General features: G+C 71.6%; 53 protein-coding genes and 3 tRNA genes (2 of these 56 running past the window's edge). 38 read left to right on the top strand and 18 right to left on the bottom strand.

Annotated elements, in window-relative coordinates; genetic code table 11:
* From ACFY9V_RS14215 to ACFY9V_RS14200, 4 genes are all read left to right on the top strand, one after another.
* Nucleotides 1–744: the 3' portion of an aldolase/citrate lyase family protein gene (locus tag ACFY9V_RS14215; protein WP_391161470.1), read on the top strand. 384 nt of this gene lie to the left of the window's left edge; only the last 744 of its 1128 coding nucleotides appear in the window; the start codon falls outside the window, past its left edge; it ends in the stop codon at nucleotides 742–744.
* Nucleotides 741–1610, top strand: a complete 870-nt coding sequence (locus ACFY9V_RS14210) for a CoA ester lyase (protein ID WP_355349394.1) — start codon at nucleotides 741–743, stop codon at nucleotides 1608–1610. Before ACFY9V_RS14215 ends, ACFY9V_RS14210 begins: the two co-directional genes overlap by 4 nt.
* 168 nt (nucleotides 1611–1778) lie before the next feature.
* A complete protein-coding gene (locus ACFY9V_RS14205; RefSeq protein ID WP_355349397.1) occupies nucleotides 1779–3362 on the top strand; it encodes an acyl-CoA carboxylase subunit beta in 1584 nt (527 codons plus the stop codon).
* Between the two features lie 14 nt (nucleotides 3363–3376).
* On the top strand, nucleotides 3377–3586 hold the full coding sequence (locus ACFY9V_RS14200; RefSeq protein WP_391050371.1) for an acyl-CoA carboxylase epsilon subunit: 210 nt from the start codon (nucleotides 3377–3379) through the stop codon (nucleotides 3584–3586).
* Between the two features lie 102 nt (nucleotides 3587–3688).
* On the opposite strand, the gene ACFY9V_RS14195 is transcribed toward ACFY9V_RS14200, so the two are convergent.
* From ACFY9V_RS14195 to ACFY9V_RS14160, 8 genes are all read right to left on the bottom strand, one after another.
* Nucleotides 3689–4288: an ATP/GTP-binding protein gene (locus ACFY9V_RS14195; protein ID WP_355349403.1), complete on the bottom strand. Its 600-nt coding sequence runs from the start codon at nucleotides 4286–4288 to the stop codon at nucleotides 3689–3691.
* On the bottom strand, nucleotides 4269–4847 hold the full coding sequence (locus ACFY9V_RS14190; RefSeq protein WP_391050370.1) for a DUF742 domain-containing protein: 579 nt from the start codon (nucleotides 4845–4847) through the stop codon (nucleotides 4269–4271). Before ACFY9V_RS14190 ends, ACFY9V_RS14195 begins: the two co-directional genes overlap by 20 nt.
* 94 nt (nucleotides 4848–4941) lie before the next feature.
* Nucleotides 4942–5355, bottom strand: coding sequence for a roadblock/LC7 domain-containing protein (locus ACFY9V_RS14185; RefSeq protein WP_033173109.1), 414 nt, complete (start codon nucleotides 5353–5355; stop codon nucleotides 4942–4944).
* 9 nt (nucleotides 5356–5364) lie between these two features.
* Nucleotides 5365–8466: a nitrate- and nitrite sensing domain-containing protein gene (locus ACFY9V_RS14180; RefSeq protein WP_391161468.1), complete on the bottom strand. Its 3102-nt coding sequence runs from the start codon at nucleotides 8464–8466 to the stop codon at nucleotides 5365–5367.
* 489 nt (nucleotides 8467–8955) lie between these two features.
* Nucleotides 8956–9564, bottom strand: a complete 609-nt coding sequence (locus tag ACFY9V_RS14175; RefSeq protein ID WP_391050368.1) for an ATP/GTP-binding protein — start codon at nucleotides 9562–9564, stop codon at nucleotides 8956–8958.
* Nucleotides 9545–9952: a DUF742 domain-containing protein gene (locus tag ACFY9V_RS14170; protein WP_093717892.1), complete on the bottom strand. Its 408-nt coding sequence runs from the start codon at nucleotides 9950–9952 to the stop codon at nucleotides 9545–9547. Before ACFY9V_RS14170 ends, ACFY9V_RS14175 begins: the two co-directional genes overlap by 20 nt.
* Nucleotides 9953–10025: 73 nt before the next feature.
* Complete coding sequence (locus tag ACFY9V_RS14165) at nucleotides 10026–10439, bottom strand: roadblock/LC7 domain-containing protein (protein WP_317452960.1); 414 nt, start codon at nucleotides 10437–10439, stop codon at nucleotides 10026–10028.
* A gap of 9 nt (nucleotides 10440–10448) precedes the next feature.
* Complete coding sequence (locus ACFY9V_RS14160; protein WP_391161467.1) at nucleotides 10449–14585, bottom strand: nitrate- and nitrite sensing domain-containing protein; 4137 nt, start codon at nucleotides 14583–14585, stop codon at nucleotides 10449–10451.
* Between the two features lie 580 nt (nucleotides 14586–15165).
* Between ACFY9V_RS14160 and ACFY9V_RS14155 the strand changes: the two genes are divergently transcribed.
* The 6 genes from ACFY9V_RS14155 to ACFY9V_RS14130 all read left to right on the top strand — a co-directional run bounded on the left by ACFY9V_RS14155 (nucleotide 15166) and on the right by ACFY9V_RS14130 (nucleotide 17354).
* On the top strand, nucleotides 15166–15369 hold the full coding sequence (locus ACFY9V_RS14155) for a hypothetical protein (RefSeq protein ID WP_188284971.1): 204 nt from the start codon (nucleotides 15166–15168) through the stop codon (nucleotides 15367–15369).
* Between the two features lie 35 nt (nucleotides 15370–15404).
* Nucleotides 15405–16220: a fumarylacetoacetate hydrolase family protein gene (locus ACFY9V_RS14150; protein ID WP_355349418.1), complete on the top strand. Its 816-nt coding sequence runs from the start codon at nucleotides 15405–15407 to the stop codon at nucleotides 16218–16220.
* A gap of 22 nt (nucleotides 16221–16242) precedes the next feature.
* On the top strand, nucleotides 16243–16962 hold the full coding sequence (locus ACFY9V_RS14145) for an HAD-IA family hydrolase (protein WP_391050365.1): 720 nt from the start codon (nucleotides 16243–16245) through the stop codon (nucleotides 16960–16962).
* Nucleotides 16963–17048: 86 nt separating this feature from the next.
* Nucleotides 17049–17120 (top strand) — tRNA-Gln (locus tag ACFY9V_RS14140).
* A gap of 27 nt (nucleotides 17121–17147) precedes the next feature.
* Nucleotides 17148–17220, top strand: a tRNA-Glu gene (locus tag ACFY9V_RS14135).
* A gap of 61 nt (nucleotides 17221–17281) precedes the next feature.
* Nucleotides 17282–17354 (top strand) — tRNA-Glu (locus tag ACFY9V_RS14130).
* 155 nt (nucleotides 17355–17509) lie between these two features.
* Here ACFY9V_RS14130 and ndgR read toward each other — a convergent pair.
* Entirely contained in the window at nucleotides 17510–18226 is a 717-nt protein-coding gene (ndgR, locus tag ACFY9V_RS14125; protein ID WP_188284974.1) for an IclR family transcriptional regulator NdgR, read from the bottom strand.
* A 183-nt stretch (nucleotides 18227–18409) separates the two neighbouring features.
* Here ndgR and leuC point away from each other — a divergent pair, with 183 nt between their 5' ends.
* The 4 genes from leuC to ACFY9V_RS14105 all read left to right on the top strand — a co-directional run bounded on the left by leuC (nucleotide 18410) and on the right by ACFY9V_RS14105 (nucleotide 21641).
* Entirely contained in the window at nucleotides 18410–19834 is a 1425-nt protein-coding gene (gene leuC / locus ACFY9V_RS14120) for a 3-isopropylmalate dehydratase large subunit (RefSeq protein WP_355349424.1), read from the top strand.
* Nucleotides 19835–19840: 6 nt separating this feature from the next.
* Complete coding sequence (leuD, locus tag ACFY9V_RS14115) at nucleotides 19841–20446, top strand: 3-isopropylmalate dehydratase small subunit (protein ID WP_355349427.1); 606 nt, start codon at nucleotides 19841–19843, stop codon at nucleotides 20444–20446.
* A gap of 220 nt (nucleotides 20447–20666) precedes the next feature.
* Complete coding sequence (locus ACFY9V_RS14110) at nucleotides 20667–20891, top strand: hypothetical protein (RefSeq protein WP_188284977.1); 225 nt, start codon at nucleotides 20667–20669, stop codon at nucleotides 20889–20891.
* 132 nt (nucleotides 20892–21023) lie between these two features.
* Nucleotides 21024–21641 (top strand): HU family DNA-binding protein, encoded by a 618-nt coding sequence (locus ACFY9V_RS14105; RefSeq protein ID WP_355349430.1) that lies wholly within the window; start codon nucleotides 21024–21026, stop codon nucleotides 21639–21641.
* 174 nt (nucleotides 21642–21815) lie between these two features.
* Here ACFY9V_RS14105 and ACFY9V_RS14100 read toward each other — a convergent pair whose 3' ends face one another.
* Together ACFY9V_RS14100 and cofC are read right to left on the bottom strand one after the other, a co-directional pair.
* Nucleotides 21816–22034 carry a hypothetical protein gene (locus ACFY9V_RS14100; protein WP_391050364.1) on the bottom strand — a complete coding sequence of 73 codons (219 nt, stop codon included), beginning with the start codon at nucleotides 22032–22034 and terminating at the stop codon, nucleotides 21816–21818.
* Nucleotides 22035–22105: 71 nt separating this feature from the next.
* Complete coding sequence (gene cofC / locus ACFY9V_RS14095; protein ID WP_355349436.1) at nucleotides 22106–22759, bottom strand: 2-phospho-L-lactate guanylyltransferase; 654 nt, start codon at nucleotides 22757–22759, stop codon at nucleotides 22106–22108.
* 151 nt (nucleotides 22760–22910) lie between these two features.
* On the opposite strand from cofC, the gene ACFY9V_RS14090 reads away from it, so the two are divergent.
* From ACFY9V_RS14090 to ACFY9V_RS14080, 3 genes are read left to right on the top strand one after another with little or no spacing between them, the layout of a single operon-like run.
* A complete protein-coding gene (locus tag ACFY9V_RS14090; protein WP_355349439.1) occupies nucleotides 22911–23633 on the top strand; it encodes a lysophospholipid acyltransferase family protein in 723 nt (240 codons plus the stop codon).
* Nucleotides 23630–24631 (top strand): NAD(P)H-dependent glycerol-3-phosphate dehydrogenase, encoded by a 1002-nt coding sequence (locus ACFY9V_RS14085; RefSeq protein WP_355349442.1) that lies wholly within the window; start codon nucleotides 23630–23632, stop codon nucleotides 24629–24631. Before ACFY9V_RS14090 ends, ACFY9V_RS14085 begins: the two co-directional genes overlap by 4 nt.
* Before the next feature lie 12 nt (nucleotides 24632–24643).
* Complete coding sequence (locus tag ACFY9V_RS14080) at nucleotides 24644–25879, top strand: D-alanine--D-alanine ligase (RefSeq protein ID WP_391050363.1); 1236 nt, start codon at nucleotides 24644–24646, stop codon at nucleotides 25877–25879.
* 57 nt (nucleotides 25880–25936) lie between these two features.
* On the opposite strand, the gene ACFY9V_RS14075 is transcribed toward ACFY9V_RS14080, so the two are convergent.
* A complete protein-coding gene (locus ACFY9V_RS14075; protein ID WP_355349448.1) occupies nucleotides 25937–26383 on the bottom strand; it encodes a DUF3515 domain-containing protein in 447 nt (148 codons plus the stop codon).
* Nucleotides 26384–26434: 51 nt separating this feature from the next.
* On the bottom strand, nucleotides 26435–26668 hold the full coding sequence (locus tag ACFY9V_RS14070) for an Lrp/AsnC family transcriptional regulator (RefSeq protein ID WP_188284985.1): 234 nt from the start codon (nucleotides 26666–26668) through the stop codon (nucleotides 26435–26437).
* 179 nt (nucleotides 26669–26847) lie between these two features.
* On the opposite strand from ACFY9V_RS14070, the gene ACFY9V_RS14065 reads away from it, so the two are divergent.
* Both ACFY9V_RS14065 and thiD read left to right on the top strand, forming a co-directional pair.
* Nucleotides 26848–27813: a thiamine-phosphate kinase gene (locus ACFY9V_RS14065; protein WP_355349451.1), complete on the top strand. Its 966-nt coding sequence runs from the start codon at nucleotides 26848–26850 to the stop codon at nucleotides 27811–27813.
* Nucleotides 27814–27908: 95 nt separating this feature from the next.
* Nucleotides 27909–28718 carry a bifunctional hydroxymethylpyrimidine kinase/phosphomethylpyrimidine kinase gene (gene thiD, locus ACFY9V_RS14060; protein ID WP_391161464.1) on the top strand — a complete coding sequence of 270 codons (810 nt, stop codon included), beginning with the start codon at nucleotides 27909–27911 and terminating at the stop codon, nucleotides 28716–28718.
* A 120-nt stretch (nucleotides 28719–28838) separates the two neighbouring features.
* On the opposite strand, the gene rpmB is transcribed toward thiD, so the two are convergent.
* Entirely contained in the window at nucleotides 28839–29024 is a 186-nt protein-coding gene (gene rpmB, locus ACFY9V_RS14055) for a 50S ribosomal protein L28 (RefSeq protein ID WP_028426177.1), read from the bottom strand.
* 278 nt (nucleotides 29025–29302) lie between these two features.
* On the opposite strand from rpmB, the gene ACFY9V_RS14050 reads away from it, so the two are divergent.
* From ACFY9V_RS14050 to mutM, 9 genes are all read left to right on the top strand, one after another.
* Nucleotides 29303–30952: a DAK2 domain-containing protein gene (locus ACFY9V_RS14050; protein WP_391161463.1), complete on the top strand. Its 1650-nt coding sequence runs from the start codon at nucleotides 29303–29305 to the stop codon at nucleotides 30950–30952.
* A 76-nt stretch (nucleotides 30953–31028) separates the two neighbouring features.
* Nucleotides 31029–33257, top strand: coding sequence for an ATP-dependent DNA helicase RecG (recG, locus tag ACFY9V_RS14045; RefSeq protein ID WP_391161461.1), 2229 nt, complete (start codon nucleotides 31029–31031; stop codon nucleotides 33255–33257).
* Between the two features lie 62 nt (nucleotides 33258–33319).
* Nucleotides 33320–33898 carry a 16S rRNA (guanine(966)-N(2))-methyltransferase RsmD gene (rsmD, locus tag ACFY9V_RS14040; RefSeq protein WP_391161460.1) on the top strand — a complete coding sequence of 193 codons (579 nt, stop codon included), beginning with the start codon at nucleotides 33320–33322 and terminating at the stop codon, nucleotides 33896–33898.
* 70 nt (nucleotides 33899–33968) lie between these two features.
* The gene (gene coaD, locus ACFY9V_RS14035; RefSeq protein WP_355349488.1) at nucleotides 33969–34448 is read left to right on the top strand and encodes a pantetheine-phosphate adenylyltransferase; all 480 of its coding nucleotides are present in this window, start codon (nucleotides 33969–33971) and stop codon (nucleotides 34446–34448) included.
* Nucleotides 34449–34458: 10 nt separating this feature from the next.
* Nucleotides 34459–35634, top strand: coding sequence for a cell division initiation protein (locus ACFY9V_RS14030; protein ID WP_391050359.1), 1176 nt, complete (start codon nucleotides 34459–34461; stop codon nucleotides 35632–35634).
* Nucleotides 35635–35809: 175 nt separating this feature from the next.
* Nucleotides 35810–36418 (top strand): YceD family protein, encoded by a 609-nt coding sequence (locus ACFY9V_RS14025; protein ID WP_355349491.1) that lies wholly within the window; start codon nucleotides 35810–35812, stop codon nucleotides 36416–36418.
* Nucleotides 36419–36420: 2 nt separating this feature from the next.
* Complete coding sequence (gene rpmF, locus ACFY9V_RS14020; RefSeq protein ID WP_188281855.1) at nucleotides 36421–36594, top strand: 50S ribosomal protein L32; 174 nt, start codon at nucleotides 36421–36423, stop codon at nucleotides 36592–36594.
* Nucleotides 36595–36613: 19 nt separating this feature from the next.
* Nucleotides 36614–37354, top strand: a complete 741-nt coding sequence (rnc, locus tag ACFY9V_RS14015; RefSeq protein ID WP_188281856.1) for a ribonuclease III — start codon at nucleotides 36614–36616, stop codon at nucleotides 37352–37354.
* A gap of 174 nt (nucleotides 37355–37528) precedes the next feature.
* Entirely contained in the window at nucleotides 37529–38395 is an 867-nt protein-coding gene (gene mutM / locus ACFY9V_RS14010) for a bifunctional DNA-formamidopyrimidine glycosylase/DNA-(apurinic or apyrimidinic site) lyase (protein WP_355349468.1), read from the top strand.
* Here mutM and ACFY9V_RS14005 read toward each other — a convergent pair.
* Both ACFY9V_RS14005 and ACFY9V_RS14000 read right to left on the bottom strand, forming a co-directional pair.
* Nucleotides 38368–38793, bottom strand: coding sequence for a winged helix-turn-helix transcriptional regulator (locus ACFY9V_RS14005; protein ID WP_391161459.1), 426 nt, complete (start codon nucleotides 38791–38793; stop codon nucleotides 38368–38370). The genes mutM and ACFY9V_RS14005 overlap by 28 nt on opposite strands.
* 127 nt (nucleotides 38794–38920) lie before the next feature.
* Nucleotides 38921–39805 (bottom strand): CAP domain-containing protein, encoded by an 885-nt coding sequence (locus ACFY9V_RS14000; RefSeq protein ID WP_355349475.1) that lies wholly within the window; start codon nucleotides 39803–39805, stop codon nucleotides 38921–38923.
* A 145-nt stretch (nucleotides 39806–39950) separates the two neighbouring features.
* Here ACFY9V_RS14000 and ACFY9V_RS13995 point away from each other — a divergent pair, with 145 nt between their 5' ends.
* The 4 genes from ACFY9V_RS13995 (at nucleotide 39951) to ACFY9V_RS13980 (ending at nucleotide 46342) form a co-directional block, all read left to right on the top strand.
* Entirely contained in the window at nucleotides 39951–40232 is a 282-nt protein-coding gene (locus tag ACFY9V_RS13995; RefSeq protein WP_355349478.1) for an acylphosphatase, read from the top strand.
* A gap of 296 nt (nucleotides 40233–40528) precedes the next feature.
* Entirely contained in the window at nucleotides 40529–40732 is a 204-nt protein-coding gene (locus tag ACFY9V_RS13990) for a hypothetical protein (RefSeq protein WP_188281861.1), read from the top strand.
* 210 nt (nucleotides 40733–40942) lie between these two features.
* A complete protein-coding gene (locus ACFY9V_RS13985) occupies nucleotides 40943–44818 on the top strand; it encodes an AAA family ATPase (protein ID WP_391161458.1) in 3876 nt (1291 codons plus the stop codon).
* Nucleotides 44819–44926: 108 nt separating this feature from the next.
* A complete protein-coding gene (locus ACFY9V_RS13980; protein WP_355346347.1) occupies nucleotides 44927–46342 on the top strand; it encodes a sugar porter family MFS transporter in 1416 nt (471 codons plus the stop codon).
* 79 nt (nucleotides 46343–46421) lie between these two features.
* On the opposite strand, the gene ACFY9V_RS13975 is transcribed toward ACFY9V_RS13980, so the two are convergent.
* Nucleotides 46422–47408: an LLM class flavin-dependent oxidoreductase gene (locus ACFY9V_RS13975; RefSeq protein WP_188281234.1), complete on the bottom strand. Its 987-nt coding sequence runs from the start codon at nucleotides 47406–47408 to the stop codon at nucleotides 46422–46424.
* Nucleotides 47409–47713: 305 nt separating this feature from the next.
* Here ACFY9V_RS13975 and ftsY point away from each other — a divergent pair, with 305 nt between their 5' ends.
* A complete protein-coding gene (gene ftsY, locus ACFY9V_RS13970) occupies nucleotides 47714–48922 on the top strand; it encodes a signal recognition particle-docking protein FtsY (protein ID WP_391050355.1) in 1209 nt (402 codons plus the stop codon).
* Between the two features lie 154 nt (nucleotides 48923–49076).
* Here the strand turns inward: ftsY and ACFY9V_RS13965 are convergent, their stop codons facing one another.
* Nucleotides 49077–49775, bottom strand: coding sequence for a bifunctional DNA primase/polymerase (locus tag ACFY9V_RS13965; protein WP_391161457.1), 699 nt, complete (start codon nucleotides 49773–49775; stop codon nucleotides 49077–49079).
* Nucleotides 49776–50086: 311 nt separating this feature from the next.
* Here ACFY9V_RS13965 and ACFY9V_RS13960 point away from each other — a divergent pair, with 311 nt between their 5' ends.
* From ACFY9V_RS13960 to ffh, 5 genes are all read left to right on the top strand, one after another.
* A complete protein-coding gene (locus ACFY9V_RS13960) occupies nucleotides 50087–51571 on the top strand; it encodes a hypothetical protein (RefSeq protein ID WP_355346356.1) in 1485 nt (494 codons plus the stop codon).
* A gap of 373 nt (nucleotides 51572–51944) precedes the next feature.
* The gene (locus ACFY9V_RS13955; RefSeq protein WP_391050352.1) at nucleotides 51945–53282 is read left to right on the top strand and encodes an ammonium transporter; all 1338 of its coding nucleotides are present in this window, start codon (nucleotides 51945–51947) and stop codon (nucleotides 53280–53282) included.
* The gene (locus ACFY9V_RS13950; protein WP_355346362.1) at nucleotides 53279–53617 is read left to right on the top strand and encodes a P-II family nitrogen regulator; all 339 of its coding nucleotides are present in this window, start codon (nucleotides 53279–53281) and stop codon (nucleotides 53615–53617) included. Before ACFY9V_RS13955 ends, ACFY9V_RS13950 begins: the two co-directional genes overlap by 4 nt.
* 70 nt (nucleotides 53618–53687) lie before the next feature.
* Nucleotides 53688–56123 (top strand): [protein-PII] uridylyltransferase, encoded by a 2436-nt coding sequence (locus tag ACFY9V_RS13945; protein ID WP_391161456.1) that lies wholly within the window; start codon nucleotides 53688–53690, stop codon nucleotides 56121–56123.
* A 135-nt stretch (nucleotides 56124–56258) separates the two neighbouring features.
* A protein-coding gene (gene ffh / locus ACFY9V_RS13940; RefSeq protein WP_391050350.1) for a signal recognition particle protein crosses the window boundary here: on the top strand, nucleotides 56259–56937 show its start. Its footprint extends 881 nt past the window's final position; the window shows 679 of its 1560 coding nt (coding positions 1–679); it begins with the start codon at nucleotides 56259–56261; the stop codon falls past the right edge of the window.

Below are 56937 nucleotides of genomic sequence, written 5' to 3'. Positions count from 1 at the left end.
ATCCACTACGTGGACCGGCTGCTGGCGCAGCTCGAGGCCAAGGCACACGTCGAACGGCCGATCCTGGTGCACGCGATCCTGGAGACGGCGACCGGCGTGGCCAATGTGGAGGAGATCGCGGGCGCGAGCCCCCGGATGCAGGGGCTGTCGCTCGGGCCGGCCGACCTCGCCGCGAGCCGCCGGATGAAGACCACCAGGGTCGGCGGGGGACACCCCGGCTACCTGGTGCGGGAGGACCCGAAGGGCGACGGCGTGCCCCGGGCGACGTACCAGCAGGACCTGTGGCACTACACGATCGCCCGAATGGTCGATGCCTGCGCCGCGCACGGGATTCTGCCGTACTACGGGCCCTTCGGGGACATCCAGGACGTGACGGCCTGCGAGGACCAGTTCCGCAACGCCTTCCTGCTCGGGTGCGTCGGCGCGTGGTCGCTGCACCCGGTGCAGATCGCGGTCGCCAAGCGGGTCTTCTCGCCCGCCCCCGAGGACGTGGCCTGGGCGCGCCGGGTGATCGACGCCATGGGCGACGGTACGGGCGCGGTGATGATCGACGGCAAGATGCAGGACGACGCCACGTACAAGCAGTGCCTGGTGGTGTCGGAACTGGCGGACGCCCTCGCCGCCCGCGACCCGGAGCTGGCCGACGCCTACGCGGCGGCGGAGAAGGCGGAGAACGCCGAGCAGGCCGAGAAGGCCGAGCAAGTGGAGATGGCCGGGCAGGCCGAGAAGGAGGACACCCGATGAACGACCGGATCACCCCCCGCCGCTCCGTCCTCTACATGCCCGGCGCCAACGACCGCGCCCTGGAGAAGGCCAAGACCCTCCCCACCGACGCCCTCATCCTCGACCTGGAGGACTCCGTCGCCCCCGACGCCAAGGCCGACGCCCGCAAGCGCGTCGCCGAGGCCGCGGCGAGCGGCGAGTACGGCTACCGCGAGGTGACCGTCCGGGTCAACGCGCCCGGCACCCCCTGGCACGCCGACGACGTGAAGGCCGCGGCGGAAGCGGCCCCGGACGCCGTCGTCGTACCGAAGGTCGACTCCCCGGAGACCGTACGGGAGGTCGAGGAGGCCCTGGTGAGGGCCGGGGCCCCGGACCGCACCGCGATCTGGGCGATGATCGAGACCCCGCGGGCCGTCTTCGCCGCCGCGGCCATCGCGGCGGCCTCCCCGCGGCTCACCGTCCTCGTCATGGGCACCAACGACCTCGCCAAGGAACTGCGCGCCGAGCACGTACCGGGCAGGGCCCCGCTGCTCACCGGTCTGTCCCTCGCCCTGCTCGCGGCCCGCGCCAGCGGCAAGGCCGTCTTGGACGGTGTCTACAACGACGTACGTGATCTGCCCGGCTTCGAAGCCGAGACCCGACAAGCCAGGCAGCTCGGCTTCGACGGCAAAACGCTGATCCACCCCACACAGCTCGAACCGTGCAACCGGATCTTCGCCCCCGCGCAGGAGGAGATCGACAGGTCCCGCCGGATCGTCGAAGCCTTCGAAGAGGCCACGTCACAGGGGCGAGGCGTGGTCACCGTGGACGGCAGGATGATCGAGAATCTGCACGTGGAAGAGGCCCGCAGGGTCCTCGCCCTGGCCGAGGCCGTCGCCGGACGCTGACCCGAATGCCCGTCAAGGACGGGCAAAAAGCGACAAGAAGCGGGGCCCGGCCGACCGGCGGCGGGGCCCCGCCCGCATGCGCTTCTGTTGGGATCCACCATGAAGTGCGGACGGACACTGTACGAAGTAGATGGCCCGTTATTCGGTTCCCGCTCGTACTGTCGAGGCATGACCACATCGCAAGAGGTGCCTGCGGACGTGAACGACGCCCGCGGTCGCGTAGCCGATCTGCTCGCCATCCGCGAGCAGGTCCGTCGCGGGCCGAGCGAGCGGGCGACCGAGGCCCAGAAGGCCAAGGGCAAGCTCACCGCCCGCGAGCGGATCGATCTGCTGCTCGACGAGGACAGCTTCCGCGAGGTGGAACCGCTGCGGCGGCACCGTGCGGTCGGCTTCGGTCTCGAAGCCAAGCGGCCCTACACCGACGGCGTCATCACCGGCTGGGGCACCGTCCACGGCCGTACGGTCTTCGTCTACGCCCACGACTTCCGGATCTTCGGCGGCGCGCTCGGCGAAGCGCACGCCACCAAGATCCACAAGATCATGGACATGGCCATCTCGGCCGGCGCGCCCCTGATCTCCCTCAACGACGGTGCCGGAGCCCGCATCCAGGAGGGCGTCTCGGCGCTCGCCGGATACGGCGGCATCTTCCAGCGCAACACCAAGGCGTCGGGCGTGATCCCGCAGATCTCGGTGATGCTCGGCCCGTGCGCGGGCGGCGCGGCGTACAGCCCGGCGCTCACGGACTTCGTGTTCATGGTCCGCGAGACCTCGCAAATGTTCATCACCGGTCCCGACGTCGTCCAGGCCGTGACCGGCGAGAAGATCACGCAGAACGGACTCGGCGGCGCCGACGTCCACTCCGAGGTCTCCGGCGTCTCGCACTTCGCGTACGACGACGAGCAGACCTGCCTCGAAGAGGTGCGCTACCTGCTCTCGCTGCTCCCGCAGAACAACCGCGAGAACCCGCCCGCCGTCGAGAGCCACGACCCGGCCGACCGGCGCGGCGACGTCCTGCTCGACCTGGTGCCGGCCGACGGCAGCCGCGGTTACGACATGCGCAAGGTCATCGAGGAGATCGTCGACGAGGGCGAGTTCCTGGAGATCCACGAGCGCTGGGCGACCAACATCATCTGCGCGCTGTCCCGGCTCGACGGACAGGTGGTCGGCATCATCGCCAACCAGCCGATGTCGCTGGCCGGTGTGCTGGACATCGAGGCGTCCGAGAAGGCCGCCCGCTTCGTCCAGATGTGCGACGCCTTCAACATCCCGCTGGTCACGCTGCTGGACGTGCCGGGCTTCCTGCCCGGCGTCTCCCAGGAGCACGGCGGCATCATCCGGCACGGCGCGAAGCTGCTGTACGCGTACTGCAACGCCACCGTGCCGCGCATCTCGATCATCCTGCGCAAGGCGTACGGCGGCGCGTACATCGTCATGGACTCGCAGTCCATCGGCGCCGACCTGACCTACGCCTGGCCCACCAACGAGATCGCGGTGATGGGAGCGGAAGGCGCCGCCAACGTCATCTTCCGCCGCCAGATCGCGGAGGCCGACGACCCCGAGGCGATGCGGACGCGCATGGTCAAGGAGTACAAGTCCGAGCTGATGCACCCGTACTACGCGGCCGAGCGCGGCCTCGTCGACGACGTGATCGACCCCGCGGACACCCGCGCGGTGCTGATCAGCTCGCTGGCGATGCTCCGCACCAAGCACGCGGACCTGCCGTCGCGCAAGCACGGCAACCCGCCCCAGTAGTCATGGAGACCACCTTGAGCACTCCCGCCGATTCCCTCGTGCGCGTCGAGAAGGGGCACGCCGCTCCTGAGGAGCTGGCCGCGCTCACCGCCATCCTGCTGGCGCGTGCCGCCGCCGGTGACGCCCCCGAGGCCGCCGACACCCCCAAGCGCCGCTCCACGGCCGGCTGGCGCCGCCTGGAGCGCACCCCCGGCTTCCGCGCCCCGCACTCCTGGCAGGGCTGAGCCGCACCTTCCACGGGCCGCCCGGCGCGACACACGACGGCTTCGGGCCCCACCGCGCAAGCGGTGGGGCCCGAAGCCGTCGTGGGAGAGGGGACCCGGCGCCTACCGCAGCCGCGCCATCAGGGCGTGCTCGACCAGCGTGATGAGCGCGCTCTTGGCATCGCCGCGATTGCGCGCGTCCGTCGTGATGATGGGGGCCTCGGGCCCGATCTGGAGGGCCTCACGGACCTCCTCGGGACCGTACGGCTGGTGTCCGTCGAAGCCGTTGAGGGCGATGACGAACGGCAGGCCGCTGTTCTCGAAGTAGTCGACGGCCGGGAAGCAGTCCGCCAGGCGCCGCGTGTCGACCAGCACGATCGCGCCGATCGCGCCGCGCACGAGGTCGTCCCACATGAACCAGAATCGGTCCTGCCCCGGCGTCCCGAACAGATAGAGGATCAGATCCTCGTCGAGCGTGATGCGGCCGAAGTCCATCGCCACGGTCGTCGTGGTCTTGTCCGGCGCGTGCGTCAGATCGTCGATCCCGGCCGACGCGGACGTCATCACTGCTTCGGTGCGCAACGGATTGATCTCCGACACGGCCCCGACGAACGTGGTCTTGCCCACGCCGAACCCGCCGGCCACCACGATCTTCGCAGACGTGGTCGACCGGCGGACCGTATCGCCCCCGCTGGAGCCCCCGCTAGAGCTTCCGAAGTCCACTGAGCACCCTTTCAAGCAATGTCACGGCTGGCTGTCCGCCCGAGGACTCGTCGCCGCCGGGCTGGTGGATCTGGACCAGTCCGGCCTCAGCCAGGTCGGCCACGAGAATCCGGACCACACCGAGCGGAATCGTCAGCAGAGCGGAGATCTCCGCGATCGACTTGATCTCCCGGCAGAGCAGGCAGATCCGCTGGTGTTCCGGCAACTGCCCACGCAGTCGCTCGGGGTCGGCGGTGGTACTGACCAGCGCCTCTATGGCGAGCTGGTAACGCGGCCTGGTACGGCCGCCGGTCATCGCGTAAGGGCGCACGAGCCCGGAAGGGGCGGGGGGCCGCTTGCTCGCGCCGCCGCTCCCACCGCCGTTCCCGTAACTGCCGCCGCCCCCGTGACCGCCGCTGCCGCCGCCGTGGCGGGGGCCCTGCGGCGGCGCGTAGGGCTGGATACGCGGTTGCCGGTACTGCGGCTCGGGCTCCGGAGAGGGCGCCGAGGGGAAGTTGTAGGGGTTGAGGGGCGGCTGATGCTGGCTGCCGTACGGGTCTCCACCGGGGGACGTGCTCACGAGTCCTCCTCCTGATACGGCTGCGATCCCCCGTCCGAGTACCCGGCTGGTACTCGGACGACCGCTGCCCTTCTCTTTGTTGACGCTGTTCGAGCTAGTTGAGCAGGCTGCCCTGAAGCTCGGCCCGCAGGTCCGGGGTGAGGACGGTGCCCGCTCGGTCGACGAGCAGGGCCATTTCGTAGCCGACCAGGCCGATGTCGCACTCGGGGTGCGCCAGTACGGCCAGCGAGGATCCGTCGGAGACGGACATGATGAAGAGGAAGCCGCGCTCCATCTCCACCACGGTCTGGTTGACGGAGCCGCCCTCGAAGATGCGGGAGGCCCCGGCGGTGAGCGACGTCAGCCCGGAGGCGACGGCGGCGAGCTGGTCGGCGCGGTCGCGGGGGAATCCGTCGGACATCGCGAGCAGCAGGCCGTCGGCGGAGACCACCACCGTGTGGGACACCCCGGGGGTGTTGTCCACGAAGTTGGTGATCAACCAGTTCAGGTTCTGTGCCGCCTGGCTCATCGGACTCAACTAGCGCTCCTGGTTCTGGGGGCCGCCGAATGGGTGCTCGGTGGCCTGTCCGTTCGTATCAGTTCCAGCAGTGCGTCCCTTCTGGACGCCACGCCGCAGGTTACTCAACCTGCCGCGTACGTCCTCGGGGGCGCGGGAGACCTGTGGGCCGCCCTGCGGGGTCTGCGCCGCGGTACCCGGGACCAGATTGGCCTTGGGCACCCGTCGGGGCAGGCCCGAGGGGGTGACCCCGCCCGCCTTGGGCTCGCGGACCTGCTCGGCCCGGTGCCAGTTCTCGTCATTCGTCGACCGCCATTCGGTCGTCGGCTCCGGTTCCCGGTGCTGCCGGGGCTCTGGAGCCTCCTGGGCAGGCTGTTCCTGAGGTGGTTCCGGCCGCTGGCGGTCACGGCGCGGCAAACCCGCGTCCGTCAGCGAAGGGGAGCCTACGCTCTCGGACGGCCGCTGGGGGAGCGGCGGAGCGGATTCCGTTACGTCCGCCCGCGGCTCGGGCTCCTGCGGGGGCTCCGGAACCGGCCACTCCTGCGACGGGGCCTGGTAACCGGTGAACTCCGGCTGGAAGCTCTGGCCGTACGCGGGGTCGTAGGGCTGGTCGAATCCCTGGTCGAAGCCCTGCGGGACGCCCTGGTCATAGCCCTGCTGAGCGCCCTGGCCGTACCCCGGCACCGCGCCGTCGTCGAAGGCCCGCGCGCTCTCGGGGAAACCGTTCCGCTGGTAGCCCTGCTGCTCGTAACCGGACTGGAAGCCCTGCTCGTAGGTCTGCTGCTGATAGCCGGGGTCGAAGCTCGGGTCGTACGCGGGCTGCGCCTGCCGGCCCTGCTCCGGGTAGCCGTTCTGCTCCGCCTGCTCCGGGTAGCCGCCCTGTCCGGGGAAACCGTTCTGCTCCGGGAAGCCGGGCTCGTCGCCCTGGCGGTCCGACGTGGCCGCTTCGAGCTGGGCGCGGCGCTCCTCGCGGACCAGCGACCGGCCCACCGGGTCGAGCGTCGGCGCCGCCGTACCGTCGGCGGTCTCGTAACGCGAGTCGTCGAAGCCCAGCTCGGCCGCGGTCGGCATGTGGCCGACGTCCTGCACCGACTGCTCGGGCACGATCCGCGAGACGGTGAAGTCGCGCTCGTCGTCCTCCGGCAGCAGGGCCTCGCCGCCACCGCCGTGGGTGATCGGCTCGGGCAGCATCACCAGCGAGGTCGTACCCGCCTGCTCGCCCGACGGCCTGAGCTGCACCCGGATGCCGTGCCGGTCGGACAGCCGCCCGACCACGAACAGGCCCATCCGCTTGGCGATCTCCACATCGACCGTCGGCGGGTCGGCCAGCTTGTGGTTGATGTCGGCGAAGTCCTCGGCGGTCAGGCCGATGCCCTTGTCGTGGATCTCCACCATCACCCGGCCGTCCGGCAGCCGGGTCGCGGTCACCCGCACCTTGGTCTGCGGCGAGGAGAACGTCGTCGCGTTCTCCAGCAGCTCGGCCAGCAGGTGCACCAGGTCGGTCACAGCGCTGCCGTGGATGTCCGTCTCCGGGATGCCGACCAGCTCTATACGGTCGTACGCCTCCACCTCGGACGCGGCGGCGCGGAGCACGTCGACCAGTGGAATCGGCTGATTCCACTGCCGGCCCGGCTCCTCACCCGCGAGGACCAGCAGATTCTCGCCGTTGCGGCGCATGCGGGTGGCGAGGTGGTCCATCTGGAAGAGGTGCTCGAGCTGGTCGGGGTCGGCCTCGTTGTTCTCCAGCTCGGTGATCAGGGTGAGCTGGCGCTGGATGAGGCCCTGGTTGCGCTGCGAGAGGTTGGTGAAGATCGCGTTGACGTTGCCCCGCAGCAGCGCCTGCTCCGCGGCGAGCCGCACGGCCTCGCGGTGCACCTGGTCGAAGGCGCGCGCGACCTCGCCGATCTCGTCCTGGCTGTTGATCGGGATCGGCGCCACGGTGGTGTCCACCCGGCCCGGGTCGGTCCGCGAGAGCTGGTCGACCATCGACGGCAGCCGCGTCTCGGCGATCTCGAAGGCCGCGCCGCGCAGCCGCCGCATCGCCCGGCTCATCGAGCGGGCCATCATGCCCGCCACGATGAAGGCCAGGATCAGCGCCACGATCACGATCGCGGAGTTCACGATCGCGTCCCGCTTGGCGTTCGACGCGATCGTCGAGGCGTCGGCGGCGGCCTGGTCGGCCAGCGAGTTCTCGACCGTGTGATACGCGTCGAAGGAGAGCGTGGAGGCGGCGAAGTACGACTCGGGCGTGATGCCCTCGGCGCGCAGCTGCGCGACGGTCTTCCCCGGCGTGGCGATCTCGGTGACCATCTTCGGCAGGTCCGGCGGTACGACGAACGCCGTGTGCGCGGCCTCCGCCTTGCGCTGCGCCTCGCCGATCAGGTCGGTGCCCTTCTTCTCCGCCGCGGCCTGCGCGTCCTTCAGCCGCTGCACGTCCGCGGCCGTACCGCTGCCGTTGTACTCCGCGACCGAGATGCCCTGGAGGTACTGGTACGAGCCCAGCGCGGTCTTCTGGAGGGCCAACTCCTTGCCGGAGACCGGCTTCTGCACCAGGATGTGCGTGCCGATCGACCTGGTCAGGGACTCGGCGGCCTTGGCCAGTGACACCGCGTAGAGGGTGCGGCCGTAGGCGGTGACATTGCTGGTGCCGTAACCCAGCTCATTGTCCAGTTCCAACAGCGGGTGCTGGATCTTGACGTAGAACTCCTCGGTCTGCACCCCGGAGAGCTGACGGGTGTACGCGACCTTGCGGAGCGTGGCGAGCTGCGGCTCGACGGTCCTGAAGTTGGCCATCCGGCGCTTGAGCCCGGCCTCGTTCGGCATCTTGGCCGCGGCGGCGTCGAATTCGCGGGCCGCCTCGTCGGTGGCGGCGCGGGCGGTGGAGACCGCCGGATCGTCACGTTTTCCCGCCAGCAGCGGAACCGCGGTGACATCACGTTCGTTGATCAGTGCGTGACTGTAGGTCGTGGCGGCGCGTACCAGATTCGCGGTACGTACGGCGTCGTCGGCCTGGCTCCAGGTGTCGACCGAGCTCTTGACCCGGAAGCCGCCGAAGACGAGGGCGACCAGGACCGGGATCAGCAGGATGACGTTGAGGCGGGTCGCGACCCGCCAGTTGCGCATGCTCAGCCGGGTGCCCGGGTCGTCCGGCGGCTCGGGAGCCGAGATGGCGGGTGCGCCCCCGGGACGTTGGGGCGGCGTGAAGTTCCCCCGCGGACCCTGAGCAGGGCCCGCTTCTGCTCGCCTCGTGTTCCTCACTGGACCAACAACCTCTCGGCGACGGCACGAACGAAGGCCGTTACTACTCTCGGGTTCTGCGAATTCCAGCACGTCATGTAGGCCCCAGCCAAACGTCCGGCATATGGGACGCGGCACAGTAACGGCGAAGATAAAACGGGCATAAGTAAAATCCCCCGTCAAACCATATGACAGATGTACGCGCTGCGACACCGGCTGAGCGCGAGCCGTGTTCGACGCCCGCCGAAACTCTCTCGAAATGTTATGAAGACGGGGACCGGCCGTGTCTCCTGACACAGCCGGTCCCCGTGGCTTGTTTTCACCAGCAACTCGCCGCTGGCGCCTGTCTGTTGAGCCTTCTTCCGAGCCTGCCCGCTACTTCAGCCGGGCAAGCAGCGCGTGCTCGACCAGCGTGATCAGCGCGCTCTTCGCCTCGCCGCGATGGCGGGCGTCGGTCGTGATGATCGGTGCCTCGGGCCCGATCTGGAGGGCCTCGCGCACCTCCTCCGGACGGTACGGCTGGTGTCCGTCGAAGCCGTTGAGGGCGATGACGAACGGCAGGCCGCTGTTCTCGAAGTAGTCGACGGCCGGGAAACAGTCCGCGAGCCTGCGGGTGTCCACCAGCACCACGGCGCCGATCGCACCGCGCACCAGGTCGTCCCACATGAACCAGAAACGGTCCTGGCCGGGCGTCCCGAACAGGTACAGGATCAGGTCGTCGTCCAGGGTGATACGGCCGAAGTCCATGGCCACCGTGGTGGTGGTCTTGTCCTGGACGTGGCTCAGGTCGTCGATCCCGGCCGAGGCCGAGGTCATCACGGCCTCGGTGCGCAGCGGGTTGATCTCCGACACGGCACCCACGAACGTGGTCTTGCCGACACCGAAGCCACCCGCCACCACGATCTTCGCAGACGTGGTGGACCGCACCGATTGCTGCGCGCCGTACGCCGGCTGCGGCTGCGGCCTAGAGCTTCCGAAGTCCACTGAGCACCCTCTCAAGCAGTGTCACATCAGGCTGGCCGCCCGCCTCGCCGCTGCCCGGCTGATGGATGGCGACCATGCCGGCCTCGGCGAGGTCGGCCACAAGAATCCTGGCCACACCGAGCGGGATGGCGAGCAGAGCGGAGATCTCCGCGACCGACTTGATCTCGCGCGTGAGATGGCAGATCCGCTGGTGTTCCGGCAGCAGCCCCGCGTACTGCCCCGGGTCGGCGGTCGTGCTGACCAGCGCCTCGATGGCGAGCTGGTAGCGGGGCCGAGTGCGGCCACCTGTCATGGCGTACGGCCGAACCAGCGGCTGATCGCCTTCCACCCCGTACGGCGCGTGGTGGGACGCGCCGTACGGGCCCGGCGAAGCGGGTGGCGGGGTCATGAGGGTCCTCCGTGTCCGGGCAGTGCTGTCGCGGTGCGGGAAGTACGGAAAAACATGGGGGGAGACGGATGGTTCAGTGCATGAGGCTGCCCTGGAGCTCTGCACGGAGATCCGGGGTGAGGACGGTGCCCGCTCGGTCGACGAGCAGGGCCATTTCGTAGCCGACCAGGCCGATGTCGCACTCGGGGTGCGCCAGCACGGCGATGGAGGAACCCTCGGAGACCGACATGATGAAGAGGAAGCCGCGCTCCATCTCCACCACGGTCTGGTTGACCGCGCCGCCCTCGAAGATCCGGGACGCCCCGGCCGTGAGGGAGGTCAGCCCGGAGGCGACGGCGGCGAGCTGGTCGGCGCGGTCGCGGGGGAATCCGTCGGACATCGCGAGCAGCAGGCCGTCGGCGGAGACCACCACCGTGTGGGACACCCCGGGGGTGTTGTCCACGAAGTTGGTGATCAACCAGTTCAGGTTCTGTGCCGCCTGGCTCATCGCACTCAACTAACGCTCCTGATTCGTACCGAAACCACGGCCGTCGGTGTTGCCCCCGGCCTCGCGGCCCTGCTGGATACCACGGCGGAGGTTGGTCAGACGTCCGCGTACGTCGTCGGGCGCCCGCGAGATCTGCGGGCCGCCCTGCGGCGCTTGCTGCGGCGCCGCGCCACCGGCGACGAGGTTGGCCCTCGGCACCCGGCGCGGCAGCCCCGACGGAGTGACCCCGCCGGCCGAAGGTTCGCGGATCTGCTCGGCCCGCTGACGCAGCGCGTCGTTGGGCGAGGTCCGCCAGTTCGGGGTCTCCCTGGGCAGCGGCTGCGCCACCGGAGCGGCGGGAGCCTGGCCCTGGTACTGCGCCGAAGCGGGCACGGAGGCGGGCGGCGCCTGTACGGGCTGCTGCTGACCGCCGCCGGGGCGCTGGACGCCGTTCCCGTTGCCGTTCCCGCTGTTCCCGCCGTTGCCGCCGTTGCCGTTTCCGTTGCCATTGGCGACACCGGGCGCCGTCGTGCCGGGGCGCTGCGGGCGGAACCGCTGCGGGGCCGCGGGCGGAGCCGTACGGCCCACCGGGCGGACCGGCGGGGCCTCCTGGCCGCGCGCGCTCTGCTCCACGTGGATCTGCTGCATCCGCTCGGCCTGGCCGGTGCGGAACCAGTCCGACTCGATCGACGAGAAGATCGGCGTCGGCTCGTCCCCGCGGGTCGGGGCCGGGGGCAGCGCCATCGGCTCGGCGGGCTGCTGGGGCTGCTGCTGCTGAGGCTGCGGCGCCTGGGGCTGCTGCGGGCTCTGCATCGGCTGCTGGACCGGGTACTGACCGGTGTTGCCCTGCTGCGGCTGCTGCGGCTGCACGGGGAACTGCCCGGTCCCGTACGGGTCCTGGTACTGCTGCTGGTTCTGGTCGTAGCCCTGGCCGCCGTTGCCCTGCTGGGGGCCGCCGCGCTGCGGCAGACCCTGGCCGGGGAAGGCGTCGGGGCGCGGGCCGCTGGGGGGCGGGCCCTGGTACTGGTTGTTGCCGGGGAAGCCCTGCTGCTGACCGGGCTGACCGCCCTGTCCCTGCTGACCGCCCTGGCCCGGACGGGCCTGCGGCTGCTGGCCGGGCATCCGGAACTCGCCGGTGCCGTCGGCCTGCACGGCCGGGAACTGCGCCGTGTCGCCGGGACCGCCCTGGCCCTGGCCGCCCTGCGGCTGGCCGGGCATCGCGAACTGACCCGTGCTGTACGTCTCTTCGGGGCTGCGGGCGCCGCGCTGCGGCAGGCCCGGGTTGGGGCCGCCCTGCACCGGGAACTGCCCGGTGTCGCTGGTGCCGCGACCGCCGCCCTGGTTGCCCTGGTTGCCCTGGTTGCCGTGACCCTGGCCGCCCTGGCCCTGGTTGCCCTGGCCGGTCGGTGCGAAGTCGTCGTCGCGGACCGGCGGGAACTGCGCGGTGTCAGCGGGGCCGTTCTGCCGCGGCGCGGGGCCCGAGCGACCGCCGAACACGTCGGAACGGAAGCCGGAGGGGCCGGTGCTCTGCGGCTGCGGCGGCGGGAACTGGCCCGGCTGCTGCTGACCGCTCTGCTGACCGCCTTGCTGACCGCCCTGCCGGCCGCCGAAGTTCTGGCCGCCCTGCTGACCGCCCTGACCGCCCTGGCCGAAGTCCTGACCGCCGCCGGGGGGACGGCCGAAGGCGCCACCGGGCTGCTGGAAGTCGCCGCGCGGGCCCTGTCCGGGAGCGTCGAAGGCGGAGGCCGCCTCGACGTCCTCGTGGCCGCGCGGGGTGTCCTGGAGACCGCGGTCGTCGGGGAAGCCCTGCTGGCCGCCGTTCTGGTCCTGCGCCCAGCGCGGCGTGCCGCCCTGCTGCGGGGGACCGCCGGGACGGCCCGCTCCGGGGCTCAGCGCCGGACGCTGCTGGCCGCCCGCGACCGGGGTGCGCTGCGGCGGCCGGTTGACCGGCGCGGAGTTGGGCGAGTTGCCGAACGCGCCGGCGATGCCGGAGCCCGCGGCGGCCGGGGGAGCGCCCGCGGGGCGCCCGCCGCCCATCTGGCCGATGTTCTTGGGGTTACGGCCGCCCTGCGTGACGTCCACGGGCAGCATGACCAGCGCGGTCGTACCGCCGGAGTCGGACGGGCGGAGCTGGATCCGGATGCCGTGCCGCAGCGACAGGCGGCCGACCACGAACAGACCCATGCGGCGGGAGACGGAGACGTCCACCGTAGGCGGGTTCGCCAGCCGCTCGTTGATGTCCGCGAGGTCCTCGGGCGACAGGCCGATACCGGTGTCGTGGATCTCGATCAGCACCCGGCCGTCCGGCAGCGAGTGACCGGTGACCTTCACCTTGGTCTGCGGCGAGGAGAACGACGTCGCGTTCTCCAGTAGCTCGGCGAGCAGGTGGACGAGGTCGTTGACGATACGGCCGGTGACCTCGGCCGACGGTACCGACGTCAGTTCGATCCGCTCGTACTGCTCCACCTCGGACGCGGCGGCGCGCAGCACGTCGACCAGCGGGACCGGGCGGGTCCACCGGCGGCCCGGCTCCTCACCGGCGAGGACCAGCAGATTCTCACCGTTACGGCGCATGCGGGTCGCGAGGTGGTCGAGCTTGAAGAGCGAGGAGAGCTGGTCCGGGTCGGCCTCGCGGGACTCCAGTTCGGAGATGAGCGAGAGCTGACGCTGGATGAGGCCCTGGCTGCGGCGCGAGAGGTTGGTGAACATCGCGTTGACGTTCCCTCGCAGGAGGGCCTGCTCGGCGGCGAGTCGTACGGCCTCGCTGTGGACCTCGTCGAAGGCCCGCGCCACCTGGCCGATCTCGTCGCGGCTGTTGATGCCGATCGACTCGACCGAGGTGTCGACGTCCTGCGGGTCGGTCTCGGAGAGCTGCTTGACCAGCTCGGGCAGCCGCTTCTGGGCCACGTCGTTGGCGGTCTGCTGGAGCCTGCGCAGCGACCGGATCATCGAGCGGGCCACGATGAAGGCGCCGACCACGGCGACGCCGAGGACCAGCAGGATGATCGCGCCGGAGATCAGCGCGGACTGCTTGGCCTCGCTCTGCAGCTTGAGGGCCTTCTGCTGCATCTCGTTGAGCAGCGACCGCTCGATCTGGCTCATCGCCTGGATCTTGGTCTTGGCCGCGTCGTCCCAGTCGAGGTACGAGCTGTCGATCTTGGTGATCGCGTTCTGCGAGGCGGCGATGCGCTGGCGCGTGGTGTCGTGCGCGCTGATCGTGAGGTTGCCGCCCTCGATCGGGGTCAGCAGCGCCGCGCTCTTGGGTCCGTAGATCTTCTGGAACCGGGTGAGCGCGGTGTCCTCGTTCGCGGCGCCGTACTTCACCGACTGGTAGTCGTTGGCGTTCAGCTTGCCGCCGGTGGCCAGCGCGGCGCTGATCACCGCGCGCTGGATCGACTCGTACTCCTTGGCGGAGGAGAAGGCAGCCAGCGCGCGGGTGCTCTGGATCATCTCGGGGTTGTTGGTCGCCTGCGCCATGTCCTGGGACAGCGAGAGCAGGGACTGCACCAGGTCGTCGTACTGCGAGACCGTCTGCGAGATGGTGGAGGTCGAGGTGTACGCCTCGTCGCGGATCTCCGCCAGGTTGGCGAGCTGCGTGCCGATCGCCAGCAGGGTGGCGCGGACGCCGGAGAAGACCGGGTCGCGCTCGGAGACGTTGTCGCTGGCGTTCAGATACTGCTTGTACTCGCGGTCGGTGGCCTGCCGGGAGGCCTCCACCGCGTCGTTGGTCTTGTCGCCGGACGACAGCGGTCCGGCCGAGCTGTCCCGTTCCTCCTGGAGCGCGGCGGCGAGCTGCGTCGCGTGCTCGGTGATGTCGGTCAGCGTCTTCATGTGCTCGAGCTGGTTGATGTTGTCCAGCGAGCTGTTGATGCGCATGCCGCCCAGGACGGTGGCCGTGACCACCGGGAGGGCGAGCAGGGAGACGAGTCTGGTGCTGATGCGCCAGTTGCGCATGGCTATTCGGGGCCCCGGCTTGCCCGCGAGACCGGTGATCTTGCCCGCCTCGATGCCGCTGGGCGTGCTCGGTCGTCCGGTGGCAGCCGTCGTGCCCGGCGCAGTGCTCGCCGAGTCACCCGCCTGCTGCGGTGTCGGGCCGTTGCCGGTCCCGCCGGGCTGCTGCTCCGGGTCGCCCGCAGCGCCGCTGTCCCTCTTGAAACGTCCCTGCACTAGCGTCGCAACCTCTGGACCAGGCGTCCCCCGCGATGAAGCGGACAGGACGGTGTCGAGTCATGGGGGCTCAGGCCGCCCCGGGTTGCGAGGAGGCCGATTGATGCCCTTCACCACCGCTCGGTGCTCGAACGCGCCCCCTGCGCGCCGGCTCGATGTGATGCGGCGGTCCGGGGAATTCCAGCACAGTGCTGGATCTCCCAACAAGGGCCGTAGCCGACCTGTTGGAATCCGTTACTCGTCGCGTCGGGCCAAGCACTGAGTGTTGACATTTGATGTGGTGAAAGCGGGGGATTCCGGACCTAGCACCCCCCTGTTCGCACGAGTCACTCGCTGTCCCAGCCGGGTCGATGACAGCTGAATCGTACGACTGTGTGGGACTTGACCGGTTTGAGTCTGCCGGTCGGATGCGCGCAATGCCTGCTTTGCGACTCACTTAGTGAGCAAAATCACAGCCTGGTGCATGTCTGGGCCACGTTGTTCCGGGAAAGGGCCGCACTAGCCTGGTGCTTTACACATCGCGGTTTTCTGTCAACCCGCGCCCTGCGGGCGCCCCGAGTCACCGAGGTCCACACGGCCGATGAAGACCACCATGCTGTTCCGTCCGATCGCGAACCCGCGCCGCACCACCCTCGCGCACCTCAAGGACGCCGCTGAACTCGGGGTCCCCGCCGCGTCGGACACCGAAGCCGCCACGACCGCCGAGCAGGCCGTCGCCGAGCCCCTGCCGCAGGTCACCGCGAACCCGCGCCGCACCGTCCTGCACGAGCTGCCCACCGCCTGATCGGCGCGTATGGGCCCGGCCACTAAGCTGGGCCCATGCGTATCGCGAGGTTCTCGATCGACGGCAATGTCGCCTTTGGGGCTGTCGAAGCGGCCGAAGGCACCGACGGCGGCGAAGGCGACGGCGGAACAGCCGGCCACGACGGCCTCGTCATCAACATCATGAAGGGCATCCCCTTCGCGGACTTCGAGCTGTCCGGTACGCGGGTCCCGCTCGACAAGGTGCGGCTGCTGCCGCCCGTGCTGCCGAACAAGGTCGTCGCCATCGGCCGCAACTACGCTGACCACGCGAAGGAGTTGGGCCACGAGGTGCCGACGGCGCCCTGGGCCTTCTTCAAGCCCTCCACCTCCGTGATCGGCCACGGCGACCCGATCGTGTACCCCTCCTTCTCGCAGGAGGTGCACCACGAGGCCGAACTGGCCGTCGTCATCAGCCGGTTGTGCCGCGAGGTGCCGCGCGAGCGGGTCCGCGACGTCATCCTCGGCTACACCTGCGCCAACGACGTGACGGCCCGCGACACCCAGCGGACCGAGAAGCAGTGGGCGCGCGCCAAGGGCTTCGACTCCTCCTGCCCGCTCGGCCCCTGGATCGAGACCGACCTCGACCCCTCCGACCTCGCCATCACCGCGACGGTCAACGGCGAGCTGCGCCAGGCGGGCCGCACCGCGCAGATGATCAACTCGATCGAGGACCTGATCGTCAACATCACCGAGGCGATGACGCTGCTCCCCGGTGACGTGCTGCTCACCGGCACCCCCGCGGGCGTCGGCCCGATCCGGCCGGGGGACGAGGTCTCCGTGACGGTCGAGGGCATCGGCACCCTGACCAACAAGGTCGTCGCGCGGAGCTGACCCGCTTCGTACCCTGGGCGTTATGCCGATACGAGCGGTTCTCTGGGACATCGACGACACGATCTTCGACTACGCGAGCGCCGACCGCGTCGGCCTGCGGGCCCATCTGGCCGTCGAGGGACTGCCGGACGGGTGCGGGAGCGTGGAGGCCGCCGTGCTGCGCTGGGCCGAGCTGACCGAGCTCCACTGGGCGCGGTTCTCGGCGGGGGAGTGCGACTTCGAGGCGCAGCGCAGGGACCGCGTGCGCGACTTCCTGGGGCTGCCGCTGACGGACGCGGAGGCCGAGGAGTGGTTCGACCGCCACCGCACGCACTACGAGGCCGCCTGGTCCCTCTTCCCCGACGCCGTACCCGCCCTGGACGGCCTCACCCCCCACTACCGGCACGCGGTGCTGTCCAACTCCGCCTTCGTCGTACAGGACCGCAAGCTGCGCGCGCTGGGCGTACGGGACCGCTTCGAGGTGCTGCTGTGCGCCGCGGAGCTGGGGGTCTCCAAGCCCGCCGCCGCGGCCTTCCACGCGGCCTGCGAGGCGCTGTCCCTGGAGCCGCACGAGGTCGCGTACGTGGGCAACGAGCCGGACATCGACGCCCGCGGCGCGGCCGACGCGGGCCTGGTCGGCATCTGGCTGGACCGCCACGACCTCGGCTCCCGTCCCGACCTCACCCGCATCACCGGTCTCGCCGAGCTTGCTGACCTGCTGCGCGGCGATACTCGTTTTGGAGCGGTGTCCCGCATCGGGTAATGTTCTTCCTGCGCCGCCCGAGAGGGCCGAAAGGTCCGGCAGGGGGGCGTGATCCAAGCACAATCCCGCAAGGGGTTGCGTTTTGATGGGGTATGGTGTAATTGGCAACACGGCTGATTCTGGTTCAGTTGTTCTAGGTTCGAGTCCTGGTACCCCAGCGCATAGTTCAGTGCATTGCAGTGCGAGCCCCCGTTGTGTAGCGGCCTAGCACGCCGCCCTCTCAAGGCGGTAGCGCCGGTTCGAATCCGGTCGGGGGTACAGATCCTTCCCGCGTGATCACCTGGGTCGCACCCGTTGGTCATGATGCAGGATCGCTAGGGCCCCCGTTGTGTAGCGGCCTAGCACGCCGCCCTCTCAAGGCGGTAGCGCCGGTTCGAATCCGGTCGGGGGTACGCAAGCAGAGAAGTAACGGTACGGCCGAGGTCCTCACTCAGGTGGGGGCCTTTTTCGTTTCCGGCCGCCGTTTCCGGCCGTCGTCCTCTCCCGCGGTCCAACCGCCGTACCGGGCAGGGGCGTTCGCGCACCGGCGGCCCCTGCCGAGGACGGTTCAGCCGCTGCGGCGCAGCGCCTCGCTCAGCCGGGCCGCGGCGTCGATGACGGCCTGCGCGTGCATCCGCCCCGGGTGCCGGGTCAGCCGCTCGATCGGTCCCGAGACGGAGACGGCGGCGACCACGCGGTTGGAGGGGCCGCGGACGGGCGCCGACACCGAGGCGACACCGGGCTCCCGCTCGCCGATCGACTGCGACCAGCCGCGGCGGCGTACGCCCGACAGCGCGGTGGCGGTGAAGCGCGCGCCCTGGAGGCCGCGGTGCAGCCGCTCGGGCTCCTCCCAGGCCATCAGGACCTGCGCGGCGGACCCGGCCTTCATCGGGAGCGTGGAGCCGACCGGCACGGTGTCCCGCAGGCCGGAAAGGCGCTCCGCCGCGGCCACGCAGATGCGCATGTCGCCCTGACGGCGGTAGAGCTGGGCACTTTCTCCCGTGACGTCCCGCAGGTGGGTCAGGACCGGGCCCGCCGTCGCCAGCAGCCGGTCCTCGCCCGCGGCGGCGGCCAGCTCCGACAGCCGCGGTCCCAGGATGAAACGGCCCTGCATGTCGCGGGCCACCATGCGGTGGTGTTCGAGCGCGACCGCCAGGCGGTGCGCGGTGGGGCGGGCCAGGCCCGTGGCGCCGACGAGGCCGGCCAGGGTGGCCGGTCCCGACTCCAGTGCGCTGAGCACCAGAGCCGCCTTGTCGAGAACGCCGACGCCGCTAGAATTGTCCATGCAACGATATTCGCGTCTCACACTGTGAAACGCAAGCTCAATTTTCCGGGGAAGCCGTCAGGCTGGGGGCACAGGGCAGGACCGCCGTGCTCCCGCGGAGACACCAGGGGAACCGACGGCGTCCGGCATACACGTGCACCACACACGAGTTGGCCCGCGAGGGTGCGGGCCGGAGGGACAGCGATGGGTAGGACACTCGCGGAAAAAGTCTGGGACGACCATGTCGTCCGCCGCGTCGAGGGCGAGCCCGATCTGCTCTTCATCGATCTTCACCTGCTCCACGAGGTGACCAGCCCCCAGGCGTTCGACGGGCTGCGGATGAACGGCCGACCGGTGCGGCGTACCGACCTCACCATCGCCACCGAGGACCACAACACCCCCACCCTCGACATCGACAAGCCCATCGCGGACCCGGTCTCCCGCACCCAGCTCGAAACGCTGCGCAAGAACTGCGCGGAGTTCGGCGTACGGCTGCACCCGCTGGGCGACGTCGAGCAGGGCGTCGTCCACGTGGTGGGCCCGCAGCTCGGGCTGACCCAGCCGGGCACCACCGTGGTCTGCGGCGACTCGCACACCTCCACGCACGGCGCCTTCGGCGCGCTGGCGTTCGGCATCGGCACCTCCCAGGTCGAGCACGTGCTGGCCACCCAGACGCTGCCGCTCGCGCCGTTCAAGACGATGGCGATCACCGTGGACGGCGAACTGCCCCCCGGCGTCACCGCCAAGGACCTGATCCTCGCCGTGATCACGCAGATCGGCACCGGCGGCGGCCAGGGTTATGTCATCGAATACCGCGGCTCCGCCATCGAGAAGCTGTCGATGGAATCGCGGATGACCGTCTGCAACATGTCGATCGAGGCGGGCGCGCGGGCCGGCATGATCGCCCCCGACCAGACCACGTTCGACTACCTGGAAGGGCGCGTGCACGCCCCCAAGGGCGCGGACTGGGACGCGGCGGTGGCGTACTGGAAGACGCTGCGCACCGACGACGACGCGGTCTTCGACCACGAGGTGCGGATCGACGCCGCCACCCTGGCGCCGTTCGTCACCTGGGGCACCAACCCCGGCCAGGGCGCGCCGCTGAGCGCGGCCGTGCCGGACCCGGCGTCCTTCGCCGACCCCGGCGACCGGCTCTCCGCCGAGAAGGCGCTGGAGTACATGGGCCTGTCCGCGGGCCAGCCGCTGCGCGAGGTCGCCGTGGACACCGTCTTCGTCGGCTCCTGCACCAACGGCCGGATCGAGGACCTGCGGGCCGCCGCGTCGGTCGTCGAGGGCCGCAAGGTGGCCGACGGCGTCCGCATGCTGGTCGTGCCGGGCTCCGTACGGGTCGCGTTGCAGGCCGTCGAGGAGGGCCTGGACAAGGTGTTCACCGCCGCCGGCGCCGAATGGCGGCACGCGGGTTGCTCGATGTGCCTGGGTATGAACCCGGACCAACTCGCCCCCGGCGAGCGCTCCGCGTCCACCTCGAACCGCAACTTCGAGGGACGGCAGGGCAAGGGCGGCCGTACGCACCTGGTCTCGCCGCAGGTGGCCGCCGCCACCGCGGTGCTCGGCCACCTCGCCTCGCCCGCCGACCTGTCCGACGCCCCTGTCCTGACGGAGGTCTGAGCCCCCATGGAAGCCTTCACCACGCACACCGGCCGGGCCGTACCGCTGCGCCGCGGCAATGTGGACACCGACCAGATCATCCCCGCGCACTGGCTGAAGAAGGTCACGCGCAACGGATTCGAGGACGGCCTGTTCGAAGCCTGGCGCAAGGACGAGAACTTCGTCCTCAACGCCCCCGAGCGGCAGGGCGCCACCGTGCTCGTCGCCGGACCCGACTTCGGCACCGGTTCGTCGCGCGAACATGCGGTCTGGGCCTTGCAGAACTACGGCTTCAAGACCGTGATCTCGTCCCGCTTCGCGGACATCTTCCGCGGCAATTCGCTGAAGAACGGCCTGCTCACGGTCGTATTGCCGCAGGAGACGGTGGAATCGCTCTGGAAGCTGGTCGAGGCCGACCCGCAGGCCGAGATCACCGTCGACCTGGTGGCCCGCGAGGTGCGCGCCGAGGGCCCCGGTGTGTCGCTGACCGAGGCGTTCGAGCTGGACGACAACGCCCGCTGGCGGCTGCTGGAAGGGCTGGACGACATCAGTCTGACCCTCGCCAACGAGGCCGACATCTCGGCGTTCGAAGCCGGCCGCCCGTCCTTCAAGCCGAGCACCGTGCAGGTCTGACCGACCCGTTCGGCCCTGTTCGGCCCCAAGAAGCGCCCTCTGCCCGTCCGCAGAGGGCGCTTCTGCGTGTCCGGGCGATGTCTGGGCCGGTCCCGAAGTGCCCGTGGGGGCGGCCCAGGAGGGTCCGTCCGGGCGGTCCAGGAGTGTCCGGAAAACGGCCCGGAACACCCGGTTGGCCCTGTCGCTCCCGACAACTCGCCGCAGATGGCACAATCGACGCATGGAACGCGACGGCCAACTCCAGCTCTACGGGGTTCTCGCCGCGCGTCTGAAGCAGGCGCATCTGCGCGTCGCGAATCCCGAAGTCCCTGATGGGACACGGCGGGAGTTGAGTCGCCGGCTGCTCGCGGTGACCGCTGTGGCGAAGCACGATCTCGCCGACGCGGCACGGCGCCTGGACGTGTTAACGGCTGAGTTGGACGACCTCGGAATCCCGGATCGCTGATCCCGTAGAGCACCGAGTTCGTTGCGGCACAAGGGTGATTCGCCCGTTTCGTATTTGATTTGCGGTATATATCCGCCTAGCGTGCGAAAAAGCCCGCACTCATTCGCCGGGCAAGTTTCCGAAGGGGAAGACGTGAACAAGGCGCAGCTCGTAGAAGCGATTGCCGACAAGGTAGGTGGCCGCCAGGCCGCCGCGGACGCGGTTGACGCGGTTCTCGACGCGATCGTCCGTGCGACGGTCTCGGGCGACCGGGTCTCGGTCACCGGTTTCGGTTCGTTCGAGAAGGTGGAGCGTCCGGCCCGTTACGCCCGCAATCCCCAGACCGGGGAGCGGGTCCGGGTCAAGAAGACCTCGGTGCCGCGGTTCCGCGCGGGTCAGGGCTTCAAGGACCTGGTCAGCGGCACCAAGAAGCTCCCGAAGAACGACGTCGCGGTGAAGAAGGCGCCCAAGGGCAGCCTCAGCGGCGGCGCTTCCACCACCACGAGGACCACCACCAAGAAGGCGGCGGCCAAGAAGGTCACCGCGGCCAAGAAGACGGTCGCGAAGAAGGCCTCCGCCGCCAAGAAGACCGCCGCGGCCAAGACCACGGCGGCCAAGAAGACCACCGCCAAGAAGGCCACGGCGAAGAAGACCACCGCCAAGAAGGCGGCGGCCAAGAAGGCCCCGGCCAAGAAGGTCGCCGCGAAGAAGGCCCCGGCCAAGCGCGCGACCGCCCGCAAGACCGCCGCCAAGCGGAGCGCCACCAGGTAGTAGTCCGTCCCACGGACCGCGACGGGCCGGGTTCCCCCAGGGGAGCCCGGCCCGCGCTCGTTTTTTGGCCGCCTTCTCTCCCCCGGACTCCGTCCGGGGGTGCCCCCATGGGCGGCTTGGACCCGCCTTTGGCTCGCCGGCTACCGGCGAACCGCCCTGCGTCAGGGAGCTTCGCTACGCCGCAGGGTCCGGGAAGGTCTGGAGGGTGATGAAGACCACCCGGCGGGTGTCGGCGGAGCCGTCGGTGCGGATGCGGACGCGCTGGCCGGGGCGCAGGAGGCGCAGGCCGCCCGCGTCGAAGGCGGCGGCGTCGAAGGGCAGCGGCGTCCCGTCGTCGAGGAGCACGCTGCCGCCGCGGGTCTCGGGGTCGTAGGTGAACGCGGTTGCCTGCATGGGCCGCAGCCTAGTGCCCGGCCCGGGGGAGACCGCCGGTCACGGCACGGGTGCCCGGCCCGGCCGGTGGTTCAGTCCGCGATCAGCAGCCCGGCGGCGGCCAGCGCCGTACGCTCGCCGACGCCCAGGGCCAGGGCCGCGCGCAGGTCGTCGCCGGTGTCCACGTCCTGCCGCACCGACGGCACCCGTCGCAGGGCGATCTCGCGGGCCCCGGTGGCCAGGTGGCGGGCGCGGGAGGCGCCGCCGAAGGCGGGGGAGAGGGCCGAACCGCGCGGAGCGGCGAGCAAGGTTGTCCCCACACCGGCCGCGTCGGCCAGAAAAGCCCGCTCCTGGCCGCCCGCGGCCTCCCGGAGCACCCACGCCAGCTCAGCGGGCCGCAAGGCCGGGAGATCGCCGTTCAGCGCCGCGACCGCCGCGTACGGATCGCGGGCCCGCACCCGGTCCGCCCCGTACCGCAGCGCGGCGTTCAGCCCCGCCGCCGGGGCGTCGGGCACCACGAAGGCACCCAGGGCGGCCAGCTCCGCCCCGGCCCGCTCGTCGTCCGTGACCACGGTCACGTCGGCCACCTCGGCGCAGGCCAGCGCCGCCGCGACCGTGTCCAGCGCGAACGCCAGGGCCAGCGCGGGCCGTACCGCACCGGCCGCCGTGGCCAACCGGCTCTTGGCCACGGCCAGCGGCTTCAGCGGCACGACAAGGGACCACTTCCAGGTCACATCTATCGCCACCGCACCATTGTGCGGCCTTCCCCAGGCGCCCCACGGGCCGCCGGGCCCTGGCGTTAACGTGTCCATAGCCGCAGACTTGTGCGGCTGCCGCACGGGTGGTGCTGCGCGAGCCTCTACGAGCGCAGCGTCACAGCAACGAAGAGGAGTCCTGGTGTCCCGCCGCAGAATCGGTTTCTGGTACCGCCTGGCGGCCGTCATCGCGAAACCGCCGCTCATTGTGCTGTTCAAGCGGGACTGGCACGGAATGGAGCACATTCCGGCCGACGGCGGTTTCATCACGGCGGTGAACCACAACTCGTACCTGGACCCGCTGTCGTACGCGCATTTCCAGTACAACACCGGCCGCGTCCCCCGCTTCCTGGCCAAGGCGGGGCTCTTCAAGCCCTTCTTCGTCGGCACGATGCTGCGCGGCACCGGCCAGATCCCCGTCTTCCGCGAGACCACCGACGCCGCGAACGCCTTCCGCGCCGCCGTCGACGCCATCAACTCCGGCGAGTGCGTCGCCTTCTACCCCGAAGGCACCCTCACCCGTGACCCCGACATGTGGCCGATGGTCTCCAAGACCGGCGTCGCCCGCGTCGCGCTGCTCACCAAGGCGCCCGTGATCCCCGTCGCCCAGTGGGGCGCCAACGAGGCCGTGCCGCCGTACGCCAAGAGCAAGCGCGTACGCCTGCTGCCGCGCAAGACGCTGCGGGTCCTCGCGGGCGAACCCGTCGACCTGACCGCGTTCTACGGCCAGGACCCCACCCCCGACGTGCTGCGCGCCGTCACCGAGACCATCATGCTCGCGGTCACCGCGCTGCTCGCCGAGGTACGCCAGGAACCCGCGCCCGCCGGTCTCTACGACCCGCGCAAGGCACGGGAGGGCGCATGACGGTCCGCTGCGCCGTCTACGGCACCGGCTCCTGGGGCACCGCCTTCTCGATGGTCCTCGCCGACGCCGGGTGCGAGGTGGCGCTCTGGGGCCGCCGCCCCGAGCTGACCGCGGCGATCAACGCCGACCGCAGGAACCCCGAATACCTCCCCGACCTCGAACTGCCCGCCGCCGTCACCGCCACCGCGGACCCCGCGGAAGCCGCCGCCGACGCCGAATTCGTCATCCTGTGCGTCCCGTCCCAGACGCTGCGCGCCAACCTCGCCGACTGGGCACCGCTGCTGCGCCCCGACGCGGTCCTGGTCAGCCTGATGAAGGGCGTCGAACTGGGCACCGCCAAGCTGATGAGCGAGGTGATCGAGGAGGTCGCCAAGGCAGGACCCGACCGCGTCGCCGTCCTGTCGGGCCCCAACCTCGCCCCGGAGATCGCCGCCAGGCAGCCCGCCGCCGCCGTCGTCGCCAGCCGCGACGAAGCCGTCGCCCGCCGCTTCCAGGCCGCCTGCCACACCGGCTACTTCCGCCCGTACACCAACACCGACGTCGTCGGCGTCGAACTCGGCGGCGCCGTCAAGAACGTCATCGGCCTCGCGGTCGGCATCGCCGACGGCATGGGCCTGGGCGACAACACCAAGGCGTCCCTGATCACCCGCGGCCTGGCCGAGACCACCAGGCTCGGCATGGCGATGGGCGCCGACGCGCACACCTTCGCCGGCCTCGCGGGCATGGGCGACCTGGTCGCCACCTGCTCCTCACCGCTGTCGCGCAACCACACCTTCGGCATGAACCTCGGCCGCGGCATGACCCTGGCCGAGACCATCGCCGTCACCAGCCAGACGGCCGAGGGCGTCAAGTCCTGCGAGTCCGTGGCCGATCTGGCCCGCAGGCACGGCGTCGACATGCCGCTGACGGACACCGTGGTCGACATCGTGCACAACGGGAAACCGCCCGTCGTGGCCGTACAGGAGTTGATGTCACGCTCCGCCAAGCCGGAACGGTAGGGTCATCGCGACATGAGCAACCTTGCATCCCACGACAGCTCCCAGAGCCCTGACCGGCGCGAATCCGGCCCGGACCGGCCCGCGGACCCGTACGCGGACCGGCGCGTGGTAGGCCACGCGAGCGAGAACTACCCGCGCAAGCCGCGGGTCGCGGTCGTCTTCGGCGGACGCAGCTCCGAGCACGGCGTCTCGGTGGTCACCGCGGCCAGCGTGCTCAGCGCCATCGACCGCGACAAGTACGACGTCCTGCCCATCGGCATCACCACCGAGGGCCGCTGGGCACTGACCGCGGACGCCCCCGAGCGGATGGCCATCGCCGACCGCCGGATGCCGACCGTCGAACAGGTCACCGACCACGAGGGCGCCGTCATGCTCCCGGTCGACCCGGCCAACCGCGAGGTCGTCTACACCGAAGCGGGCGCCGTCCCGAAGGCGCTCGGCGAGGTCGACGTCGTCTTCCCCATGCTGCACGGCCCGTACGGCGAGGACGGCACCCTCCAGGGCCTGCTCGAACTCTCCGGCGTCCCGTACGTCGGCGCGGGCGTGCTCGCCTCCGCCGTCGGCATGGACAAGGAGTACATGAAGCGCGTCTTCACCTCCTTCGGCCTGGCCGTCGGCCCCTACACCGTCATCCGCCCCCGCGAATGGGAACGCGACAGCGACGCCGTACGCCGCAAGGTCACCGACTTCGCCGCCGAGCACGGCTGGCCGCTGTTCGTGAAGCCCGCCCGCGCCGGATCGTCCTTCGGCATCACCAAGGTCGAAGGCCCGGAAGGGCTCGACGCGGCCATCACCGAGGCCAGGCGGCACGACCCCAAGGTCATCGTCGAGGCGCTGCTGCGCGGACGCGAGATCGAATGCGGCGTCCTGGAGTTCGAGGACGGCCCGCGCGCCTCCGTACCGGCCGAGATCCCGCCGGTCACCAGCCACGCGTTCTACGACTTCGAGGCGAAGTACATCGACTCCGCCGAGGGAATCGTTCCTGCGCCGCTCACCGAGGAGCAGACCGCCGAGGTACGGCGGCTCGCCGTCGAGGCGTTCGAGGCCGCGTCCTGTGAGGGCCTGGTCCGCGCCGACTTCTTCCTGCTGGACAGCGGGGAGTTCGTCATCAACGAGATCAACACGATGCCGGGCTTCACCCCGATCTCGATGTACCCGCGGATGTGGCAGGAGACGGGCGTCGACTACCGGCAACTGGTCGACCTGCTCATCCAGGCGGCGCTGCGCCGCTCGACCGGCCTGCGCTAGCCCGCCGGGGCCGCGCCTGCGCACGGCCTTCGGACGGACAGCCGAACCCCGAGGGGGTCAGACCCCCTCGGGGATCGTGCGCTTGATCGCGTCCGCGAGATCCGTCAGCGGACTGATGTCATGGGCGAAACGCTTCGGCAGAGCCACCTCGACATACGCCTTGCGCAGCGTCGTCGTCATCAGCACCCCACCGTCGGCTCCCTGCTCCACCGACCAGGAGACGCCGTCCACCTCGGCGCCGTAAGTGGAGGGGTCCGCGTCGGCGGCGGGCCGCGGGACACCGCAGCGCAACACGATCGGCGGATTGCCCCACCCGGCTGTCAGCTCCGATTCCGGCTTGAGATCATGCCGGGAGAGACCGTCGACCTTCGCGGGCAGATCGCCGTACAGCGCGTGACAGTATCCGGCGACACGTGCGTCAGGAACCGGTACGGCGATCGCTTCGTCCGTACCGGACGTGAACGCGTAGACCGCCGCCGCAGAAAGGCACGCGACGGCGGACACGGCGGTCAGTACAACTCGGCGATACAGCATCACCGGTGAGCATAGTGGGGGCTAGATATGGACGACGGGGCAGGTCAACGTTCGAGTGATGCCGTCCGCCTGCTGGACTTTGGCGACCACCATGCGGCCGAGATCATCGACCGTGTCTGCTTGGGCCCTGACGATGACGTCATAAGGACCGGTGACGTCCTCGGCCTGAATGACTCCTTCGATCTTGGAGATCACCTCCGCTACTGCCGAGGCTTTGCCGACCTCGGTCTGGATCAGGATGTACGCCTGTACCACGGAACCTCCAGGGCGGCTTCGAGGATCATGTGGGAAGGGGGACGCCACGTTATCGCGTCGTCGCGCACAGCGGGGAGACCCGCGCGGTACCTGACCCCCGTATTGACGGGTCTCACGCCCGTATTGACGGGAAACACGCAGCAGAACCGGCTCAGGCCGCGACTCGAGGGGACGTTGGGATGAAGGGGACTGTGGGCGAGTTGGGCGAGTTCGGGCTCATCAGGGAGTTGACCTCCCGGCTCACCACCACACCCGCGGTGAAAATCGGACCGGGTGACGACGCGGCCGTGGTCGCCGCGCCCGACCGCCGGGTGGTCGCCACCACGGACGTCCTCATCGAGGGCCGCCACTTCCGCCGCGACTGGTCCACCGCCTACGACGTGGGCCGCAAGGCCGCCGCGCAGAACCTCGCCGACATCGCCGCCATGGGCGCCTTCCCCACCGCCGTGCTGCTCGGCCTCGTCGTCCCCGCCGAACTCCCCGCCACCTGGGCCGTCGAACTCATGGACGGCATCCGCGACGAGTGCCAGGTCGCGGGAGCGGCCGTGGTCGGCGGCGACGTCGTACGCGGCGACACCATCACGGTGGCCGTCACCGCGCTCGGCGACCTCCGCAGCCGCGAGGCCATCACCCGATCGGGTGCCCGCGCGGGCGACATCATCGCCGTCACCGGCTGGCTCGGCTGGTCCGCCGCCGGACTCGCCGTGCTCTCCCGCGGCTTCCGCTCCCCGCGCGCCTTCGTGGAGGCCCACCGCCGCCCGGAACCGCCGTACCACGCGGGCCCCGCGGCGGCCGAACTCGGCGCCACCGCCATGACCGACGTCAGCGACGGCCTGGTCGCCGACCTCGGCCACATCGCCGCCGCCAGCGGCGTCGACATCGACCTGCGCTCCGCGGATATCGACGTACCCGCCCAGATGTCCGACATCGGGCAGGCCGTGGGCGTCGACCCGCTGCACTGGGTGCTCACCGGCGGCGAGGACCACGCGATCGTCGCCGCCTTCCCCCGCGATGTGAAGCTGCCCGCCCGCTGGCGGGTCATCGGCGCCGTCAGCGCCCCCGCGGGCCGCACCCCGCAGGTCACCGTGGACGGCGCGCCCTGGGACAAGGCGGGCGGCTGGGACCACTTCGGGGACGAGGAGTGACCCTCCCGAACCCCGGCCTCCCGAACCCCGCCGTCCCAGACCCCGGCCTCCCGCGCCCCGCCGTCCCAGACCCCGGCCTCCCGCGCCCCGCGCCTGTGCCGGCCGCCCCCGCCCGGGTGCTCACCGTCGCCGGATCCGACTCCGGCGGCGGCGCGGGCATCCAGGCCGACCTCAAGACGATGCTCGCCCTCGGCGTGCACGGCATGAGCGTGCTCACCGCCGTCACCGCGCAGAATTCGCTGGGCGTGCACGGCGTCTGGGACCTGCCGGAGGCGGCCGTACGCGCCCAGTTCCACGCCGTCGTCGGCGACATCGGGGTGGCGGCGGTCAAGACCGGCATGCTCTCCTCGGCGGCCCTGACCGAGACCGTCGCCGGTCTCCTCGCCGCGCTGGACGGCCGCGTCCCCGTCGTCGTCGACCCGGTCGGGATCTCCAAGCACGGCGACGCGCTGCTCGCCGAGGAAGCCGTCGAGACCGTACGCACCCGGCTGCTGCCGCTCGCCACCGTCGCCACCCCCAACCTGGACGAGGTCACCCAGCTCACCGGTCGTACCGTGCACGACGAGGCCGGCATGCGGGCCGCCGCCGACGCCGTACTCGCCCACGGGCCGCGCTGGGTCCTGGTCAAGGGCGGCCACCTCGCCGACAGCCGCTCGGCCGAGGCCGTCGACCTGCTCACCGACGGCGCCGCCGAGCACTGGTACCGCGCCCCGCGGCTCGACAACCGGCACACCCACGGGACGGGCTGCACCCTGGCCAGCGCGATCGCCTGCCACCTCGCCCTCGGCCGCGACGTGCCGGACGCCGTCGGACGGGCGAAGACGTACGTGACCGGCGCCATCGCGGCGGGCTTCCCGCTCGGCGCCGGGACCGGCCCCGTCGACCACGGCTGGCGCACGCGCTGAGCCGTCACCCGAGCCGCACGGGCACCCGTACAACGCAAGAAAACCGGCCCACCCTGAGGTGGACCGGCATTCGAGTAGCCGCTAAGGCTGCGCTGCTACGACGTGATGTACGACGACGCGTCAGCGCGAGACCTTACCGGCCTTGATGCACGAGGTGCAGACATTGAGGCGCTTCGGCGTCCGCCCGACCACTGCACGCACGCGCTGGATGTTGGGGTTCCAACGACGCGGGGTACGGCGGTGCGAGTGGGAGATGCTGTTGCCGAAGCCCGGCCCCTTGCCGCAGACGTCGCAGTTGGCAGCCACGGGTCACTCCAAAGACTTCAGATGCACTTACGATGAAAAGCCTGAGAGAGCCCCAGGCAACCGGAGCAGCATACAACGACCGCTCCCGTACAACGAAACTACCATGGTCCGCGGGCGCCCAGATCCGGACGCCCGCCCCCGTGACCGGGGTCACCACCAGGCCGTTTCCGCGCGGTCACGGGCGGCCCCGTCGCCGCCCGGCCCGCTCCCGACCGCCCCGAAAGGGCCTAGGCTCACCTGGCAGTTCCCGATATCCCGGTGTTCCGCAGGAGGACCTGTTGCCGCCCTCGCTCGACGCTTCCGCGGTGCTCGCCTGGTGCCGCCTCTCGCTCCAGGCACTGGGCAGGGCCCGCGAGGAGATCGACGCGATCAACGTCTATCCCGTCGCGGACGGGGACACCGGCACCAATCTGTACCTGACGTTCGAGTCCGCCGCCCAGGCAGTGGAAGCGGTCTTCGACGCGCACGCGACGGCCGCCGCCTCCGCGACCCGGCCCACCCTCCCCGACGTGCTCCGCGCCATGTCGCACGGCGCCCTCATCGGCGCCCGCGGCAATTCCGGCACGATCCTCGCCCAGCTCCTGCGCGGCATGAACGAGGCGGTCGCCTCGCCCGCCGACGCCCCTGAACGGATCGGGGCCGCCGAACTGCGGCGGGCCCTGCGGATCGCCGCGGAATCGGCGTACGACGCGGTCGCCCGGCCGGTCGAGGGCACGATGCTCACGGTGGCCGTCGGCGCGGCCGACGCCGCGGAGGCCGCGACGGGCGGCGTCGACGAGGTCGTACGGGCCGCGTACGCCGGAGCGCGCGCCGCGCTGGCCGCCACCCCGGGACAGCTCGGCGTGCTGCGCCGCGCGGGAGTGGTCGACGCGGGCGGCCTCGGCCTGGTCGCCGTGCTCGGCGCGCTGGCCGACGCCGTGACCGGCGACGCCCCGGAACAGCCCCTGGCCGGAACGGACTTCCGCGCCGGGCACACCGTCCCGGTCGAGGACGAGGACCTGTGCCCCGACGACGCGGTCCCCGACGGCCCCGCCTTCGAGGTGATCTTCCTCCTGGAGGCCGCCGACTCCGCCGTCACCCTGCTGCGGGCCCGGCTCGACGCGCTCGGCGACTCCCTCGTCGTCGTCGGCGGCGACGGGCTCTTCCACGTGCACGTCCACGTGGACGACGTCGGCGCCGCCATCGAGGCGGGCATCGAGGCCGGCCGCCCGTACCGCATCCGCGTCACCCACTTCGCCGACCAGACCAGGCCGCGCACCGAACCCGCGCACCGCGCCGTCGTCGCCGTCGTCCGCGGCGACGGCCTGTCGGAACTGTGCGCCCGCGCCGGGGCCACCGTCGTCGCCGTCCGCCCCGGCGAACAGCCCGCCAGCGGCGAGATCGCCGCCGCCATCCGCCGCGCCCACGCCCTTGAGGTCGTCCTGCTGCCCAACGACCGCGACCTGCGGCACGCGGCGGGCGCCGCCGCGGAACAGGCCCGCGCCGACGGCGTCCGGGTCGCCCTCATCCCCACCCGCTCCGCCGTCCAGGGCCTGGCCGCCCTCGCCGTCCACGAGCCCTCCCGGCGCTTCGACGAGGACGTCGTCGCCATGACCTCCGCCGCCGGAGCCACTCGCTACGCCGAACTCGCCGTCGCCGAGCACCGCTCCTGGACCTCGGCCGGCATCTGCCAGGCCGGCGACATCCTCGGCCTCATCGACGGCGACGTCTCCGTCATCGGCACCACGCTCGCCGGTACCGCCACCGCCGTCCTGGACCGCATGCTCGCCGCCGGCGGCGAACTCGTCACCCTCATCCCGGGACCCGACGCCCCCGCCGACCTCACCGCCCACATCGAGTCCCACGTCCGCGAGGCCCACCTGGCGGTGGACACCGTGACCTACGAGGGCGGCCAGGGCACCTGCCCCCTGCTGGTGGGCGTGGAGTAACCCGCCCCTCCCGCGGACCGCCGCGCGGACCTGCCCGAGGGGGATTTGTCGGTGGGGTGCGCCAAGATAGATCCCGATGTCGAACCCCATGGACGATCCGCTGCGGAAAATCGTCGGTGACCGTACCGCGAAGGTGCTCGCCGACCACCTCGGGCTGCACACCGCCGGTGACCTGCTGCATCACTATCCGCGCCGGTACGCCGAGCGCGGGGAGCTGACGCGCCTGGCGGATCTGCCGGTGGACGAGTACGTCACGGTGGTGGCGCAGATCGCGAAGGCGGACAAGCGGACGTACGGCCGCGGGTCCGGGGTGCGGCTCGAAGTCGTGGTGACCGACGGCAGCGGTTCGCTGACCCTGGTGTTCTTCAGCAAGGCGGCGCACGCGCACGCCCACCGGCTGATCCCGGGGCGGCGCGGGATGTTCTCGGGGAAGGTCTCGGTCTTCAACCGGACGCGCCAACTGGCCCACCCGGACTACCAGTTGCTGGACGCGGACGAGGGGGCGGAGAAGGACGCGCTGGACGCGTTCGCGAACCGGCTGATCCCGCTGTATCCGGCGTGCAAGCAGATCACCTCGTGGCGGATCGGGCAGGCGGTGGACACCGCGCTCAACTCGCTGACGGCGATCGGCTGGGAGGGCGTGGGGGAGCCGCTGCCCGCGGCGCTGCGCGAGGCGCGCGGGCTCGCGCCGCTGCCGGAGGCGCTGGAGCGGATCCACCGGCCGCGGACGAAGGCGGACATCGCGGCGGCCAGGGACCGGCTGAAGTGGGACGAGGCGTTCGTGCTCCAGGTGGCGCTGGCCCGCCGCAGGGCGGCGGACTCCGCGCTGCCCGCGGTGCCGCGCCGGCCGGGCCGGGACGGGCTGCTGACGGCGTTCGACGCGAAGCTGCCGTTCACGCTGACCGACGGCCAGCGGAGGGTGTCGGGCGAGATCTTCGAGGACCTGGCGGCCGAGCACCCGATGCACCGGCTGCTCCAGGGCGAGGTCGGCTCGGGCAAGACGATGGTGGCGCTGCGGGCGATGCTCGGGGTGGTGGACGCGGGCGGCCAGGCGGCGATGCTCGCGCCGACCGAGGTGCTGGCCCAGCAGCACCACCGCTCCGTCACCGAGATGATGGGCGAACTGGCCGAGTCCTCGGGCATGCTGGGCGGCTCGGACCTCGGGACGAAGGTCGTGCTGCTGACCGGTTCCATGGGGACGCCCGCGCGGCGGCAGGCGCTGCTCGACCTGGTGACGGGCGAGGCCGGGATCGTGATCGGCACGCACGCGCTGATCGAGGACAAGGTGAAGTTCCACGACCTGGGCCTGGTCGTGGTCGACGAACAGCACCGCTTCGGCGTGGAGCAGCGGGACGCGCTGCGCGCCAAGGCCGCCCAGCCGCCGCACCTGCTGGTGATGACGGCCACCCCGATCCCGCGGACCGTCGCCATGACGGTCTTCGGCGACCTGGAGACGTCCGTACTGGACCAACTGCCCGCCGGGCGCTCGCCGATCGCCACCCATGTCGTACCGGCGGCCGAGAAGCCGCACTTCCTCAGCCGGGCCTGGGAGCGGGTACGGGAGGAGGTCGAGGGCGGGCACCAGGCGTACGTGGTGTGCCCGCGGATCGGCGACGAGGAGGAGGGCAAGGGGAGCGGCAAGGCCAAGGCGGCCAAGAAGGACAAGGAGCCGGGGCCCGACGACGAGCGCAGGCCGCCGCTGGCGGTGCTGGACGTCGCCGAGCAGATCGCCCAGGGGGCCCTGCGCGGGCTGCGCGTCGAGGTGCTGCACGGCCGGATGCAGCCGGACGCCAAGGACGACGTGATGCGCCGCTTCACCGCGGGCGAGGTGGACGTCCTGGTCGCCACCACGGTCATCGAGGTCGGGGTGAACGTGCCGAACGCCACCGCCATGGTGATCATGGACGCCGACCGCTTCGGCGTCTCGCAACTCCACCAGCTGCGCGGCCGGGTCGGCCGCGGCTCCGCGCCCGGCCTGTGCCTGCTGGTCTCCGAGGCGCCCGAGGCGACCCCGGCCCGGATGCGCCTGGACGCGGTGGCCGGGACGCTGGACGGCTTCGAACTCTCCGAGATCGACCTCCAGCAGCGCCGCGAGGGCGACGTCCTCGGCCAGGCCCAGTCCGGCAGCCGCTCCTCGCTGCGGGTGCTCACCGTCATGGACGACCGCGACGTCATCGAGGCCGCCCGCGAGGAGGCCACCGCGGTCGTGACCGCCGATCCCGAACTCACCGCGCACCCCGACCTCCGCAGCGCCCTGGACAGCCTGCTGGACGCGGACCGCGAGGAGTATCTGGAAAAGGGGTAGCCGGGCCCGGGCCCGTATCGTGGGGCGCGTCGGACCAGGTCCCCGCACCGGAAGTGAGTTCCATGACCCGCGTGATCGCCGGCGCCGCCGGGGGGCGGCGCCTCGCCGTACCGCCGGGCGACGGCACCAGGCCGACGTCCGACCGCGCCAAGGAGGGGCTGTTCTCCACCCTTCAGTCGCTGTGCGGCACGCTGGAGGGGGCCAGGGTGCTCGACCTCTACGCGGGCTCCGGCGCGGTCGGCCTCGAAGCGCTCTCGCGCGGCGCCGAGCACGTCCTGCTGGCCGAGGCCGAGCCGCGGGCGGCGCGGGTGATCAGGGAGAACGTGGCGGCGCTGAAACTGCCCGGCGCCGAGGTGCGCTCGGGACGCGCGGAGAAGATCGTCGCGGGACCGGCGCCGCGGCCGTACGACGTGGTCTTCCTCGACCCGCCGTACGACGTCGAGGACGGCGAACTGCGGGAGATCCTGCTCACACTCCTGGCCAATGACTGGCTGACGGAGGAAGCGCTGGTCACCGTGGAGCGCAGGACCCGGGGCGGCGAATTCGGCTGGCCCCCGGGTTTCACGGGCCTGCGGTCCCGGCGGTACGGCGAAGCGACGCTTTGGTACGGTCGCGCCGCCCGGGTCACCGCCGGGTCATGAGCCCGCGGAGTCGACATGAACCCGCACCATGAGCCGTAGCACCCGCCGTACGGAGAGCGAGGAACCACTCTTGCGCCGCGCCGTCTGTCCGGGGTCCTTCGACCCCATCACCAACGGACACCTCGACATCATCGCCCGCGCCTCACGGCTGTACGACACCGTGTACGTCGCCGTGATGATCAACCAGTCCAAGCAGGGCCTGTTCACCATCGAGGAGCGCATCGCGCTGATCGAGGAGGTCACGGGCGACCTGGGCAACGTCAAGGTCGAGTCGTTCCACGGCCTGCTGGTGGACTTCTGCAAGCAGCGCGAGATCCCGGCCATCGTGAAGGGCCTGCGCGCGGTCAGCGACTTCGACTACGAGTTGCAGATGGCCCAGATGAACATCGGCCTCACCGGTGTCGAGACCCTCTTCGTCCCCACCAACCCCGCCTACAGCTTCCTGTCCTCGAGTCTGGTCAAGGAAGTCGCCCAATGGGGCGGCGACATCTCCCACTTGGTGCCGTCCGTCGTCCTCGACGCGCTCAAGCCCAAACTCCGACAGCGCTAGGCTCTCCCCCGTGGACGTCCAGAAGAAGCTCGATGAGATCGCGGCCACCGTGGCTAACGCCCGGTCGATGCCGATGTCGGCCTCCTGCGTGGTGAACCGTGCCGAGCTGCTCGCCATGCTCGACGAGGTCGCCGCCGCACTTCCCGACTCCCTCTCCCAGGCGCAGGCACTGCTCGGCGACCGGGAGACGATGGTCGGGGAGGCCCGAGCCGAAGCCCAGCGGATCATCGAATCGGCCCACGCCGAACGCGGATCGCTGGTCTCCGACACCCAGGTGGCCCGCCAGTCGCAGGACGAGGCGGAGCGGATCGTCGCCGAGGCGCGCCGCGAGGCCGCCGAGATCCGCGCCGAGGCCGACGACTACGTCGACAGCAAGCTCGCCAACTTCGAAGTGGTCCTCACCAAGACCATCGGCTCGGTCGACCGCGGCCGGGAGAAGCTGCTCGGCCACGACCCCAACGGCTACGACCAGGGTTACGACCAGGCCGAGGAGGACGCGGACGCCCCCGAGCGCAGCGCCGACCCGGAGACCCTGCGCCGCCGCGCCGACGAGTACGTGGACGCCAAGCTGGGCGCCTTCGAGGCCGTCCTGAGCAAGACCCTGGAGGCCGTCGGCCGCGGGCGCCTGAAGCTCACCGGCCACAATCCGATCGACGACCTCGCCGCGCAGATGGCCGCGCAGGACGCCGCGGACGGCGACGGCGAGCACGGCGGGCAGCGGCAGAGCGACGCCGACTACATGGCGGGCCTGGCCGCGCCCACCGCCCCCGAGCAGGCCGACCTGGCGCAGTACGGCTACGACCCGGCCCCGCAGCAGGCCGCCGCCGCGGCGGCTCCCGGCTACGGCTATTCGCAGCAGGACACCGCGTACCAGCAGGGCGGTTACCAGGGCGACGGCGGCTACCGGCCCGAGTACCAGCAGGCCGCCGCCGACTCCGGCGCCTACGTCGACTACGGCACCCAGGCCCAGGACCCGTACGGCCAGCAGCAGCCCGCGTACCAGCAGGACGCGGCCGGCTACGGCTACGACCAGCAGCAGTACGACCAGCAGATCCCGTACCAGCAGCAGGGCTATCCGCAGCAGCAGCCGCAGGGGCAGCAGCCCGCGGCGCTGGACGAGACCAGCTTCTTCGACACCGGACTGATCGACCTCAACCGGCTGAGAGAGCTGGAGCAGGGCCGCTGAGGACGCCCGCGGGAGCCTGCCGGCGGCCCCGGACAGGCTCCGTTTGGGTGCGGGCGGGGTGGTCCAGTATCCTGTCACTTCCAGCCGTGTGAATTCCCGGCGCTTTGGCGTGCCCGCCCGCAAGGGTCGCCCGCGAGGGCCGCGGGGCAGGCCGTACCGATGAAAGCAGGAAGCCCTGAACACCCGCCTCGACCACCGCAACCCACTCGTGTTCGACACACACGAGCTGGGCCGGCGTCCTGGTGCGATGAGGAAGGTCTCCCGCTCGGTGCCGGCCCCCAAGGACCTCGGCCTCGTCGATGTCATCGGGGTGCCGGAGGGCGCCACGGTCGAGCTGGAGCTCCGCCTGGAGTCGGTCATGGAGGGTGTGCTGGTCACCGGCACCGCCCATGCGCCGGTCACGGGGGAGTGCGTAAGGTGTCTGGAACCCGTCGAGCGTGAGCTGGACGCGGAATTCCAGGAGATGTTCTCCTACCCCGACGCCGACACCAGGACCGCCCGCAAGGACGAAGCCGGTGACGACGCCGAGGACGAGGACGCGCTGGAACTCGAGGACGATCTCTTCGACCTCGAACCCGTACTGCGCGACGCGGTGGTGCTCGCACTGCCGTTGCAGCCGGTGTGCCGGGAGGACTGCGAAGGGCTGTGCTCCGAATGCGGAGTTCGCCTCGCGGACGACCCGGACCACCACCACGAGGTCACCGACATCCGGTGGGCGGCCTTGAAGGATCTCAACCAGAGTTTCGGTACCGACCATGGTGCCGACGAGAACCAGGAGAAGTAGCCGTGGCTGTTCCGAAGCGGAAGATGTCGCGCAGCAACACGCGCCACCGCCGTTCGCAGTGGAAGGCTGCGCCCGTGAGCCTGGTGGCGTGCGAGCGCTGCCACGAGCCGAAGCTCCAGCACATCGCGTGCCCGAGCTGCGGCACGTACAACCGCCGTCAGGTCATCGACGTCTGATCGGCAGGTGACAGGCTCCATGTCAGACGCCTCAGCGCCACAGTCGGCCACGGCGGACAAAGCCTCGTCCCCCACGCTTCTGGAAGGGCGGCTCGGGTACACCCTCGAGCCCGCCCTTCTGGTGCGTGCGCTGACCCACCGCTCGTACGCGTACGAGAACGGCGGGCTGCCCACCAACGAGCGGCTGGAGTTCCTCGGGGACTCCGTGCTCGGCCTGGTGGTCACCGACACCCTCTACCGCACCCACCCCGACCTGCCCGAGGGCCAACTGGCCAAGCTGCGGGCCGCGGTGGTCAACTCGCGTGCCCTGGCGGGCGTGAGCCGCGGGCTCGACCTCGGCGCGTTCATCCGCCTGGGCCGGGGCGAAGAGGGCACCGGCGGCCGGGACAAGGCATCCATCCTCGCGGACACCCTGGAAGCCGTCATCGGCGCGGTCTATCTCGACCAGGGGCTCGAAGCGGCCTCCGAGCTGGTGCACCGGCTCTTCGACCCGCTCATCGAGCAGTCCTCCAACCTCGGTGCGGGACTGGACTGGAAGACCAGCCTCCAGGAACTCACCGCAGCCGAAGGGCTCGGCGTTCCCGAGTACGTGGTCACCGAATCAGGACCCGACCACGAGAAGACCTTCACGGCTGCCGCCCGCGTCAGTGGCGTCGAGTACGGCACCGGCACCGGCCGCAGCAAGAAGGAAGCCGAGCAGCAGGCGGCGGAGTCCGCCTGGCGCTCCATCCGCGAAGCCGCCGCCTCAGCGGCGAGCTGAGCCCCGAAGGGGCGCGGGAACCGCGCGATCGGCCGCGACGCGGCCGCAGGTCACCACCGGCCCCGGCGGGGCAGACCGGTCGTCTCCCGACCACCGGCCGTGGGGGGCCTGTCGCGCGGTTCCCCGCGCCCGTGGCAGGGGCACACGCACCCGCGTGGACCATGAGGGGATGTCATGCCGGAGCTGCCGGAGGTGGAGGTCGTCCGGCGCGGACTCTCGCGCTGGGTCTCGGGCCGCACCGTCGAGACGGCCACCGTTTTCCATCCGCGGGCCGTACGGCGGCACGTGGCAGGCCCCGAGGACTTCGCGGCGCGGCTCAAGGGCGCGGCGATGGGCGAGGCGCACCGCAGGGGCAAGTATCTGTGGCTGCCGGTCACCGAGGACCTGTCGCTCATGGCCCACCTGGGGATGAGCGGTCAGCTCCTGGTGCAGCCGCAAACCGCGGCGGCCGAGACCCACCTGCGGATCCGTATCCGATTCCAGGACACCCTCGGCACCGAACTGCGCTTCGTCGACCAGCGCACCTTCGGCGGGCTGTCCGTGCACGAGGCGGTGCCGGGCGCGGCGGACGGCCTCCCGGCGGTCCTGGCGCACATCGCGCGCGACCCGCTGGACGACGCCTTCGACGAGGACGCCTTCCACACGGCGCTGCGCCGCAAGCGCACCACGATCAAGCGGGCGCTGCTCGACCAGTCGCTGATCAGCGGGGTCGGCAACATCTACGCCGACGAGGCGCTGTGGCGCACGCGGTTGCACTACGAGCGGCCGACGGCGTCGATGACCAGGCCGCGTACGGCGGAGCTGGTCACGCACATCCGCGAGGTGATGGGCGACGCGCTCGCCGCGGGCGGCACCAGCTTCGACAGCCTGTACGTCAATGTGAACGGTGAATCGGGCTACTTCGACCGGTCGCTGGACGCGTACGGCCGTGAGGACGAGCCGTGCCGCCGCTGCGGCACACCGATCAGGCGCCGGCCGTGGATGAACAGGTCGAGCTACTTCTGCCCGCGCTGTCAGCCGGTGCCGCGCTCCGCGTCGTAGCGTTCACGCGCGGCCAGTACCTCCGGCATCCGGCCCTCGACCAGCGCGATCAGTGACAGCAGGCGCGCGGCGGTGTCCCGGCCGAGCGGGGTGAGCCGGTATTCGACGTGCGGCGGATTCGTCGGCCGCGCGTCCCTGACGACCAGGCCGTCGCGCTCCAGCGCGTGCAGCGTCTGCGACAGCATCTTCTCGCTGACCCCGTCCACGCGGCGGCGCAGCGCGTTGAACCGCAGCGTGTCCTCGTAGAGCGCGCCCAGCGTCAGGCCGCCCCACCGTCCGGTGACGTGCTCCAGCGTCCCGCGCGACGGGCAGGAGCGCGCGAAGACGTCGAAGGCGAGCCCGCCGTCGTCCTTCACGGTGGCCCCGGCGCACTCCGCCGTCCGGTCGCTGTCTGTCATACGGCCAGCGTACCCCCGCACAGCGCTCACCTCAGGGGTGCGCGATCCCCCGGTTAGCGCCCTGGCCGGGGCGGCTCCGGCTCCCACGGCTCCCACGGCTCCACAGGCCGCGACGGCTCCAGCGGCCTCAGAAACCGAAGTCCTGGGTCCACCAGGGGCCGCCGCTGCCGTAGTGGATGCCGACGCCGAGGGTCTTGTAGTCGCAGTTGAGGATGTTGGCGCGGTGGCCGGGGCTGTTCATCCAGGCGTCCATGACGGCCTGGGCGGTGGCCTGGCCGCGGGCGATGTTCTCGCCGCCGAGGTTGGTGATGCCCAGGGCTTTGGCGCGGTCCCACGGGGTCTTGCCGTCGGGGTCGGTGTGGTCGAAGAAGCCGCGGGCGGCCATGTCCTCGCTGAACGCCTGCGCGAGGCCGTCGAGGGAGGAACTGGCGGTGAGCGGCGAGCAGCCCGCGCTCGCCCGCTGGGTGTTGACCAGGGAGAGGATCGCCGCGCGGGCCGCCGTGACGGCGTCGGCGGAGGCCGGGGCGGCGGTCGTGGGCGGCTGGGTGCGGGCCGCGGTGGTGGTCGGCACCGGGGTGGTGGGCGCGGCCGTCGTACGGGTCGGCGTGGGGGCGGCGGCCGGGCTGGTGGCCGTACGGGACGGCGTCGCCGTGTTCGACCGCATCGTGCCCGGCTTCGACGGCGTACCGGAGGACGGGGTACCGGGGGAGCCGGTGGTCTGCCCGGGGGTCGGCACCGTGCTGTCGCCCAGCGGCGAGGGCATGTCGCTGCCGTCGCGCGACGGGTCCGCCGGGCCGTCGGCCTGCGTGTGGCCCGCGTCGCCCTGGCGGTAGTCGAGACCGGCGGTGAGGCCGCTGAGCATCCCGGAGGACGCGGCGACCGCGCCCACGGCCATCGCGGCCGACGTGGCGAGCAGTCCGGTACGGACCGGGTGGTGCTTACGGCGCCCGCGGTGCGAGCGGGGTCCCGTCTCCGGCGCTGCCGGTTGCGCATGACGGCTGTGACGGCCCATCCTTCGCGCTCCTCTGGTCGGCTCGGTTCTGGCGGCCCGATTCGGCGGATTAACCCGAACGGGTGACCCCGTTGTCGGGTGACTGTAGCGAATGACGCCGCCCGCCGATGTGCTGCTGATCCAACTGGCGGGATAGCGTGCGGACATGAACGAAGATGTCCGGCTCACCGCGTGGGTGCGCGGCCGCGTCCAGGGCGTCGGCTTCCGGTGGTGGACCCGGGCCACCGCCCTGGAACTGGGCGGCCTCGTCGGCTACGCGGGCAATCTGGGCGACGGCCGGGTCCAGGTCGTGGCCGAGGGCACGCGCGAACAGTGCGAGCGGCTGCTGGAGTGGCTGCGCCGCGGGGACACGCCCGGACGGGTCGACGGAGTGACCGAGATCTGGGGCCGGCCGCGGGGCGGATACGAAGGTTTCGAGATCCGCTGAGCAATTTGGTTGCCATACGACGATCGCCGTGTCAGGCTGCCCCCATCGAGCATGATCCCTATGCCACGCGGGCAGCCCGCGGTGCCGTCAGCGCCGTGTTTTCTGAGGCGGACCCGACGACTGGGCTGTGATCGTGTTGACCGTCCCGTTATTTGGTGAGACTCTGGAAGCCCCGCGCATCGTGGCTCCAGGATTGTTCAGCGGCGGTCACGGCACTCACCCTGCGCGGGCGAGCAACCCTCACCCACGACCCAAACCGCATTCGGTCGGTCACTCAGCGTGGAGGACCATCCATCATGGCAAAGGCGCTTCTCGGTTACGTCGGCGGTCCCGACCCGCGACTTCTCGCCGAGATGCGAAGGCTCCAGCAGCGCGTTCAGGATCTGGAATCCGAGCTTGTCCGGATGCAGGCCGAGAACGACGCTCTGACTGTCGCATCGCACGAAGAGTCGCTGCTCAGCAGCATCGACGTATCTCGCGCGGAGCCCGTGCTCGCCTGAACCGGTCCCCGGCCCGGACAGGTGTCCCCGGACACCGCCTGAGAATCTGCAGAATCCGCGAGGGACGCTTCGGCGTCCCTTTCGTCATTCCGCGCGCTGTCCCCTCGCCCTGCTCCCCACCCGCTCCCCGCCTGGACGTCGCTTCTTAACGCATGATGTGCCCTGCGCCTTCCTCGGTGAAACCGAGGACGGCTAGTAGAGTCGACCGGCGTGCATCTCAAGAGCCTCACGCTGCGCGGTTTCAAGTCGTTCGCCTCGGCGACGACCCTGCGCTTCGAACCCGGAATCACCTGCGTCGTCGGCCCCAACGGGTCCGGCAAGTCCAATGTGGTGGACGCGCTGTCCTGGGTCATGGGCGAGCAGGGGGCCAAGTCGCTGCGCGGCGGCAAGATGGAGGACGTCATCTTCGCCGGCACCACGGGCCGCCCCCCGCTGGGCCGCGCCGAGGTGTCCCTGACCATCGACAACAGCGACGGCGTCCTGCCGATCGAGTACGCCGAGGTCACCATCACGCGGATCATGTTCCGCAACGGCGGCAGCGAGTACCAGCTCAACGGCGACACCTGCCGCCTGCTGGACATCCAGGAACTTCTCTCCGACTCCGGTATCGGCCGCGAGATGCACGTCATCGTCGGCCAGGGCCAGCTCGACTCCGTACTGCACGCCGACCCGATGGGCCGCCGCGCCTTCATCGAGGAGGCCGCGGGTGTGCTCAAGCACCGCAAGCGCAAGGAGAAGGCGCTGCGGAAACTGGACGCGATGCAGGCCAATCTCGCCCGTGTGACGGACCTCACCGGTGAGCTGCGCCGCCAGCTCAAACCGCTCGGCCGCCAGGCCCAGGTCGCCCGCCGCGCCGCCGTCATCCAGGCCGACCTGCGCGACGCCCGGCTGCGGCTGCTCGCCGACGACCTGGTCACGCTGCGGGAGGCGCTGAGCGCCGAGGTCGCCGACGAGGCCGCGCTCAAGGAGCGCCGCGACGCCGTCGAGACGGAACTGGCCGCCGCCGTCCAGCGCGAGGCCCGCCTGGAGGAGCAGGTACGCGCCCTGTCGCCGCGGCTGACCGACGCGCAGGCCACCTGGTACGCGCTGTCCCAGCTCGCCGAACGCGTACGCGGCACGATCGGCCTCGCCGAGCAGCGACACCGGCACGCCACGTCCCAGCCCGCCGAGGAGCGGCGCGGCCGGGACCCGGAGGACATGGAACGCGAGGCCGCCCGCATCCGCGAGCAGGAGGCCGAGCTGTCCGAGGCGCTGGACGCGGCCCAGCGCGCCCTGGACGACACCGTCGACCACCGCGCCGAGCTGGAGCGCCGGCTCGCCGAGGAGGAGGCCCGGCTCAGGACCGCCGCCCGCGCCATCGCCGACCGCCGTGAGGGCCTGGCCCGGCTGCACGCCCAGGTCAACGCCGCCCGCTCCAAGGCCGCCTCCGCCGAGGCCGAGATCGGCCGCCTGGCCGCCGCCCGCGACGAAGCCCGCGACCGGGCGGAGTCCGCGCAGGGCGAGTACGAGGAACTGCGCGCGCAGGTCGACGGCCTGGACGCCGACGACTCGGAGCTGGAGGAGCGGTTCCAGGCCGCGCGCCGCGAACAGGCCGCGGCGGAGGAGGCGTTCAGCGCCGCGCGCGAGGCCGCCACCGCGGCGGAGCGCCGCCGCGCCGCCGTCGCCGCCCGCCGGGACGCGCTCGCGCCGTCGCTCCGCCGCAAGGACGGCACCGGCGCGCTGCTCAGCGCGGGCGAGGGGCGCGACGCCCTGCCCGGCATCCTGGGCTCGGCCGCCGCGCTGCTCCGCGTCACCCCCGGCTACGAGATCCCGCTCGCCGCCGCGCTCGGCGCCGCCGCCGACGCCGTCGCGGTCACCGGCCCCTCCGCCGCCGCGGACGCGCTGCGCCTGCTCCGCAAAGAGGACGCGGGCCGCGCGGCCCTCCTCCTCGCGGCCCCGGCCGCCGAGCCCGTCGTCGCCCGCGACCACCGCCCGCCGACGGAGGCCGCACGCGACGCGGCCGACGGGGACGGTCAGGGCCTCGCGAGCGGGGGCGTTTCCGGGGGCGGGGCGGGGTCCGGCGGGTCGGGCCCGGGCCCGGCAGACGCGGGCGTTTCCGGCGACCCGGGGCCGGACGCGGCCGAAGCGGGCGGGCGGCGTGCCGCGCTGCCGGGGCAGGCGGGCGGCGGCTCCGCCGTGGCCGGTGACGGGGGTCGCCTTCCGGCGGCGACGGCGGGCGCCGGTGTGCCGGGTCCGAGGCCGGAGGCCGCAGGGCTGCCCGGGCAGGCGCGGTGGGCCGTGGAGCTGGTCGCCGCGGACGGGGAACTGCTGCCCGCGGTGCGGCGGCTGCTGGACGGGATCGTCGTCGTGGAGTCGCTGGAGGAGGCCGAGGCGCTGGTCGGACGGCGTCCCGAGCTGACCGCGGTGACCGCGGAGGGCGATGTGCTGTCCGCGCATCTCGCGCAGGGCGGCTCGGCGAAGGCGCCCAGCCTGCTGGAAGTGCAGGCGCAGGTGGACGAGGCGGCGGCCGAGCTGGAGCAGCTCGACGCGCGCTGTGCGGCGCTGGCGGCCGAGCAGCAGGACGCCAAGGAGCGCCGGGCGGTGGCGACGCGCGAGGTCGAGGCGCTGACGCAGCTGCGCCGCGCGGCGGAGAAGGAGAAGTCCTCGGTCGCGCAGCAGCTGGGCCGGTTCGGCGGCCAGGCCAGGGCGGCGGCGGGGGAGGCGGACCGGGCCGCCGCGGCCGTGGGCCGCTCCGAGGAGGCGCTGGCGGCGGCCCGCGAGGAGTTCGAGGAGCTGTCGTACCGGCTGAGCGAGGCCGAGGAGGAGCCCGGCGAAGAGGAGCCGGACACCTCCGTACGGGACCGGCTGTCCGCCGACGGCGCGAACGCCCGGCAGACCGAGATGGAGGCGCGGCTCCAGGTCCGTACGCACGAGGAGCGGGTCAAGGGCCTGGCGGGCCGGGCCGACGGCCTGGACCGGGCGGCGCGCGCCGAGCGCGAGACCCGGGCCCGCGCCCAGCAGCGCAGGGCCCGGCTCGCCTACGAGGCGTCCGTCGCGGCGGCCGTGGTGGAGGGCGCCCGGGCGCTGCTGGACTGCGTCCAGATCTCGCTGGGCCGCGCCGAGGAGGAGCGGGCCGCCGCCGAGCAGGCGAGGGCGGAGCGCGAGGCGGAGCTGGGCCAGGAGCGGCGGCGCGGCCGGGACCTGAAGAGCGAGCTGGACCGGCTGACCGGCGACGTCCACAAGGGCGAGGTGCTGGGCGCCGAGAAGCGCATGCGGATCGAGCAGCTGGAGGCCAAGGCGCTGGAGGAGCACGGCATGGAGCCCGCGGGGCTCGTCGCGGAGTACGGCCCCGACCAGCTCGTGCCGCCGTCGCCGCCCGCCGAGGGCGAGATCCTGCCCGAGGACCCGGAGGACCCGCGCAACCAGCCGCGCCCGTACCACCGCCCCGAGCAGGAGAAGCGGCTGAAGGCGGCGGAGAAGGCGTACGCGCAGCTCGGCAAGGTCAACCCGCTGGCGCTTGAGGAGTTCGCGGCGCTGGAGGAGCGGCACAAATTCCTCACCGAGCAGCTGGAGGACCTGCGCAGGACGCGGGCCGACCTGCTCCAGGTGATCAAGGACGTGGACGAGCGGGTGGAGCAGGTCTTCACCGCCGCCTTCCATGACACCGCCCGCGAGTTCGAGGGCGTCTTCTCGCGGCTTTTCCCAGGTGGGGAGGGTCGGCTGCTGCTCACCGACCCGGACAACATGCTGACCACAGGTGTGGAGGTTGAGGCGCGTCCGCCCGGGAAGAAGGTCAAGCGGTTGTCGCTCCTGTCGGGCGGTGAGCGCTCGCTGACCGCGGTGGCGATGCTGGTGTCGATCTTCAAGGCACGGCCGAGTCCGTTCTATGTGATGGACGAGGTCGAGGCCGCGCTGGACGACACCAATCTCCAGCGGCTCATCCGGATCATGGAGGAGCTTCAGGAGAGCTCGCAGCTCATCGTGATCACGCACCAGAAGCGGACGATGGAGGTCGCCGATGCCCTGTACGGCGTATCGATGCAGGGCGACGGTGTCTCCAAGGTGATCAGCCAGCGGCTGCGGAACGGCAAGCAGCCGGCCGCGTAGGGCTCCGGGTCAGGCCCGGTTCCCGAGTGGTGGTGACCGACGCGTCGGCTGACACTCGAAGATCCAGACCCTCATGTGAGGGCTCACCGCCGAGCCCGAGGAGCCATCTTGACCAGCACCGCACGAGCCTCCGCCTCGGCAGATCACAACCCGCTGCCGGAGCACATCGGCCACATCATCTTCATCACGGCCGCCGCCGCCATGGGCGGCTTTCTCTTCGGCTACGACAGCTCCGTCATCAACGGCGCCGTCGAGGCCATCCGTGACAAGTACAACATCGGCTCCGGCACGCTCGCCCAGGTCATCGCCATCGCCCTGATCGGCTGTGCCATCGGCGCCGCGACCGCGGGCCGGATCGCCGACCGGATCGGCCGTATCCGCTGCATGCAGATCGCCGCGGTGATGTTCACCGTCAGCGCCGTCGGCTCGGCACTGCCCTTCGCGCTGTGGGACCTGGCCCTGTGGCGGATCATCGGCGGCTTCGCGATCGGCATGGCCTCGGTCATCGGCCCGGCCTACATCGCCGAGGTCTCGCCGCCCGCCTACCGCGGCAGGCTCGCCTCGTTCCAGCAGGCCGCCATCGTGCTCGGCATCGCGGTCTCACAGCTCGTCAACTACGCCATCCTCAAGGGCGCCCACGGCGACCAGCGCGGCCACATCGTCGGCCTGGAGGCGTGGCAGGTCATGCTCGGTGTGATGGTCATCCCCGCGGTGGTCTACGGGCTGCTGTCGTTCGCGATCCCCGAGTCGCCGCGCTTCCTGATCTCCGTGGGGCGCGAGCAGGACGCCAAGGCCGTACTCGCCGATGTCGAGGGCTCGGACACCGACCTGGACGCCCGTGTCGCCGAGATCGAGACCGCCATGCGGCGCGAGCACAAGTCGACCTTCAAGGACCTGCTCGGCTCCCGCGGCGGTTTCCTGCCGATCGTCTGGATCGGTATCGGCCTGTCGGTCTTCCAGCAGCTCGTCGGCATCAACGTGGCCTTCTACTACTCGTCCACGCTCTGGCAGTCGGTCGGCATCAACCCCAGCAGCTCGTTCTTCTACTCCTTCACCACGTCGATCGTGAACATCATCGGCACGGTGATCGCGATGATCTTCGTGGACCGGATCGGCCGCAAGCCGCTGGCGCTGATCGGCTCCACCGGTATGGCCGTCGCGCTCGCCCTGGAGGCGTGGGCCTTCTCGTCCAAGTCCGGTGCCACCCTGCCGAACACCGAGGGCACGGTCGCCCTGATCGCCGCCCACTGCTTCGTGCTCTTCTTCGCCCTGTCGTGGGGCGTCATCGTCTGGGTCTTCCTCGGCGAGATGTTCCCCAACAAGATCCGGGCCGCGGCCCTCGGCGTCGCCGCCTCCGCGCAGTGGATCGCCAACTGGGCCATCACCGCGAGCTTCCCGAGCCTGGCGGACTGGAATCTGTCGGGCACGTACGTCATCTACGCGTGCTTCGCGACGCTCTCCATCCCGTTCGTGCTGGTGTTCGTGAAGGAGACGAAGGGCAAGACGCTGGAGGAGATGGGATAGCCGGGCGCCAAGCTCGCCGGGTGCCGGGTGCCGGGTGCCGGGTGCCGGGTGCCGGGTGCCGGGCCGCGGGCCCCGGAGGCTACGCGGCGAGCTTGGGGAGCACCTGCTCCGCGAGCAGCCGCAGGCTCCGCCAGCCCTCGTCGACGGGCATGCCCCCGCACAGCGGGTGCAGCACCAGGCTCGCCTGGTCACCGCCCGCCTCGGCGAGGGCGACGCACTGCGCCGGTGTGACGATCCGGTAGACGCCCTCCGCGCGCAGCTCCGCCACTCCCGACGCGGCCGAGCGGACCGCCGAGTGGATGTCGCCCGACTGCCAGGACGCGTAGGTACGCGCCTCGTGCAGCAGGTGCCCGCCGTACTCGGCCCAGGCCCGGTCCGGGTCCTCCGCGATGTGCAGCAGCGGCACGTCGGCAGGGGGCATCAGGCACCAGCCCTCCGTGCCGTACGCGGCCAGCCGCTCCTCGTAGTACGCCGCCAGCTCCGGCAGGTGCGCGCTGGGGAAGAACGGCAGGCCGAGCCGGGCCGCCCTGCGGGCCGCGGCCCGTGAGCTGCCGCCGATCAGCAGCGGCGGATGCGGCCGGGAGTACGGACGGGGCGTGACGCGTACGGTCCGGCCGCGGTAGTCGAAGGGCTCGCCCGTCCAGGCCGCGATCAGCGTGTCGAGCACCTCGTCCTGGAGGGCGCCGCGCCGGTGCCAGTCCTGGCCGAAGGCCGCGTACTCCTCCGGGCGGTAGCCGATCCCGGCCACCGTGACCAGCCGCCCGCCGCTGACCAGGTCCAGTACGGCCAGGTCCTCCGCCAGCCGCAGCGGGTCGTGCAGCGGCCCGATCAGCGCGGACACCGTCACCGAGATCCGGCTGGTGGCGCCGAGCACGGCTCCCGCGAAGGCCAGCGGCGCCGAGAGCCAGTTGTTCTCCGCGCCGTGGTGCTCCTCGGTCTGCACGGTGGTGACGCCGTGCTCGTCGGCGTACCTGGCCATCTCCAGGGCAGCCCGGTACCGTGCGCCGAGTGCCTTCGGCTCGGCCCCCGGATCGATCAGATTCATGCGCACGACGGTCACGGTCATGGCGGACGGCCCCCTTCGCCGGATGCGGGCGACCGGAGATTAGCTGACGCGGCGTCAGATTCACAGGGCCGCGACGGTCCGGGGACGGCTGGGGCGGGCCGGGAAGGCCGCGGTCCGCCGCTCGCTCGCCGCCCGCGCACCGCCCGCGCGGCGCGGATACGGGCGCGGGTCCTGGGCGGGCGGGGGGTTTCCCGTACGGTTGACGTGCGCGTGTGCCTGACCGAGCCGTGACGCCTCGGTGGTCCCGAGCGTCGGTGGGCTAGCATGCACACGCCCTGACCTGGTGAAAGGCTCCGAAAGAAACCATGGAAATCGTCGTCCTTGCCGTAGTCATCGCCCTGGTCGTGATCCTCGGCGCCGGTGGACTGGTCGTCGGCAGCCGCCGCAAGAAGCGGCAGCTCCCGCCGACGCCGCCGAGCAGCCCGTCCGTCACCGCGCCTCCCGCGGAACCGCACGTCGGTGACGAGGCCGAGGCCCCGCGGGAGGAGCCCCGCAGGACCATCGAAGAGGTCGCCCTGCCCGGCGCGACCGCCGCGCCCGACGCCGTGGAGGAGGTGCAGGTCCCCCAGGCGCCGGTGCTCGAACAGCCGGAGCCCACGGCGGGACGTCTCGTCCGGCTGCGCTCACGCCTGTCGCGCTCGCAGAACTCGCTGGGCAAGGGGCTGCTCACGCTGCTCTCCCGCGAACGCCTCGACGAGGACACGTGGGAGGAGATCGAGGAGATCCTGCTCACCGCGGACGTCGGCGTCGCGCCCACCCAGGAACTGGTGGAGCGGCTGCGCACCCGCGTGCGGGTGCTGGGCACCCGGACCCCGGACGAGCTGCGCGGGCTGCTCCGCGAGGAGCTGATCACGCTCCTCGACCCGGAGCTGGACCGCACCCTGCACACCGAGAGCCACGAGACGTCCCCGGCCGTCCTGATGGTCGTCGGCGTCAACGGCACCGGCAAGACCACCACCACGGGCAAGCTCGCCCGCGTGCTGGTCGCCGACGGCCACAGCGTCGTGCTCGGCGCGGCCGACACCTTCCGCGCCGCCGCCGCCGACCAGCTCCAGACCTGGGGCGAGCGCGTCGGGGCGCGTACGGTACGCGGCCCCGAGGGCGGCGACCCCGCCTCCATCGCCTTCGACGCGGTCAAGGAAGGCATCGCCGAGGGCGCCGACGCGGTGCTCATCGACACCGCGGGCCGCCTGCACACCAAGACCGGCCTGATGGACGAACTGGGCAAGGTCAAGCGCGTCGTGGAGAAGCACGGCCCGGTCGACGAGGTGCTGCTCGTCCTCGACGCCACCACCGGCCAGAACGGCCTCGTCCAGGCCCGCGTCTTCGCCGAGGTCGTCGACATCACCGGCATCGTCCTCACCAAGCTCGACGGCACCGCCAAGGGCGGCATCGTCGTCGCCGTCCAGCGGGAGCTGGGCGTCCCGGTCAAGCTCATCGGCCTCGGCGAGGGCGCCGACGACCTTGCCCCGTTCGAGCCGGGCGCCTTCGTGGACGCGCTCATCGGGGACTAGGGCCCGTCGTACGGCTGCGGTAAGGGGCGCTCACCCAGGTGGGCGTCCCTTACTCGTACCTGGTTGTGTACGGCAGGCGGCAGGCGGCAGGCGGCAGGCGGCAGGCGGCAGGCGGCGAGGAGCGAGCGGCAAGCGCCGAGCGGGACGGCAGGGCTCAGGCGAAGGCGCTGTCGCGGTGGCTGACGTACGCCAGAGTGCCGAGCAGGAGGCGGGCCTCGGGGGGCTGGGCGGCCGAGTCGAGGACCGGCTCGCGCAGCCAGCGGACCGGGCCGTGGCCGCCGAGGTCGGACGGGGGAGCCGTCACATGGTCGCCGGGGCCCAGGCAGCGCAGGTCGAGGCGCGCGTCGTCCCAGCCCATCCGGTAGAGCAGGTGCGGCAGCTCGGCGGCGGCGCCCGGCGCGACGAAGAACTGCGCGCGCCCCGTCGGCGTCAGCAGGACCGGACCGAGCCGCAGTCCCATCCGCTCCAGCCGTACCAGCGCCCGGCGCCCGGACGCCTCGGCCACGTCGAGCACGTCGAAGGTCCGCCCCGCGGGCAGCAGCACCGCGGCCCCCGGCACCTGTGACCAGGCATGGGCGGCCCGCTCAAGCGTGGTGCCCGCAGGGATCTCGTCGGCGAAGGGCAGCGGATGCGCGCCCGGCTCCTTGCAGTCGTCCGCGCCGCACGAGCACGAACCGCCGCCGCGCGCGGCCCGCGCGCCGGGCACCACGGCCCAGCCGCACAACCCCGTGTACTCCGCGACAGTGGTGCACACGGCGGCGCGCGTTCGCCGGCGCGCGCCGGGCCGAACCCCGGACCGCCCTCCGGTCCGCTGCTGCCGGATCTCCCGCATGCTGCCGATCGTGAACACCATGACACCTCCAACGGATCGCCGCGCCCGATGGTTACGCACCCGCCTGACCTCGTCCGACCGGCATGTGTCAAGTGAATCGCCTGTCGCCATAGTCGAGTTCATTCGAAGGGGTGGCGAATGGTGGCGTTTCCGCAACAACGGTCGCGGACGGGTGATCGTAGGATTACTTTCGGTTCGTAGGCCGACGAGGGCCGTCCGCACGCCTGCTCGGTTGTGCCGCAGGCATGCCTAGGGCGGTGCGTGCGGTGTCGACAGGACTCAACCAGCCCTGGTATCCAAAGGGTTGAGCTAGTTCGGATGGGGGCTTGACCGTGGGCGGCACACAAGAGAAGCAGCCCAACGCGCAGTTGACCTCCTGGTTCGTGCGCAGTGGCTGGTCCAAGGGCGAGCTGGCCCGTCAGGTGAACCGCAGGGCACGCCAGTTGGGCGCCCACCACGTCAGCACCGACACCTCACGCGTGCGCCGCTGGCTCGACGGCGAGCAGCCCCGCGAGCCCATCCCGCGCATCCTGTCCGAGCTGTTCTCCGAGCGCTTCGGCTGCGTCGTGCCTGTCGAGGACCTGGGGCTGCGCTCCGCGCACCAGCCCGCCGCGGGCGGCGACGTCGACCTGCCGTGGGCGGGCCCGCAGACCGTCCAGTTGATCAACGAGTTCTCCCGCAGCGACCTGATGCTCGGCCGCCGCGGCTTCCTCGGCGCCTCGCTCGCGCTGTCCGCGGGCCCCGCGCTCATCGAGCCCATGCAGCGCTGGCTGGTGCCCACCGGCTCCGCCGCGGGCGGCCCGCAGGGCCCATCGGGGGCCGACGGCCCGCTGCTCACCGCGCCCCGCGACACCGCGGGACGCCCCTCGCGGCTGTCGGAACAGGAGTTGCAGCTCCTGGAGTCCACCACCGTGATGTTCCGCGAGTGGGACAATCAGTGCGGCGGCGGCCTGCGCCGCAAAGCCGTCGTCGGCCAGCTCCACGAGGTCACCGACCTGCTCCAGGAACCGCAGCCCGAGGCCGTGGCCCGCAGGCTGTACCGGATCACCGCCGACCTCGCCGCGCTCGCCGGATGGATGAGCTACGACGTCGGACTCCAGCCCACCGCCCAGAAGTACCTGGTCCTCGCGCTGCACGCGGCCAAGGAAGCGGGCGACCGGCCGCTCGGCGCCTTCATCCTGTCCTCGATGAGCCGTCAGATGATCCACCTGGACCGGCCGGACGACGCCCTGGAGCTCATCCACCTCGCGCAGTACGGCAGTCGGGATTCGGCCACCGCCACCACCCAGGCGATGCTGCACTCGCTGGAGGCCCGCGCGTACGCCAACATGGGCCAGGTCAACAAGTGCCACCGCGCCGTCCGGATGGCCGAGGACACCTGGAGCGACTCCCGCCCGGCCGAGGACCCGTCCTGGATCAGCTTCTTCAACGAGGCCGAACTGAACGCGGAGAACGCGCACTCCTACCGCGACCTCGCCTACATCGCGGGCCGCAGCCCCACGTACGCCTCCCTCGCGCACCCCGTCATGGAGCGCGCCGTCGAGCTGTTCAGCGACGACCCGGTGCACCAACGCGCGTACGCGCTCAATCTGGTGGGCATGGCCACCGTGCACCTGCTCCAGCAGAACCCCGAGCAGGCCGCGCACTTCACCGAGCACGCCATCACCGTCGCCAAGCGGGTCCGCTCCGAGCGCGTCAACACCCGTATCCGCAAGACCACCCAGTCCGCGGTACGCGACTACGGCGATGTCGCCGAGGTCGTCGCGCTCTCCGACCGGCTCTCGGCGGAGCTCCCGGAAGTCGCCGCGTCCGCGTGAACGTCGCCGCGTCCGTACACGTCAACGCGTCCGCGTAAACGTCGAGGCGTCCGCTGTGGCTCGGCCCTCCGCGTAACGCGGCATTACTGTCACGCCTGTCCCGGCCGTCCCGTATACCGACGGGTATCCGACCGGCTTCCCCGACTCGTGGCCGGTCCGTATCCGCTTCGTATCCCATCCCACGTCACACGCGTATACAGCCTTCCGGTCACGTGCGGCCGGTTCACCTTCACGTAACACGCGCGACTTCTTCGTCACGGCGCCGAAACACCGTGCGGCATCGTCGGAAACCCGCCTGAGCGAATCTCTTGGCGAAAACCGGCCCAACCCTTGCACCGCCCGCACGGGCCGTTCGGATGACGAGGAGACGCCGATGGCACCAGCCATCATCACGCTGGCCGCGGATGCGCCCAAGCTCGATACCGGAAGTACGGCGTTCATGCTGATCAGCGCCGCCCTAGTGATGGTGATGACCCCAGGTCTCGCCTTCTTCTACGGCGGCATGGTGCGCGTCAAGAGCGCCCTGAACATGTTGATGATGAGTTTTATCAGTCTGGGCATCATCACCATTCTCTGGACGCTGTACGGATTCAGTTTCGCCTTCGACAGCGGTAGCGGCTTCATGGGCGGCACCGACTGGCTGGGCATGCGCGGTATCGGTATCTCGGAGCTCTGGCCCGGATACGGCATCCCGGTCTATGTCTTCGCCGTCTTCCAGCTCATGTTCGCGATCATCACCCCGGCGCTGATCAGCGGCGCCCTCGCCGACCGCGTCAAGTTCACCGCCTGGGCGCTGTTCATCACCCTGTGGGCCACGGTCGTCTACTTCCCGGTCGCGCACTGGGTGTGGGCCTCCGACGGCTGGCTGTTCAAGAAGGGTGTCATCGACTTCGCCGGTGGTACCGCGGTGCACATCAACGCCGGCGCCGCGGCCCTCGGAGTCATCCTCGTGATCGGCAAGCGCAACGGGTTCAAGAAGGACCCGATGCGCCCGCACAGCCTCCCGCTGGTCATGCTCGGCTGCGGCCTGCTGTGGTTCGGCTGGTTCGGCTTCAACGCGGGCTCCTGGCTCGGCTCCGACGGCGTCGCCGCCGTGGCCTTCACCAACACCCAGGTCGCCACCGCCGCCGCGATGCTCGGCTGGCTGATCTACGAGCGGATCAGGCACGGCTCCTTCACCACCCTGGGCGCCGCGTCCGGCGCGGTCTCCGGTCTGGTCGCCATCACCCCGGCCTGCGGCTCGGTCTCCCCGCTCGGCGCCATCGCCGTCGGTCTGATCGCCGGTGTCGCCTGCGCCGCGGCCGTCGGCCTGAAGTACCGCTTCAACTACGACGACTCGCTCGACGTCGTCGGCGTCCACATGGTCGGCGGCATCGTCGGCTCCCTGCTCATCGGCTTCTTCGCCACCGGCGGCGTCGGCCAGACCGCCAAGGGCGTCTTCTACGGGGGCGGCTGGCACCAGCTCGGCCTCCAGTTCATCGGTGTCGGCGCGGTCCTCGGCTACTCCCTGGTGTGCGCCGCGATCCTCGCCAAGCTCATCGATGTCACCATGGGCTTCCGGGTCACCGACGACGAAGAGGTCACCGGCGTCGACCAGGTCCTGCACGCCGAGACCGCGTACGACTTCGCGGGTGTCGGCGGCCGGTCCTCCGTCCCCGTGCCCGGTGCGAACAGCGAGGCGGACGCCTCCAGCAAGAAGGTGGACGCGTGAAGCTCATCACCGCCGTCGTGAAGCCCCACCGGCTCGACGAGATCAAGGAAGCACTCCAGGCGTTCGGCGTCCACGGCCTCACGGTCACCGAGGCCAGCGGCTACGGTCGGCAGCGCGGACACACCGAGGTCTACCGGGGCGCGGAGTACACCGTCGACCTGGTGCCGAAGATCCGCATAGAGGTACTGGCGGAGGACGCGGACGCCGAACAGCTCATCGAAGTGATCGTGAAAGCGGCCAGAACCGGCAAGATCGGTGACGGCAAGGTGTGGAGTCTGCCGGTCGACACGGCCGTCAGGGTCCGCACCGGCGAGCGCGGCCCCGACGCGCTTTAGTGCCGTGACCGGCGGTGTTCGCCGGGAGGGGCACCAGGACCACACCATTGGCCCCCAGCGTGGAGAACGAGTGACCGACAGCGTCGAAGCGCAGGACAGCAGTTACGCGGCGGCCCGGCTGCGTCTCCTCAACGAGGAGGCGCGGTCCGGGCCGCCGCGCCGTGCGGCCCTGGCCGCCCTCACCGACCAGTGGCTCGCGCAGCTCGCCACCGAGGCCGCGGCGGCCACCGGCACCACGGGCTTCGCCCTGCTGGCCGTCGGCGGCTACGGGCGCGGCGAGCTGTCACCGCGCAGCGACCTCGACCTGGTGCTGCTGCACGACTCGCAGAAGACCGTCGCGGCCCTCGCCGACCGCATCTGGTACCCGGTCTGGGACCTCGGCCTGGCCCTGGACCACTCGGTACGCACCCCGGCGGAGGCCCGGCAGACCGCGGGGGAGGACCTCAAGGTCCAGCTCGGCCTGCTCGACGCCCGGCACATCGCGGGCGACTCCGCGCTCACCGCGGCCCTGCGCAGCAGCGTCCTGGCCGACTGGCGCAATCAGGCACCCAAGCGGCTGCCCGCGCTGCACGAGATGTGCCAGGAGCGCGCCGAACGCCAGGGCGAGCTGTCGTACCTGCTGGAACCCGACCTCAAGGAGGCCCGCGGCGGCCTGCGCGACGCCACCGCCCTGCGGGCCGTCGCCGCCTCCTGGCTCGCCGACGCGCCCCGCGAGGGCCTCGAAGAGGCCCGCACCACCCTGCTGGACGCCCGCGACGCCCTGCACCTGGCCACCGGCCGCGCCACCGACCGGCTCGCCCTCCAGGAGCAGGACCAGGTCGCCGACGCCCTCGGCCTGCTCGACGCCGACGCGCTGCTGCGCCAGGTCTACGAGGCCGCCCGGCGGATCGCGTACGCCTCCGACGTCACCTGGCGCGAGGTCGGCCGCGTCCTGCGCTCACGCCAGCAGCGCCCCCGCCGCCGCGGACTGCTCGGCCGCGGCCGTACGACCCCCGCCGCCGTCCACACCCCCGAGCGCGTACCGCTGGCCGACGGCGTCGTGGAGCAGGAGGGCGAGGCCGTGCTGGCGCTGGCCGCCAGACCCGACCGCGACCCCGTCCTGGCGCTGCGCGCCGCGGCGGCCGCGGCCCAGGCCGGGCTGCCGCTGTCGCTGCACGCCGTCCGCAGGCTCGCCGCGTCGGCCAAGCCGCTGCCCGTGCCGTGGCCGGGGGAGGCCCGCGAACAGCTCGTGACGCTGCTGGGCGCCGGTGAGTCCACCGTCCAGGTCTGGGAGGCGCTGGAGGCCGAAGGGCTGATCACCCGGCTCCTGCCCGACTGGGAGCGGGTCCGCTGCCGCCCGCAGCGCAACGCCGTACACCGCTTCACCGTCGACCGGCACCTGGTGGAGACCGCCGTGCAGGCCGCCGAGCTGACCCGCCGCGTCGGCCGCCCCGACCTGCTGCTGACCGCCGCGCTGCTGCACGACATCGGCAAGGGCTGGCCCGGCGACCACAGCGAGGCGGGCGAGGTCATCGCCCGCGACGTCGCCACCCGGATCGGCTTCCACGAGGCCGACGTCGACACCCTCGCCCTGCTGGTCCGCCACCACCTGCTGCTCATCGACACCGCGACCCGCCGCGACCTCGACGACCCCGAGACCATCCGGTCGGTCGCCGAGACCGTACGGGACACCTCCACGCTGGAACTGCTCGCCGCCCTCACCGAGGCCGACGCGCTGGCCACCGGGCCCGCCGCCTGGAGCACCTGGCGGGCCTCGCTCCTGGCCGACCTGGTCGACCGGGTCGCCGGGGCGCTCGACAGCGGAGCGCTGCCGCAGGTCGCCGACCGTGAGCCCACCGCCGAGGAGGAACGCCTGGTCATCGAGGCCGCCCGCACCGGCGGCCCGGTGCTGGCGCTGCACGCCCACACCGAGCCCGAGGCCGAGGGCGACGCCCAGGACGAGGCGCTGGGCGTGGAACTCGTCCTCGCCGTCCCCGACCGGCCCGGGCTGGTCGCCCAGGCCGCGGGCGTCCTCGCCCTGCACCGGCTCACCGTCAGGGCCGCCGACCTGCGCGCCGTCGACCCCCTCGGCGAGGGCCCGATCGCGCTGCTGACCTGGCGGGTCTCCGCCGAGTACGGCGCGCTGCCCGAGGCCGCCAGGCTCCGCGCCGACCTCGCCCGCGCCGTCGAGGGCACCCTGGACATCGAGGCCAGGCTCGCCGAGCGGGAGGCCGCCTATCCGCGGCGGCGCGGCATCACCCCGCCGCCGCCCCGCGTCAGCGTCGCCCCCGGCGGCACCTCGCAGACCGCCACCGTCCTCGAAGTCCGCGCCCACGACGCCCCCGGCCTGCTGCACCGCATCGGCCTCGCCCTGACCGCCACCGCCGTCACCGTCCGCTCCGCGCGCATCTCCACCCTGGGCGCCAACGCGGTCGACGCCTTCTACGTCGTCGGCAAGGACGGCGAGCCGCTGCCGCCCGCCCGCGCGGCCGAGGTGGCCCGCCAGGTCGAGAAGGCGCTGCGGTGACGGGGCGGTCGCGGCGGCGGCGATGAATCGCGGTCACGGCGGCGACAATGAATCCGGGGCGAACCGAACGGGGGTCGGCCAAGTACCCTTGAGGACGACCACCGCCCACCCCCGACGCGAGGATCCACGACCGACGTGTTCGATACCCTCTCCGACCGCCTTGCAGCAACCTTCAAAAACCTCCGGGGCAAAGGCCGTCTGTCCGAGGCGGATATCGATGCCACCGCGCGCGAGATCCGGATCGCGCTGCTCGAAGCCGACGTCGCCCTCCCCGCGGTGCGCTCCTTCATCGCGAACGTCAAGGAGCGCGCCCTGGGCGCGGAGGTCTCCAAGGCGCTCAATCCCGCGCAGCAGATCGTCAAGATCGTCAACGAGGAACTGGTCGGCATCCTCGGCGGCGAGACCCGCCGCCTGAGGTTCGCCAAGCAGCCGCCGACCGTGATCATGCTCGCGGGCCTCCAGGGCGCCGGTAAGACGACGCTCGCAGGAAAGCTCGGCAAGTGGCTCCAGGGCCAGGGACACACCCCGCTGCTGGTCGCCTGCGACCTCCAGCGCCCCAACGCCGTCAACCAGCTCAGCGTCGTCGCCGAGCGCGCGGGCGTCGCCGTCTACGCGCCCGAGCCGGGCAACGGGGTGGGCGACCCCGTCAAGGTCGCCGGGGACTCCATCGAGTTCGCGAAGACCCAGCAGTACGACATCGTCGTGATCGACACCGCGGGCCGCCTCGGTGTCGACGAGGAGCTGATGCGGCAGGCCGCGGACATCCGCGACGCCGTACGCCCCGACGAGATCCTCTTCGTCGTCGACGCGATGA

The sequence above is a fragment of the Streptomyces sp. NPDC008317 genome, from assembly GCF_042955955.1.
GTDB lineage: Bacteria > Actinomycetota > Actinomycetes > Streptomycetales > Streptomycetaceae > Actinacidiphila.
Note: the sequence above shows the minus strand (reverse complement) of the source record. Positions and strands in the feature narration are given on the sequence as shown.

Excerpts from the sequence above, each read along its gene's own strand:
- ACFY9V_RS14170 (WP_093717892.1), bottom strand. The coding sequence starts at position 9,952 with ATGACCCCGCCACCCGCTTCGCCGGGCCCGTACGGCGCGTCCCACCAC.
- ndgR (WP_188284974.1), bottom strand. The coding sequence starts at position 18,226 with ATGGACAATTCTAGCGGCGTCGGCGTTCTCGACAAGGCGGCTCTGGTG.
- leuD (WP_355349427.1), top strand. The coding sequence starts at position 19,841 with ATGGAAGCCTTCACCACGCACACCGGCCGGGCCGTACCGCTGCGCCGC.
- ACFY9V_RS13965 (WP_391161457.1), bottom strand. The coding sequence starts at position 49,775 with ATGGTGTTCACGATCGGCAGCATGCGGGAGATCCGGCAGCAGCGGACC.
- ACFY9V_RS14110 (WP_188284977.1), top strand. The coding sequence starts at position 20,667 with ATGGAACGCGACGGCCAACTCCAGCTCTACGGGGTTCTCGCCGCGCGT.
- ACFY9V_RS14005 (WP_391161459.1), bottom strand. The coding sequence starts at position 38,793 with ATGACAGACAGCGACCGGACGGCGGAGTGCGCCGGGGCCACCGTGAAG.
- ACFY9V_RS14080 (WP_391050363.1), top strand. The coding sequence starts at position 24,644 with ATGAGCAACCTTGCATCCCACGACAGCTCCCAGAGCCCTGACCGGCGC.
- ACFY9V_RS13990 (WP_188281861.1), top strand. The coding sequence starts at position 40,529 with ATGGCAAAGGCGCTTCTCGGTTACGTCGGCGGTCCCGACCCGCGACTT.
- ACFY9V_RS14205 (WP_355349397.1), top strand. The coding sequence starts at position 1,779 with ATGACCACATCGCAAGAGGTGCCTGCGGACGTGAACGACGCCCGCGGT.
- ACFY9V_RS14065 (WP_355349451.1), top strand. The coding sequence starts at position 26,848 with ATGAAGGGGACTGTGGGCGAGTTGGGCGAGTTCGGGCTCATCAGGGAG.
- leuC (WP_355349424.1), top strand. The coding sequence starts at position 18,410 with ATGGGTAGGACACTCGCGGAAAAAGTCTGGGACGACCATGTCGTCCGC.
- ACFY9V_RS13955 (WP_391050352.1), top strand. The coding sequence starts at position 51,945 with ATGGCACCAGCCATCATCACGCTGGCCGCGGATGCGCCCAAGCTCGAT.
- recG (WP_391161461.1), top strand. The coding sequence starts at position 31,029 with ATGTCGAACCCCATGGACGATCCGCTGCGGAAAATCGTCGGTGACCGT.
- ACFY9V_RS14180 (WP_391161468.1), bottom strand. The coding sequence starts at position 8,466 with ATGCGCAACTGGCGGGTCGCGACCCGCCTCAACGTCATCCTGCTGATC.
- ACFY9V_RS14085 (WP_355349442.1), top strand. The coding sequence starts at position 23,630 with ATGACGGTCCGCTGCGCCGTCTACGGCACCGGCTCCTGGGGCACCGCC.
- ftsY (WP_391050355.1), top strand. The coding sequence starts at position 47,714 with ATGGAAATCGTCGTCCTTGCCGTAGTCATCGCCCTGGTCGTGATCCTC.
- ACFY9V_RS14150 (WP_355349418.1), top strand. The coding sequence starts at position 15,405 with ATGCGTATCGCGAGGTTCTCGATCGACGGCAATGTCGCCTTTGGGGCT.
- ACFY9V_RS14185 (WP_033173109.1), bottom strand. The coding sequence starts at position 5,355 with ATGAGCCAGGCGGCACAGAACCTGAACTGGTTGATCACCAACTTCGTG.
- ACFY9V_RS14145 (WP_391050365.1), top strand. The coding sequence starts at position 16,243 with ATGCCGATACGAGCGGTTCTCTGGGACATCGACGACACGATCTTCGAC.
- ACFY9V_RS13995 (WP_355349478.1), top strand. The coding sequence starts at position 39,951 with ATGAACGAAGATGTCCGGCTCACCGCGTGGGTGCGCGGCCGCGTCCAG.
- rsmD (WP_391161460.1), top strand. The coding sequence starts at position 33,320 with ATGACCCGCGTGATCGCCGGCGCCGCCGGGGGGCGGCGCCTCGCCGTA.
- ACFY9V_RS14000 (WP_355349475.1), bottom strand. The coding sequence starts at position 39,805 with ATGGGCCGTCACAGCCGTCATGCGCAACCGGCAGCGCCGGAGACGGGA.
- ACFY9V_RS14155 (WP_188284971.1), top strand. The coding sequence starts at position 15,166 with ATGAAGACCACCATGCTGTTCCGTCCGATCGCGAACCCGCGCCGCACC.
- mutM (WP_355349468.1), top strand. The coding sequence starts at position 37,529 with ATGCCGGAGCTGCCGGAGGTGGAGGTCGTCCGGCGCGGACTCTCGCGC.
- ACFY9V_RS14100 (WP_391050364.1), bottom strand. The coding sequence starts at position 22,034 with ATGCAGGCAACCGCGTTCACCTACGACCCCGAGACCCGCGGCGGCAGC.
- ACFY9V_RS14165 (WP_317452960.1), bottom strand. The coding sequence starts at position 10,439 with ATGAGCCAGGCGGCACAGAACCTGAACTGGTTGATCACCAACTTCGTG.
- rnc (WP_188281856.1), top strand. The coding sequence starts at position 36,614 with ATGTCAGACGCCTCAGCGCCACAGTCGGCCACGGCGGACAAAGCCTCG.
- ACFY9V_RS14210 (WP_355349394.1), top strand. The coding sequence starts at position 741 with ATGAACGACCGGATCACCCCCCGCCGCTCCGTCCTCTACATGCCCGGC.
- ACFY9V_RS13975 (WP_188281234.1), bottom strand. The coding sequence starts at position 47,408 with ATGACCGTGACCGTCGTGCGCATGAATCTGATCGATCCGGGGGCCGAG.